Source organism: Mycolicibacter kumamotonensis (assembly GCF_002086285.1).
Lineage (GTDB): Bacteria > Actinomycetota > Actinomycetes > Mycobacteriales > Mycobacteriaceae > Mycobacterium > Mycobacterium kumamotonense.
On sequence record NZ_MVHU01000034.1, the window covers coordinates 1 to 45277 of the forward strand.

General features: G+C 66.4%; 59 protein-coding genes, 1 tRNA gene and 1 pseudogene. 52 read left to right on the plus strand and 9 right to left on the minus strand.

The features are described from left to right. The 7 genes from BST28_RS18465 to BST28_RS18495 all read left to right on the plus strand — a co-directional run. On the plus strand, positions 1-618 hold a 618-nt coding region (locus BST28_RS18465; RefSeq protein ID WP_207570137.1), incomplete at its 5' end, for a P1 family peptidase. Beyond that, on the plus strand, positions 615-1268 hold the full coding sequence (locus tag BST28_RS18470; protein ID WP_065288980.1) for a rhomboid family intramembrane serine protease: 654 nt from the start codon (positions 615-617) through the stop codon (positions 1266-1268). The genes BST28_RS18465 and BST28_RS18470, both read left to right, overlap by 4 nt. Beyond that, positions 1265-2062, plus strand: coding sequence for a glutamate racemase (gene murI, locus BST28_RS18475; protein WP_019737274.1), 798 nt, complete (start codon positions 1265-1267; stop codon positions 2060-2062). Before BST28_RS18470 ends, murI begins: the two co-directional genes overlap by 4 nt. Before the next feature lie 85 nt (positions 2063-2147). Continuing rightward, the gene (locus BST28_RS18480; RefSeq protein WP_019737273.1) at positions 2148-2924 is read left to right on the plus strand and encodes a cyclic nucleotide-degrading phosphodiesterase; all 777 of its coding nucleotides are present in this window, start codon (positions 2148-2150) and stop codon (positions 2922-2924) included. A gap of 43 nt (positions 2925-2967) precedes the next feature. Further along, positions 2968-3747, plus strand: a complete 780-nt coding sequence (gene rph / locus BST28_RS18485) for a ribonuclease PH (RefSeq protein ID WP_019737272.1) — start codon at positions 2968-2970, stop codon at positions 3745-3747. Further along, complete coding sequence (locus BST28_RS18490; protein WP_065288953.1) at positions 3744-4355, plus strand: non-canonical purine NTP pyrophosphatase; 612 nt, start codon at positions 3744-3746, stop codon at positions 4353-4355. Before rph ends, BST28_RS18490 begins: the two co-directional genes overlap by 4 nt. A 3-nt stretch (positions 4356-4358) precedes the next feature. Beyond that, the gene (locus BST28_RS18495) at positions 4359-5606 is read left to right on the plus strand and encodes a protein kinase domain-containing protein (RefSeq protein ID WP_083082222.1); all 1248 of its coding nucleotides are present in this window, start codon (positions 4359-4361) and stop codon (positions 5604-5606) included. A 9-nt stretch (positions 5607-5615) separates the two neighbouring features. Here the strand turns inward: BST28_RS18495 and BST28_RS18500 are convergent, their stop codons facing one another. Further along, a complete protein-coding gene (locus tag BST28_RS18500; RefSeq protein WP_083082223.1) occupies positions 5616-5957 on the minus strand; it encodes a DUF3817 domain-containing protein in 342 nt (113 codons plus the stop codon). Beyond that, positions 5954-6328 (minus strand): hypothetical protein, encoded by a 375-nt coding sequence (locus tag BST28_RS18505; RefSeq protein WP_109560733.1) that lies wholly within the window; start codon positions 6326-6328, stop codon positions 5954-5956. Before BST28_RS18505 ends, BST28_RS18500 begins: the two co-directional genes overlap by 4 nt. Before the next feature lie 143 nt (positions 6329-6471). On the opposite strand from BST28_RS18505, the gene BST28_RS18510 reads away from it, so the two are divergent. Both BST28_RS18510 and BST28_RS18515 read left to right on the plus strand, forming a co-directional pair. Next, positions 6472-6555 (plus strand) — tRNA-Leu (locus BST28_RS18510). A 95-nt stretch (positions 6556-6650) separates the two neighbouring features. Next, entirely contained in the window at positions 6651-7022 is a 372-nt protein-coding gene (locus BST28_RS18515; RefSeq protein ID WP_083082225.1) for a DUF732 domain-containing protein, read from the plus strand. 4 nt (positions 7023-7026) lie between these two features. Here the strand turns inward: BST28_RS18515 and BST28_RS18520 are convergent, their stop codons facing one another. Beyond that, a complete protein-coding gene (locus BST28_RS18520; protein WP_029249373.1) occupies positions 7027-8283 on the minus strand; it encodes an MFS transporter in 1257 nt (418 codons plus the stop codon). A gap of 98 nt (positions 8284-8381) precedes the next feature. Here BST28_RS18520 and BST28_RS18525 point away from each other — a divergent pair, with 98 nt between their 5' ends. The 4 genes and pseudogenes from BST28_RS18525 to BST28_RS18540 all read left to right on the plus strand — a co-directional run bounded on the left by BST28_RS18525 (position 8382) and on the right by BST28_RS18540 (position 20615). Then, positions 8382-9104 (plus strand): DUF1906 domain-containing protein, encoded by a 723-nt coding sequence (locus BST28_RS18525; protein WP_029249374.1) that lies wholly within the window; start codon positions 8382-8384, stop codon positions 9102-9104. 433 nt (positions 9105-9537) lie between these two features. After that, positions 9538-18786 carry a type I polyketide synthase gene (locus BST28_RS18530; RefSeq protein WP_083082227.1) on the plus strand — a complete coding sequence of 3083 codons (9249 nt, stop codon included), beginning with the start codon at positions 9538-9540 and terminating at the stop codon, positions 18784-18786. Positions 18787-18797: 11 nt separating this feature from the next. After that, on the plus strand, positions 18798-19190 hold the full coding sequence (gene acpS / locus BST28_RS18535) for a holo-ACP synthase AcpS (protein ID WP_019736294.1): 393 nt from the start codon (positions 18798-18800) through the stop codon (positions 19188-19190). Next, positions 19144-20615: pseudogene (locus tag BST28_RS18540) on the plus strand (dipeptidase). Before acpS ends, BST28_RS18540 begins: the two are co-directional and overlap by 47 nt. Here the strand turns inward: BST28_RS18540 and BST28_RS18545 are convergent. The 3 genes from BST28_RS18545 to bcp all read right to left on the minus strand — a co-directional run bounded on the left by BST28_RS18545 (position 20604) and on the right by bcp (position 22668). Then, positions 20604-21584: a sigma-70 family RNA polymerase sigma factor gene (locus tag BST28_RS18545; RefSeq protein ID WP_083082230.1), complete on the minus strand. Its 981-nt coding sequence runs from the start codon at positions 21582-21584 to the stop codon at positions 20604-20606. The pseudogene BST28_RS18540 and the gene BST28_RS18545 sit on opposite strands and share 12 nt — an antisense overlap. Positions 21585-21635: 51 nt before the next feature. Continuing rightward, a complete protein-coding gene (locus tag BST28_RS18550) occupies positions 21636-22109 on the minus strand; it encodes a VOC family protein (protein ID WP_083082232.1) in 474 nt (157 codons plus the stop codon). A gap of 85 nt (positions 22110-22194) precedes the next feature. Beyond that, entirely contained in the window at positions 22195-22668 is a 474-nt protein-coding gene (bcp, locus tag BST28_RS18555; protein WP_065288983.1) for a thioredoxin-dependent thiol peroxidase, read from the minus strand. A gap of 96 nt (positions 22669-22764) precedes the next feature. On the opposite strand from bcp, the gene BST28_RS18560 reads away from it, so the two are divergent. Continuing rightward, the gene (locus BST28_RS18560) at positions 22765-22992 is read left to right on the plus strand and encodes a DUF3618 domain-containing protein (protein WP_019736299.1); all 228 of its coding nucleotides are present in this window, start codon (positions 22765-22767) and stop codon (positions 22990-22992) included. 82 nt (positions 22993-23074) lie between these two features. On the opposite strand, the gene BST28_RS18565 is transcribed toward BST28_RS18560, so the two are convergent. After that, positions 23075-24010: a hypothetical protein gene (locus BST28_RS18565; protein WP_234808323.1), complete on the minus strand. Its 936-nt coding sequence runs from the start codon at positions 24008-24010 to the stop codon at positions 23075-23077. 784 nt (positions 24011-24794) lie between these two features. On the opposite strand from BST28_RS18565, the gene BST28_RS18570 reads away from it, so the two are divergent. Next, positions 24795-26147, plus strand: a complete 1353-nt coding sequence (locus BST28_RS18570; protein WP_083082234.1) for a tyrosine-type recombinase/integrase — start codon at positions 24795-24797, stop codon at positions 26145-26147. Positions 26148-26321: 174 nt separating this feature from the next. Here BST28_RS18570 and BST28_RS23750 read toward each other — a convergent pair whose 3' ends face one another. Further along, positions 26322-26729 carry a hypothetical protein gene (locus tag BST28_RS23750; protein WP_133054320.1) on the minus strand — a complete coding sequence of 136 codons (408 nt, stop codon included), beginning with the start codon at positions 26727-26729 and terminating at the stop codon, positions 26322-26324. A 127-nt stretch (positions 26730-26856) separates the two neighbouring features. On the opposite strand from BST28_RS23750, the gene BST28_RS18575 reads away from it, so the two are divergent. The 24 genes from BST28_RS18575 to BST28_RS18670 all read left to right on the plus strand — a co-directional run bounded on the left by BST28_RS18575 (position 26857) and on the right by BST28_RS18670 (position 38012). Then, positions 26857-27108 (plus strand): helix-turn-helix domain-containing protein, encoded by a 252-nt coding sequence (locus tag BST28_RS18575; protein ID WP_083082236.1) that lies wholly within the window; start codon positions 26857-26859, stop codon positions 27106-27108. Positions 27109-27199: 91 nt separating this feature from the next. Next, a complete protein-coding gene (locus BST28_RS18580) occupies positions 27200-27973 on the plus strand; it encodes a Rha family transcriptional regulator (protein ID WP_234808325.1) in 774 nt (257 codons plus the stop codon). Next, entirely contained in the window at positions 27970-28173 is a 204-nt protein-coding gene (locus BST28_RS18585; protein WP_083082239.1) for a hypothetical protein, read from the plus strand. Before BST28_RS18580 ends, BST28_RS18585 begins: the two co-directional genes overlap by 4 nt. 79 nt (positions 28174-28252) lie before the next feature. Beyond that, entirely contained in the window at positions 28253-29056 is an 804-nt protein-coding gene (locus BST28_RS18590; protein WP_165758104.1) for a PE-PPE domain-containing protein, read from the plus strand. Further along, a complete protein-coding gene (locus tag BST28_RS24170; RefSeq protein WP_165758105.1) occupies positions 29053-29193 on the plus strand; it encodes a hypothetical protein in 141 nt (46 codons plus the stop codon). Before BST28_RS18590 ends, BST28_RS24170 begins: the two co-directional genes overlap by 4 nt. Continuing rightward, positions 29190-29423: a hypothetical protein gene (locus BST28_RS18595; protein WP_083082243.1), complete on the plus strand. Its 234-nt coding sequence runs from the start codon at positions 29190-29192 to the stop codon at positions 29421-29423. Before BST28_RS24170 ends, BST28_RS18595 begins: the two co-directional genes overlap by 4 nt. A 98-nt stretch (positions 29424-29521) precedes the next feature. Further along, a complete protein-coding gene (locus tag BST28_RS24415; RefSeq protein WP_207570138.1) occupies positions 29522-30220 on the plus strand; it encodes a hypothetical protein in 699 nt (232 codons plus the stop codon). Further along, positions 30217-30636 (plus strand): hypothetical protein, encoded by a 420-nt coding sequence (locus tag BST28_RS18605; RefSeq protein WP_083082244.1) that lies wholly within the window; start codon positions 30217-30219, stop codon positions 30634-30636. Before BST28_RS24415 ends, BST28_RS18605 begins: the two co-directional genes overlap by 4 nt. 63 nt (positions 30637-30699) lie before the next feature. Then, positions 30700-30996, plus strand: a complete 297-nt coding sequence (locus BST28_RS18610; protein WP_083082246.1) for a hypothetical protein — start codon at positions 30700-30702, stop codon at positions 30994-30996. An 85-nt stretch (positions 30997-31081) separates the two neighbouring features. Further along, positions 31082-31354 (plus strand): hypothetical protein, encoded by a 273-nt coding sequence (locus BST28_RS18615; protein ID WP_083082248.1) that lies wholly within the window; start codon positions 31082-31084, stop codon positions 31352-31354. Positions 31355-31445: 91 nt separating this feature from the next. Continuing rightward, positions 31446-31853 (plus strand): DUF732 domain-containing protein, encoded by a 408-nt coding sequence (locus BST28_RS18620; RefSeq protein WP_083082250.1) that lies wholly within the window; start codon positions 31446-31448, stop codon positions 31851-31853. After that, positions 31850-32200: a hypothetical protein gene (locus BST28_RS18625; protein ID WP_083082251.1), complete on the plus strand. Its 351-nt coding sequence runs from the start codon at positions 31850-31852 to the stop codon at positions 32198-32200. Before BST28_RS18620 ends, BST28_RS18625 begins: the two co-directional genes overlap by 4 nt. Next, entirely contained in the window at positions 32197-32436 is a 240-nt protein-coding gene (locus tag BST28_RS18630; RefSeq protein WP_083082253.1) for a hypothetical protein, read from the plus strand. Before BST28_RS18625 ends, BST28_RS18630 begins: the two co-directional genes overlap by 4 nt. Next, entirely contained in the window at positions 32433-32606 is a 174-nt protein-coding gene (locus tag BST28_RS24175; protein WP_165758106.1) for a hypothetical protein, read from the plus strand. Before BST28_RS18630 ends, BST28_RS24175 begins: the two co-directional genes overlap by 4 nt. A gap of 152 nt (positions 32607-32758) precedes the next feature. Further along, the gene (locus BST28_RS23760; RefSeq protein ID WP_133054321.1) at positions 32759-33109 is read left to right on the plus strand and encodes a hypothetical protein; all 351 of its coding nucleotides are present in this window, start codon (positions 32759-32761) and stop codon (positions 33107-33109) included. Next, positions 33106-33963, plus strand: a complete 858-nt coding sequence (locus BST28_RS18635) for a PD-(D/E)XK nuclease-like domain-containing protein (RefSeq protein ID WP_165758107.1) — start codon at positions 33106-33108, stop codon at positions 33961-33963. Before BST28_RS23760 ends, BST28_RS18635 begins: the two co-directional genes overlap by 4 nt. Then, positions 33960-34643, plus strand: a complete 684-nt coding sequence (locus tag BST28_RS18640) for a hypothetical protein (protein WP_083082257.1) — start codon at positions 33960-33962, stop codon at positions 34641-34643. Before BST28_RS18635 ends, BST28_RS18640 begins: the two co-directional genes overlap by 4 nt. Then, positions 34640-34819: a DUF1508 domain-containing protein gene (locus tag BST28_RS18645; protein ID WP_083082259.1), complete on the plus strand. Its 180-nt coding sequence runs from the start codon at positions 34640-34642 to the stop codon at positions 34817-34819. The genes BST28_RS18640 and BST28_RS18645 overlap by 4 nt, the downstream gene beginning before the upstream one ends. Beyond that, entirely contained in the window at positions 34812-35099 is a 288-nt protein-coding gene (locus BST28_RS18650; protein WP_133054322.1) for a hypothetical protein, read from the plus strand. The genes BST28_RS18645 and BST28_RS18650 overlap by 8 nt, the downstream gene beginning before the upstream one ends. A gap of 142 nt (positions 35100-35241) precedes the next feature. Beyond that, positions 35242-35433: a zinc finger domain-containing protein gene (locus tag BST28_RS18655; protein WP_083082262.1), complete on the plus strand. Its 192-nt coding sequence runs from the start codon at positions 35242-35244 to the stop codon at positions 35431-35433. Next, the gene (locus tag BST28_RS25280; protein ID WP_420093446.1) at positions 35430-35585 is read left to right on the plus strand and encodes a zinc finger domain-containing protein; all 156 of its coding nucleotides are present in this window, start codon (positions 35430-35432) and stop codon (positions 35583-35585) included. Before BST28_RS18655 ends, BST28_RS25280 begins: the two co-directional genes overlap by 4 nt. Next, the gene (locus tag BST28_RS18660; protein ID WP_083082264.1) at positions 35582-35788 is read left to right on the plus strand and encodes a hypothetical protein; all 207 of its coding nucleotides are present in this window, start codon (positions 35582-35584) and stop codon (positions 35786-35788) included. The genes BST28_RS25280 and BST28_RS18660 overlap by 4 nt, the downstream gene beginning before the upstream one ends. Continuing rightward, positions 35785-37071 carry a helicase-related protein gene (locus BST28_RS18665; RefSeq protein ID WP_083082266.1) on the plus strand — a complete coding sequence of 429 codons (1287 nt, stop codon included), beginning with the start codon at positions 35785-35787 and terminating at the stop codon, positions 37069-37071. The genes BST28_RS18660 and BST28_RS18665 overlap by 4 nt, the downstream gene beginning before the upstream one ends. Next, positions 37068-38012: a DNA-methyltransferase gene (locus BST28_RS18670; protein WP_083082268.1), complete on the plus strand. Its 945-nt coding sequence runs from the start codon at positions 37068-37070 to the stop codon at positions 38010-38012. Before BST28_RS18665 ends, BST28_RS18670 begins: the two co-directional genes overlap by 4 nt. Here the strand turns inward: BST28_RS18670 and BST28_RS23765 are convergent. Beyond that, positions 37954-38511, minus strand: coding sequence for a hypothetical protein (locus BST28_RS23765; RefSeq protein WP_133054323.1), 558 nt, complete (start codon positions 38509-38511; stop codon positions 37954-37956). The genes BST28_RS18670 and BST28_RS23765 overlap by 59 nt on opposite strands. A 353-nt stretch (positions 38512-38864) precedes the next feature. On the opposite strand from BST28_RS23765, the gene BST28_RS18680 reads away from it, so the two are divergent. The 13 genes from BST28_RS18680 to BST28_RS18735 all read left to right on the plus strand — a co-directional run bounded on the left by BST28_RS18680 (position 38865) and on the right by BST28_RS18735 (position 45109). Next, complete coding sequence (locus BST28_RS18680) at positions 38865-39086, plus strand: hypothetical protein (protein WP_083082272.1); 222 nt, start codon at positions 38865-38867, stop codon at positions 39084-39086. Then, positions 39083-39442, plus strand: a complete 360-nt coding sequence (locus BST28_RS18685; protein ID WP_083082273.1) for a hypothetical protein — start codon at positions 39083-39085, stop codon at positions 39440-39442. The genes BST28_RS18680 and BST28_RS18685 overlap by 4 nt, the downstream gene beginning before the upstream one ends. A gap of 237 nt (positions 39443-39679) precedes the next feature. Next, a complete protein-coding gene (locus BST28_RS23770; protein WP_133054324.1) occupies positions 39680-39973 on the plus strand; it encodes a hypothetical protein in 294 nt (97 codons plus the stop codon). An 81-nt stretch (positions 39974-40054) separates the two neighbouring features. Beyond that, positions 40055-40252, plus strand: a complete 198-nt coding sequence (locus tag BST28_RS18695; protein ID WP_133054325.1) for a hypothetical protein — start codon at positions 40055-40057, stop codon at positions 40250-40252. Positions 40253-40448: 196 nt separating this feature from the next. Next, the gene (locus tag BST28_RS25155) at positions 40449-40583 is read left to right on the plus strand and encodes a hypothetical protein (RefSeq protein WP_272937541.1); all 135 of its coding nucleotides are present in this window, start codon (positions 40449-40451) and stop codon (positions 40581-40583) included. Further along, the gene (locus BST28_RS18700) at positions 40580-40972 is read left to right on the plus strand and encodes a hypothetical protein (protein WP_133054326.1); all 393 of its coding nucleotides are present in this window, start codon (positions 40580-40582) and stop codon (positions 40970-40972) included. Before BST28_RS25155 ends, BST28_RS18700 begins: the two co-directional genes overlap by 4 nt. A gap of 133 nt (positions 40973-41105) precedes the next feature. Next, the gene (locus BST28_RS18705) at positions 41106-41324 is read left to right on the plus strand and encodes a hypothetical protein (RefSeq protein ID WP_083082277.1); all 219 of its coding nucleotides are present in this window, start codon (positions 41106-41108) and stop codon (positions 41322-41324) included. Then, positions 41321-42079: a hypothetical protein gene (locus BST28_RS24420; RefSeq protein ID WP_207570139.1), complete on the plus strand. Its 759-nt coding sequence runs from the start codon at positions 41321-41323 to the stop codon at positions 42077-42079. Before BST28_RS18705 ends, BST28_RS24420 begins: the two co-directional genes overlap by 4 nt. Beyond that, positions 42072-42599 carry a WhiB family transcriptional regulator gene (locus BST28_RS25285; protein ID WP_083082278.1) on the plus strand — a complete coding sequence of 176 codons (528 nt, stop codon included), beginning with the start codon at positions 42072-42074 and terminating at the stop codon, positions 42597-42599. The genes BST28_RS24420 and BST28_RS25285 overlap by 8 nt, the downstream gene beginning before the upstream one ends. 139 nt (positions 42600-42738) lie before the next feature. After that, entirely contained in the window at positions 42739-42951 is a 213-nt protein-coding gene (locus BST28_RS18720) for a hypothetical protein (RefSeq protein WP_083082279.1), read from the plus strand. Between the two features lie 780 nt (positions 42952-43731). Then, positions 43732-44268, plus strand: a complete 537-nt coding sequence (locus BST28_RS18725; protein WP_083082280.1) for a hypothetical protein — start codon at positions 43732-43734, stop codon at positions 44266-44268. Positions 44269-44650: 382 nt separating this feature from the next. Next, the gene (locus tag BST28_RS24180; protein ID WP_083082281.1) at positions 44651-44872 is read left to right on the plus strand and encodes a MerR family transcriptional regulator; all 222 of its coding nucleotides are present in this window, start codon (positions 44651-44653) and stop codon (positions 44870-44872) included. A gap of 9 nt (positions 44873-44881) precedes the next feature. Then, positions 44882-45109: a hypothetical protein gene (locus tag BST28_RS18735; protein WP_083082282.1), complete on the plus strand. Its 228-nt coding sequence runs from the start codon at positions 44882-44884 to the stop codon at positions 45107-45109. Positions 45110-45277: the final 168 nt, after the last annotated feature.

The window sequence follows — 45277 nt, forward strand, 5'->3', positions numbered from 1 at the left end:
CCGATGGCAGAGATCGAACTCCTCCACATCACCAAGAGCTACCCCGAGGGCACCGTGTCGGCCACCCTGGAGCTCGGGGAACACACCGTCACGGTGGGGGCGCTGGTGGTGGTGAACCCCACCGGTGAGGTCATCGACGCCACCACGGGGCTGCCCTGGTCCGCCCAGCTCGTCGAGGAATTCGGTTTGACCTCCCCGCCGTCGGAACAATTGGCGGTGCTGGCCGGGCTGGAACCCAAATCCCTCGCGCTCAACACCACCATCGCGGTGGTGGCCACCGACGCCGCGCTCAGCCCGGCCGGCTGCCGGCGGGTGGCGATCGCCGCCCAGGACGGCCTGGCCCGCACGATCCGGCCCTCGCACACCCCGGTGGACGGCGACACGGTCTTCGCGTTGGCGACCGGGGCCGTCGAGGTTCCGGCCCTCCCGGGAACCCCGGCCGCGCTGTCGCAGGAGTCCGGGCTGATCACGGCGGTCGGCGCGGCCGCCGCGGACTGCCTGGCGCGGGCGGTGCTGGTCGGGTTGCTGGCCGCCGACCCGGTGGCCGGCATACCGACCTACCGCGGCACGTTGCCGGGGGCATTCGCCGACAAGCTCACCGGAAGATCGTGGGCATGACCTCCCGGACCGGCGCCTCGCCTGCGCCGCGACCCGACGACAAATCCGGCTGGCGCACCGGCGGGGCGACCGTCGTGGGATTCGTCGCGCTGCTCTACCTCGTCGAGGCCGTCGATCAGGTCGGCGGCCACCGGCTGGACCGCAACGGCATCCGGCCCCTGGAGTCCGACGGCCTGTGGGGGGTGCTGTACGCACCGCTGCTGCACGCCAACTGGGCGCACCTGCTGGCCAACACCGGTCCGGCGCTGGTGCTGGGCTTCCTGGTGACATTGGCCGGACAGTCCCGATTCCTCCTCGCCACCGCGATCGTGTGGCTGGTCGGTGGTCTGGGCACCTGGCTGATCGGCAATGTCGGGTCGGCGTGCGGGCCCACCGACCACATCGGCGCCTCCGGCCTGATCTTCGGCTGGCTGGCGTTTCTGGTGGTGTTCGGGTGGTTCACCCGCAGCATCTGGCAGATTCTGGTCGGGCTGGTGGTGCTGGTGCTCTACGGCGGGATTCTCTGGGGGGCGGTGCCGGTACTGAATGTCTGCGGCGGGGTGTCCTGGCAGGGCCATCTGTGCGGGGCGCTCGCCGGGGTGCTGGCCGCCTACCTGCTCTCGGGTCCCGAACGCAAAGCCCGGGCCCGGCGGCGGGCGGTTGCGGCGTGATCGGGATCTTCGACTCCGGGGTCGGCGGGCTGACCGTCGCACGCTCGATCATCGACCAGCTGCCCGACGAGGACATCCTCTACGTCGGCGACACCGGCAACGGGCCCTACGGCCCGCTGGCCATCCCGGAAGTACGCGCGCACGCGTTGGCCATCGGCGACGACCTGGTCGAGCGCGGCGTGAAGGCCTTGGTGATCGCCTGCAACACCGCGTCGGCGGCATGCCTGCGCGATGCCCGGGAACGCTACGACGTGCCGGTCGTGGAGGTGATCCTGCCGGCGGTGCGCCGGGCGGTGGCCACCACCCGCAACGGCCGCATCGGGGTGATCGGTACGACGGCGACCATCACCAGCCACGCCTACCAGGACGCGTTCGCCGCCGCCCGCGACACCGAGATCACCGCGGTGGCCTGCCCGCGCTTCGTGGACTTCGTCGAGCGCGGTATCACCAGCGGGCGGCAGGTCCTGGGGCTGGCCGAGGGATATCTGGAGCCGCTGCAACGTGCCGGGGTCGACACGCTGGTGCTGGGCTGCACCCACTATCCGCTGTTGTCGGGGTTGATCCAGCTGGCGATGGGAGAGCAGGTGACGTTGGTGTCCAGCGCCGAGGAGACCGCCAAGGAACTGTTGCGGGTGCTCACCGAGCGCGACCTGCTGCGCCCGCACGGCGCAGCCCCGGCGACCCGGGTGTTCGAGGCGACCGGCGACCCGGAGGCGTTCGCCGCATTGGCGACCCGATTTCTGGGCCCGGCGATCACCGGCGTCGGCGTCCGTCGTCACGCCCCGTCGAGTTAGCCATGACCGTGATTTCGGTGACGAATAGCGGGCAAAGCGCCCGTGTCTTGGTCATCTTTGCGGCGAACATGGCACAGTAGGGAACGTGCGACTCACCGTGCTCGGCTGCTCCGGCAGTGTGGTGGGTCCGGACTCGCCGGCATCGGGTTATCTGCTGCAGGCTCCGGACACCCCGCCGCTGGTCATCGACTTCGGGGGCGGTGTACTCGGCGCCCTGCAACGGCACGTCGATCCGGGTGCGGTGTGCGTGCTGTTGTCACACCTGCATGCCGACCACTGCCTGGACCTGCCGGGATTGTTCGTCTGGCGGCGCTACCACCCGTCGGTGGCGACCCAGCCGTTCGCCAAGGGTTTCATCTACGGACCCAGCGACACCTGGTCGCGGATGGGCGCCGCGTCCTCTCCCTACGGCGGGGAGATCGACGACATCACCGATATCTTCGATGTTCACACCTGGGTGGACGGCGAGCCGGTCGAGTTCGGGACGCTCACCGTGCAGCCCCGGCTGGTGTGTCACCCGACCGAGTCGTTCGGCATGCGGATCACCAACGCTGCGGGCGCGACCCTGGTCTACAGCGGCGACACCGGCTACTGCGACGGGGTGATCGACCTGGCCCGCGGCGCCGATGTGTTCTTGTGCGAGGCGTCCTGGACTCACGAGGCCAATCGCCCACCGAACCTGCATCTGTCCGGCACCGAGGCGGGGCGCATCGCCGCCGCCGCCGGTGTCGGCCAGCTGCTGCTCACCCACATCCCGCCCTGGACCTCGCGCGAGGACGTGATCGGCGAAGCCAAGGCCGAGTTCGACGGACCGGTGCACGCGGTGGTGTGCGACGAAAGCTTCAACATCCAGCGGTCCTGACGCACCACCGGTTCTGACACACCACTCCACTAGGGTTGACGGCGTGTCCAAACGAGAAGACGGTCGCCTCGACGACGAGCTGCGCCCGGTCGTCATCACCCGCGGGTTCACCTCGAACCCGGCCGGGTCGGTGCTGGTCGAATTCGGCAACACCCGGGTCATGTGCACGGCCAGTGTCACCGAGGGGGTGCCGCGCTGGCGGAAAGGCTCCGGGCGCGGTTGGCTGACCGCCGAGTACGCCATGCTGCCCGCCGCCACCCACACTCGCTCCGACCGCGAATCGGTCAAGGGCCGAGTCGGTGGGCGCACGCAGGAGATCAGCCGGCTGGTCGGCCGCTCGCTGCGGGCCTGCATCGACCTGGCGGCGTTGGGGGAGAACACCATCGCGATCGACTGCGACGTACTGCAGGCCGACGGCGGCACCCGCACCGCGGCGATCACCGGCGCCTATGTGGCACTGGCCGACGCGGTCACCTACCTGTCGGCCGCCGGCAAACTGTCTGACCCACGCCCGCTGTCGTGCGCCATCTCGGCTGTCAGCGTCGGGGTCGTCGACGGCCGGGTCCGCGTCGATCTGCCCTATGAGGAGGACTCCCGCGCCGAGGTCGACATGAACGTCGTCGCCACCGATACCGGAACCCTGGTGGAGGTCCAGGGCACCGGCGAGGGGGCGACGTTCCCGCGTTCGACCCTCGACAAGATGCTCGACGCGGCATTGGCCGCCTGCGAGAAGCTGTTCGTGGTGCAGCGCGAAGCCCTGGAGCTGCCCTATCCCGGGGTGCTGCCCGACGGTCCGCCACCGAAGAAGGCGTTCGGCAGCTGATCGATCTGCTGGTAGCCAGCCGCAACCGCAAGAAGCTGGCCGAACTCAGCCGGGTGCTCGAGCACGCCGGTATCTCGGGTCTGCGCCCGGTCTCACTGGATGAGGTGGCGCCGTTCCCCGAAGCGCCGGAGACCGGGGCGACCTTTGAGGACAACGCCCTAACCAAGGCGCGTGACGGTTATGTGGCGACGGGATTACCTTGTGTCGCAGATGATTCCGGGCTTACGGTTGATGCACTCAACGGTATGCCGGGGGTGTTGTCGGCGCGCTGGGCGGGTGAGCACGGCGATGACGGCGCCAATACCGCCCTGCTGCTGGCCCAGTTGCGTGACGTTCCCGACGAGCGCCGTGGCGCGGCGTTCGTGTCGGCCTGCGCGCTGGTCTGGGGTGCCGGGCCCGATCACCAGGCGGTGGTGCGCGGCGAATGGCCGGGAAGCATCGCCCGCGAACCCCGCGGCGACGGCGGCTTCGGCTACGACCCGGTGTTCGTACCGGCCGGCGCCGTGCGCACCGCGGCGCAGCTGAGCCCGGCGGAGAAAGACGCCGCATCGCACCGCGGCCGGGCTCTGGCGCTGCTGCTGCCGGCGCTGCGGCGGCTCGCGGGCTGAGCCATGCCGCTGGCGCTCGGCGCAGAGTTCGCCGGTTACCGCATCGAACGCCTGCTCGGCTCGGGCGCGATGGGCGAGGTGTACCTGGCCCGGCACCCGAGGCTGCCGCGGCGTGACGCGCTCAAAGTCCTGCCCGCCGACCTGACCACCGACAGCGAGTTCCGCCGTCGATTCCAGCTGGAGGCCGATCTGGCGGCGACGCTGTTCCACCCCAACATCGTCGGGGTCCATGACCGCGGCGAGTTCGAGGGGCAGCTCTGGATCGCGATGGACTACGTGGAGGGCACCGACGCGGCGCGTTTCGTCGCCCAGCGGCATCCGGACGGGCTGGCCGAAGGCGAGGCGCTGGCGATCGTCGCCGCGATCGCCGACGCGCTGGACCATGCGCATCAGCGGGGGCTGCTGCACCGCGACGTCAAACCGGCGAATATCCTTCTCGCCCAACCCGAAGGCGAGTCCCAGCGGATCCTGTTGGCCGACTTCGGGATCGTTCGGCCACTGGGCGCCACCAACGGACTGACCGCCACCAACTTCACCGTCGGCACCCTGGCCTACGCCGCACCCGAACAGCTCAGGGGTGACGACCTGGATAGCCGAGCCGATCAATACGCGTTGGCGGCCACCGCATTCCATCTGCTCACCGGGGCACCGCCGTTCCGCGGCGACAACCCGGTGACGGTCATCAGCCGGCAGCTGACCGCCGCACCGCCGCGGCTGAGCGAACGCCGACCGGACTTGGTCCACCTGGACACGGTGCTGGCCGCCGGCCTGGCCAAGGATCCCGCCGCACGGTTCGCTAGCTGCCGCGACCTCGCCCGGGCGCTGGCCGAGGCTGCTGCCGAGGAACCGGTGATGGCCCCGACCGCTAGCGGCCGGCGCCGCTGGCCGTGGCTGGTGGGCGGCGCCGCGGTGCTGGCAGGGGTGGCCGGCGTGCTCGGCGTGGCCGATCGCGGCGGTGAGCACAACGGCGTCGTCACACCCACACCGGCCACCACCGTGCATCCGACGCAGCGGGTGACCGTCACCGTGACGGAGTCGGCCACGTTGCCGGCGCCGCTGATGTCCCCGCCGGTGCCCGCACCGTCCCAGACGTTCGCACCGCCACCGGTGACGTCGATCGAGTCCGCCGCGCCCCCGGCCGGGGCCAGCGCAGTCTGCCGAGACGGCAGCTACTCATTCAGCAGGCACCGCAGCGGCGCCTGCTCCAACCACGGCGGCGTGCGGCGTTGGGTGAACCCGCCCGCGCAGTGAGCCCGACCGTCAGAGGTTGAACTGCGTCTTGATGTTTCGGCTCTGGAAGTGCTCCACGATGATGCCCAGCAGGGGAATGGTGCCGGCCAACAGCACCCCGATCGTCTTGCCGAGCGGCCAGCGTACCTTGACCGCCAGGTTGAAAGTGGCCAGCAGGTAGGCGAAGTACACCCAGCCGTGCACCACGCCGATCCATGTCGGCGGATTGTCCACCTGGACCACGTAGTGCAGCACCAGTTCGTAGCAGAGCGCGATCAGCCAGACACCGGTCGCCCACGCCATCACCCGATAGGGCAGGAGCGCGCTGCGAATCTTCTCGGCGGGAGCGGCCTGGGCGGGTGTCTCGGTCATGCGGTGTTCCTGTTCTTCCGGTCGTTCTCGGTGAGTTCGGCCAAGTAGGCGTTGTACTCCCGCAGGGCGGGATCGTCGGCGGGTGTGGCGGCCGGTGCGGGCCGCTCCGGCAGGAGTCCAGCCGGTATCTCGGTCACCGTATCGGGCCGGTGTGGCTCGGGCGGTGATTCTTCATAGCGGACGAATTTGCGGTAGGCGTAGACGCAGAACCAGGCGAACAAGGGCCACTGCAGGGCATAGCCGAGGTTCTGGAAGGTGCCGTTGACCTCCTGGAAACGGGTCCACTGCCACCAACCCAGAGCCAGGCACGCGCAGGCGGCGACGATCACCAGCACGATCAGTGCCGGTCTCCGACGCCGTGTAGTGGACACCCCTTGACGGTACCGCGCCGCCATCAGGGTGCCACCGGGTCTTGCAGCGATGCGGGTCGCGCAGTCGTTCGTTCCCGAAGCGACGAGGCCCTACCGGCGGGGCGCTTTCGTCGCGGTAGCGGATGGCTAGACTGAGTGGCCTTGCGGGCGTGGCGTAATCGGCAGCCGCGCGGGTTTTAGGTGCCCGTGCTCGAAAGAGCGTGAGGGTTCGAGTCCCTCCGCCCGCACATTGTGATGAGTCGGGTCATCGGTCGCACCGTGTCGCCGGGGCCCAGCGGTGCAAGAATGGATGCATTAGCCCCGTCGATTGGTGTGCGGCCTGATGCAGAAGCAACTCATCGCAACTGCGCTCGGTGTGGTGCTGGCCGGATTGGCGGCGGGGGCCGCTCCCGCGGCATTCGCCGACGACCCCAGCGGTGACGACCAGGCGTTCTTCACCGCCCTCGAGGACGAGGGCTTACACCCCGACTACGACCAGATGATCTGCGGCACCCTCAAGTGCGAACCGCTACGGGAGCTTCTGGTGCAGGAAGGTCACGCGGTCTGTTCGGCACTGAGCAAGGCCCCGCGTTTGGTGCCGATCTCGGTGGTCGCCAATCTGGAAGTGTCGCCTGAGGAGGCGCACGCCGTCATCAATGCGGCGCGGCGGGCCTATTGCCCGCAGTTGCCGGACCCGTACACATCGACCTCCTGAACCGTCAGCGCTCGGCGGCGACCACCGAGGTGGGTGCCTCGCCGAGCGCCCCGCAGCGCTGAGCCCGGCGCGCGTTGATCACCACCCCGACGGCGGCCACCGCCCAGATGACGTATTGGACGGTCCAGGCCAGCCGGAACGCCGAAAACGAATAGCCGCCGGCCAGCGCGATGACGACTCCCATCGCCTGCATGATCAGCAGGGTGGCGATGAAGCCGCCGGTGTTGACCATGCCCTGCGCGGTGCCCAGGGCCGCCGGCGGGTTGTAGGTGCGGGCGAAGTCGAAGGCCAGGATGGACACCGGTTGGCCCGCCGAGATGACCACGATCACGACCACCAGCAGCCAGTGCGGGGCGGGGGCCGGCAATGCCAGCAGCACCGCCCACACCGCGGCGGTCAGCGCGATCATCGCCAGTACCAGGCCAGCCCGGTGCTGGGGCCGGCGCGCGGAAAGTGTTCCGGTCAACAGCCCGACCACGACGAAGGTCGCCACCGATATCGTCAGCAAGGCGCCGGCCACGCCACGTGAAAAGCCCTGTGCGGTGGTCAGGTACGGCACGCCCCACATCAAAGCGAAGACGTTCGCCGAGAACGGTGTGCCCATGTGGGTGAAGAAGCCCAGTTTGGTGCCCGGCCGTGACCAGACCGTCTTGACGTCACCGAATACCGCTCGAAACGTCCGTGGCTGCACCGCAACCGGCGTCGCCGCCGGGGTATCCCGGCACAGGGCCAGCGTCAGCATCACGGCCAGCACCCCCAGGGCGGCCGCCGAAAGGTAAGCCGCCGCCCATCCGCCGTGCAGCAGGATCGCTAGAAACGGCACCGCCGAGAGCAGCTGGCCGAACTGTCCGCAGATCCCGGTCAGCTGAGTCAGTAATGGAACACGTTCTGGGGCAAACCAATTGGGCAGCAACCGGATGACCGAGATGAACACGAACGCGTCACCCAGACCGACGACGCCGTAGGCGCCGACCGCCACCGGCAGCGAATGGGTCAGCGCCAGCGTCAATTGGGCGGCCGAGAGCACCGAGACGCCGACGGCGATCATCGTCTTGGGGCCGAAGCGGTCCAGCAGCACCCCGGCCGGGATCTGCATCGACGCGTAGACGATGAGCTGCAGGATCACGAACGACGACAGCATGCTCGGGCCGGCGCTGAACCGTTCGGCGGCGTCCAGGCCCGATACCCCGAAGGTGGTGCGGTCGAGCACCGCCACCACATAGGACAGCAGCCCGGTGCCCCACACGATCCAGGGACGCAAGGATCGACCTGCTTGCCACGGCTGTGCCACCCGCTCATCCTGCCCTGCGGTGGTTGAGGCCCCGTTGGCGGCGGGGTGGTGGGCGTATGGTTTGGCGCGTGGTGCTTTCCCGACGTGACGTGCTCAAACTCGCAGCGACGGCTCCGGCGGCGGCCGGCCTGGGAGCCGCGGCGTCGGCGCTGATCACCGCAACCGCGCAGGCGGCTCCGCTGGGCATCTTGCTGGACTACGCGGCGGGGGTGCTGTCCGCCGACGAAGTCCGGTCGGCCGGAGCGCTCGGTGCCATCCGCTACGTGTCGGACCGCAGGCCCGGCGCCGATTGGATGTTGGGCAAGCCGATACAACCCGCCGAGGCGCACGATCTGCACCAGAACGGGCTCCACATCGTCTCCTGCTACCAGTACGGCAAGCAGGCGACCGCGGACTGGCTCGGCGGCCAGGACGCCGGCGTCGAGCACGCCGGACGTGGCGCACAACTGCACTCCGCGGCGGGTGGCCCGGACACCGCCCCGATCTACGCCTCGATCGACGACGACCCCTCCTACGAGCAGTACCAGGCGCAGGTGGCGCCCTACTTGCGCGGCTGGGAGTCGGTGATCGGTCATCAGCGCACGGGTGTGTACGCCAATTCCAAGACCATCGAGTGGGCCGTGCAAGACGGCCTGGGTTCCTACTTCTGGCAGCACAACTGGGGATCACCCGGTGGGGTCGCCCACCCGGCAGCCAACCTGCATCAGGTCGAGGTCGACAAACGCAAGGTCGGCGATGTCGGGGTCGATATCAACGAGATCCTCACCCCCCAGTTCGGCCAGTGGGCCTGACCCGCGCGGGCCGCGACGGCGCGGCACGCAGGGTGTGGCGGGTGGCGAGAATCACGGTGCCCGGTTGACACTGCGACTTCAGGTGTCAACAACGGCTGTGGCCGAGCGGATTCAAACATAACGATTAGATAACAATGCAGCCTTGATCAGCGCAGTTGTGGCTACTCGACCGTAACCCCGCGCACGCAGGAACTTTGATCTCCGATGATCGCGACGCCCTGGGAGCCCGTGATATCCGCAGGTGGGTTACCCGGCCGTAGAACTCATGAGTAACCAATTAGCTGCAGAAACGGCACAGGTTCTTATGACACTCTTACTGCTGTAGCGCGGCCGCGACGACGCGAGAGCCCGCTGCCCGACGAGGGGCCCAGCCGGTCATGCCGGCAGGCGACGACACAAGACGCGACGTGCCAGAGCAGGGGAGATATTTAACGTGACGATCCACGAACATGACCGGGTGTCCGCCGACGGCGCTGGCTCGGGGCCGTTCGCCAACGCCTCGTCCGCCCTGGTGGATCGTCTGACGGCCGGTGAGCCGTACGCGGTCGCCTTCGGCGGCCAGGGCAGCGCCTGGCTGGAATCGCTCGAGGAGCTGGTGTCCTCGGCCGGTATCGAGACCGAACTGGCCACGCTGGCCGGTGAGGCCGACCTGCTGCTGGAGCCGGTCGCCAAGGAACTCGTCGTGGTCCGGCCGATCGGCTTCGAGCCGCTGCAGTGGGTGCGGGCGCTGGCAGCCGAGGACCCGATCCCCTCGGCCAAGCAGCTGACCTCGGCCGCGGTGTCGGTGCCGGGGGTCCTGCTGACCCAGATCGCCGCGGTACGGGCGCTGGAACGCCAGGGTCTGGACCTGTCGGCGCACCCGCCGGTGGCCGTCGCCGGGCATTCGCAGGGCGTCCTGGCCGTGGAGTCGCTGAAGGCCGACGGCGCCACCGACGTGCAGCTGCTGGCGATCGCGCAGCTGGTGGGCGCCGCCGGGACTCTGGTCGCCCGCCGCCGCGGCATCTCGATCCTGGGCGACCGCCCGCCCATGGTCTCGGTCACCAATGCTGACCCGGAGCGCATCCACCAGCTGTTGGAGGAGTTCGCCACCGATGTGCGCACCGTGCTGCCGCCGGTGCTGTCCATCCGCAACGGTCGTCGTGCCGTCGTCATCACCGGCACCCCCGAGCAGCTGTCGCGCTTCGAGCTGTACTGCGAACAGATCGCCGACAAAGAGGCCGCCGAGCGCAAGAACAAGCTGCGCGGCGGCGCGGTCTTCGCGCCGGTCTTCGAGCCGGTGCAGGTCGAGGTCGGATTCCACTCGCCGCGGCTGTCCGACGGCATCGAGCTCGTCGGCCAATGGGCCGCGCAGGTGGGCTTCGACGCCGACGGTGTCGCCTTGGCCCGTTCGATGGCCGAGTCGATCCTGGTGGGCCAGGTCGACTGGGTGGACGAGATCACCGCTCTGCACGAAGCAGGGGCCCGCTGGATCCTGGACCTGGGCCCCGGCGACATCCTGACCCGGCTGACCGCACCGGTGATTCGCGGCCTGGGCATCGGGATCGTTCCGGTGGCCACCCGGGGCGGGCAGCGCAACCTGTTCACCATCGGGGCCGTACCGGAGGTGGCCCGGCCCTGGACGAGCTACGCCCCGTCGGTGGTGCAGCTGCCCGACGGCAGGGTCAAGCTCGACACCAAGTTCACTCGCCTGACCGGCCGGTCGCCGATCCTGCTGGCCGGCATGACGCCGACCACCGTCGACGCCAAGATCGTCGCCGCGGCCGCCAACGCCGGGCACTGGTCCGAGCTGGCCGGCGGCGGGCAGGTCACCGAGGAGATCTTCAACGACCGGGTCGCCGAGCTGACCACCCTGCTGGAACCGGGTCGCACCGTCCAGTTCAACTCGCTGTTCTTAGACCCCTACCTGTGGAAGTTGCAGGTCGGCGGAAAGCGGCTGGTGCAGAAGGCCCGTCAGTCGGGCGCCCCGTTCGACGGACTGGTGATCAGCGCCGGCATCCCGGAGCTCGAGGAAGCCGTCGAGCTGATCTCCGAGCTCCACGAGGCCGGTATCAGCCATGTGGTCTTCAAACCGGGCACCGTCGAGCAGATCCGTTCGGTGATCCGCATCGCCGCCGAGGTACCGACCACGCCGGTGATCGCGCACGTCGAAGGCGGCCGCGCCGGTGGGCACCACTCCTGGGAAGACCTTGACGACCTGCTGCTGGCGACCTACTCCGAGCTGCGTTCGCAGCCCAACATCACGCTCTGCGTCGGCGGTGGCATCGGCACCCCCGAGCGGGCCGCCGAATACCTGTCCGGGCAGTGGTCGCAGGAATACGGATTCCCGTTGATGCCCGTCGACGGCATCCTCGTCGGCACCGCGGCGATGGCCACCAAAGAGGCCACCACCTCGCCGGCGGTCAAGCAGATGCTGGTCGAGACCAAGGGCACCGACCACTGGATCGGCGCAGGAAAAGCCCAGGGCGGCATGGCCTCATCGCGCAGCCAGCTCGGTGCCGACATCCACGAGATCGACAACACCGCCTCCCGCTGCGGCCGGCTGCTCGACGAGGTCGCCGGCGACGGCGATGCGGTCGAAGCCCGCCGCGACGAGATCATCGCCGCACTGGCCGCCACCGCCAAGCCGTACTTCGGCGACGTCACTGAGATGACCTATGCGCAGTGGCTGCGCCGCTACGTGGAGCTGGCGATCGGTGACGGCGACTCGACCGCCGACACCGCCTCACCGGACAGCCCCTGGCTGGCCGACACCTGGCGGGAGCGGTTCGGCTCGATGCTGCAGCGCGCCGAAGCCCGACTCAACGAGGTCGAGTCCGGCCCGATCGAGACGCTGTTCGCCGATTCCGAAGAGGGGCAGGCGATTCTGGAGAGCCCGGCAGATGCCATCGCCGCGCTGGTGGCCCGTTACCCCGATGCCGAGACGGTCCTGCTGCACCCCGCCGACGCGCCGTTCTTCACCCAGCTGTGCAAGACCCCGGGCAAGCCGGTCAACTTCGTGCCTGTGATCGACAAGGACGTGCGGCGCTGGTGGCGCAGCGACTCGCTGTGGCAGGCGCACGATGCCCGCTACACCGCCGACCAGGTCTGCATAATTCCCGGTATCACCGCCGTCGCCGGTATCACCCGGGTCGACGAGCCGGTCGGCGAGTTGCTGGACCGCTTCGAGCAGGCGGCGATCGACCAGGTGCTGGCCTCCGGTGCACAGCCCACCCCGGTCTCGGCGCGCCGTCAGGGCCGCACCGACGTGACCGGCCCGCTGGCCGTGCTGCTCGACGCCCCCGACGTGCTGTGGGCGGGGCGTACCGCCACCAACCCGGTGCACCGGATCGGTGCCTCCACCGAGTGGCAGGTGCAGGAGAACCGCGCGGCCACTCACCCGACGACCGGGGCACGTCTCGAGGTCGTGTCGGAATCCACTGTCGTGCTGAGTGTTCCGCTGTCCGGCGTCTGGATCGACATCCGCTTCACCGTTCCGGCAGCCGCCGCCGACGGCGCTGCCCCGCTGGTCTCCACCGAGGACGCCGCCGCCGCCATGCGCGCGGTGCTGGCCATCGCCGCCGGGGTCGACGGACCCGCCGCACTGCCGCCGGTGGTCGACGGCTCGGCCACCGTGACGGTGGACTGGAACCCCGAGCAGGTCGCCGACCACACCGGGGTGACCGCCACGTTCGGCGCCCCGCTGGCGCCCGGCCTGTCCACCGTGCCAGATGCGCTGGTCGGACGGTGCTGGCCCGCGGTGTTCGCCGCGATCGGCTCGGCCACCACCGACGCCGGGTTCCCGGTCGTGGAGGGCCTGCTGTCACTGGTGCACCTGGACCACGCCGCACACCTGCTGGCAGCACTGCCGGACGTGCCCGCCGAATTGACCGTCACCGCAACGGCTTCAGCGGCCACCGACACCGAGGTCGGCCGCGTCGTCCCGGTCTCGGTCACGGTCGACGCCACCGATGGAACGGTGCTGGCCACCCTCGAGGAACGCTTCGCAATCCGTGGGCGCACCGGTGCCGCGGAACTGGCCGACCCGGTCCGGGCGGGTGGCGCGGTCTCCGACAACGCCACCGACACCCCGCGCCGCCGCCGGCGCGACGTCACCGTGACGGCGCCGGTCGACATGCGGCCGTTCGCGGTGGTGTCCGGGGACCACAACCCCATCCACACCGACCGGGCCGCCGCGCTGCTGGCCGGCTTGGAATCGCCCATCGTGCACGGCATGTGGCTGTCGGCCGCGGCCCAGCACGTGGTAACCGCTACCGACGGGCAGGCCCGCCCGCCGGCGCGGCTGGTCGGCTGGACCGCCCGCTTCCTAGGCATGGTCAAGCCCGGCGACGAGGTCGACTTCCGAGTCGACCGGGTTGGAATCGACCTCGGCGCAGAGGTTTTGGAGGTTTCGGCGCGGATCGGCTCGAACCTGGTGATGTCGGCGACCGCCCGACTGACCGCCCCCAAGACCGTCTACGCCTTCCCCGGGCAGGGTATCCAGCACAAGGGCATGGGCATGGAGGTCCGGGCCCGCTCCAAGGCCGCCCGCAAGGTCTGGGACTCCGCGGACAAGTTCACCCGCGAAACCCTGGGCTTCTCGGTGCTGCACGTGGTGCGGGACAACCCGACCAGCCTTATCGCTTCCGGCGTGCACTACCAGCACCCCGAAGGCGTGCTGTACCTGACCCAGTTCACCCAGGTGGCAATGGCCACGGTGGCGGCCGCGCAGGTCGCCGAGATGCGTGAGCAGGGCGCGTTCGTCGAAGGCGCGATCGCCTGTGGTCACTCCGTGGGCGAGTACACCGCCCTGGCGTGCGTCAGCGGTGTCTACGAACTGGAGGCGCTGCTGGAGGTGGTGTTCCACCGCGGCTCGAAGATGCACGACATCGTGCCGCGTGACGCCATGGGGCGCTCCAACTACCGGCTGGCCGCCATCCGGCCGTCGCAGATCGATCTCGACGACGCCGACGTCAAGGACTTCGTCGCCGAGATCGCCGAGCGCACCGGGGAATTCCTGCAGATCGTGAACTTCAACCTGCGTGGTTCGCAGTACGCGATCGCCGGCACGGTGGCCGGTCTGGAAGCCCTCGAGGAGGAGGTCGAGCGGCGCCGCGAGATCTCCGGCGGTAAGCGCTCGTTCATCCTGGTGCCCGGCATCGACGTGCCGTTCCACTCCGAGGTGCTGCGTATCGGTGTGGACGACTTCCGGCGCTCCCTGGAGCGGGTGATGCCGCGGGACAAGGATCCCGACCTGATCATCGGCCGCTACATCCCCAACCTGGTGCCCAAGCCGTTCTCGCTGGACCGCGAGTTCATCCAGGAGATTCGCGATCTGGTGCCGGCCGAGCCGCTCGATGAGGTCCTGGCCGACTATGACACCTGGCGTAACGAGAAGCCGCGCGAATTGTGCCGCAAGATCGTCATCGAGCTGCTGGCCTGGCAGTTCGCCAGCCCGGTGCGCTGGATCGAGACCCAGGATCTGCTGTTCATCGAACAGGCCGCCGGCGGCCTGGGCGTGGAGCGGTTCGTCGAGATCGGGGTGAAGTCCGCCCCGACCGTCGCCGGACTGGCCACCAACACGCTCAAGTTGCCCGAGTACGCCCACAGCACAGTGGAAGTGCTCAACGCCGAGCGCGACGCCGCGGTGCTGTTCGCCAGCGACACCGACCCGGAGCCGGAACCCGAAGAGGAAGCACCGGTTGAGGCTGCCGCGCCGTCGGACGGCCCGGCGGCTGAGGTCGCCGTCGCCGCCGCTCCGGCTCCCGCCGCGGCTCCGGCGGGTGCTCCGCGCCCCGACGACATCGCGTTCGACGCCGCCGACGCCACCTGCGCGCTGATCGCGTTGAGCGCCAAGATGCGCATCGACCAGATCGAGGCACTGGACTCGATCGAGTCCATCACCGACGGCGCGTCGTCGCGGCGCAACCAGTTGCTGGTGGACCTGGGTTCAGAGCTGAACCTGGGTGCCATCGACGGGGCCGCCGAGGCCGACCTGTCCGGGCTGAAGTCACAGGTGACCAAGCTGGCGCGCACCTACAAGCCGTACGGGCCGGTGTTGACCGACGCGATCAACGACCAGCTGCGCACCGTCCTCGGGCCCTCCGGTAAGAGGCCCGGTGCCATCGCCGAACGGGTCAAGAAGACCTGGGAGCTCGGCGACGGCTGGGCCAAGCACGTCACCGTGGAGGTCGCGCTGGGCACCCGCGAAGGCACCAGCGTCCGGGGCGGCGCCCTGGGCGGGCTGCACGAGGGTGCGTTGGCTGACGCCGCGGCCGTCGACAAGGTCATCGATGCGGCCGTGCAGGCCGTCGCCGCACGGCGCGGTGTCGCGGTGAGCCTGCCGTCGGCAGGCGGGGGCGGCGGTGCCACGGTGGATGCCGCCGCGCTGGGCGAATTCACCGCCCAGATCACCGGCCGCGACGGTGTGCTGGCTTCGGCGGCCCGGCTGGTGCTGGGGCAACTCGGCCTCGACGACGTGGCGAGTGCACCGGAGGCCGCCACCGACGCCGAGCTGATCGACCTGGTGACCGCCGAACTGGGGTCGGATTGGCCCCGCCTGGTTGCGCCCGCGTTCGACGCGCGCAAGGCGGTGCTGTTCGATGACCGCTGGGCCAGCGCCCGCGAAGATCTGGTGAAGCTGTGGCTGACCGATGAGGGCGACATCGACGCCGACTGGCTGCAGCTCTCCGAACGATTCGAGGGCGCCGGGCACGTCGTGGCCACCCAGGCCACCTGGTGGCAGGGCCGGGCCCTGGCGGAGGGACGCCAGATTCATGCGTCGCTGTTCGCCCGGATCGCCGCCGGCGCGGAGAACCCGGGCCGGGGCCGCTACTGCGACGAGGTCGCGGTGGTGACCGGTGCGTCGAAGGGCTCGATCGCCGCGTCGGTGGTCGGCCAGTTGCTCGACGGTGGGGCGACCGTCATCGCGACCACGTCCCGGCTCGACGACGAGCGCCTGGGCTTCTACCGCACCCTCTACCGCGACCACGCCCGCTTCGGCGCGGCGCTGTGGGTGGTTCCGGCCAACATGGCCTCCTACTCCGACATCGATGCGCTCGTCGAATGGGTGGGCAGCGAGCAGTCCGAAAACCTTGGGCCGCAGTCGATTCACCTCAAGGACGCGCAGACCCCGACGTTGCTGTTCCCGTTCGCGGCACCGCGGGTGATCGGCGACCTGTCGGAGGCCGGCTCGCGTGCCGAGATGGAGATGAAGGTGCTGCTGTGGGCGGTGCAGCGCCTCATCGGCGGCCTGTCGAAGATCGGCGCCGAACGCGACATCGCCTCCCGGCTGCACGTGGTGCTGCCCGGCTCGCCCAACCGCGGCATGTTCGGCGGTGACGGCGCCTACGGCGAGGCCAAGGCGTCGCTGGACGCGGTGGTGGCGCGCTGGAAGGCCGAGTCGTCCTGGGCGTCTCGGGTCAGCCTCGCGCACGCCCTGATCGGCTGGACGCGCGGCACCGGCCTGATGGGCCACAACGACGTCATCGTCGACGCCGTCGAGGAGGCCGGAGTCACCACCTACTCCACGGAGCAGATGGCGGCCATGCTGCTGGGCTTGTGCGACGTCGAGTCCAAGGTGGCAGCGGCCAACGCGCCCATCGAGGCCGACCTGACCGGTGGTCTGGCCGAGGCGGACCTGGACATGGCCGAGCTGGCCGCCAAGGCCCGCGAGGAGATGACCGCCGACGCGGCAGCCGACGACGACGCCGCAGAATCCGCCAACACCATTGCGGCACTGCCCAGCCCGCCGCGCGGCTACACCCCGGCGCCCCCGCCGGCCTGGGCCGACCTCGACGTCGACCCGGCCGACCTGGTGGTCATCGTCGGCGGTGCGGAGCTCGGCCCGCTGGGCTCGTCGCGCACCCGGTTCGAGATGGAGGTCTCCGGCGAGCTGTCGGCCGCCGGGGTGCTGGAGCTGGCCTGGACCACCGGACTGATCAAGTGGGAAGACGACCCGACCCCGGGCTGGTACGACACCGAATCCGGTGAACTCGTCGACGAGTCCGAACTGGTCGAGCGCTACCACGACACCGTTGTGGAGCGGGTCGGGATCCGCGAATTCGTCGACGACGGCGCGATCGACCCCGACCACGCCTCGCCGCTGCTGGTCAGTGTGTTCTTGGACAAGGACTTCTCGTTCGTGGTCTCCAGCGAGGCCGACGCGCGGGCGTTCGTCGAGTTCGACCCCGAGCACACCGTGGTGCGGCCGGTGCCGGACTCGTCGGACTGGCAGGTGATCCGCAAGGCGGGCACCGAGATCCGAGTGCCGCGCAAGAGCAAGCTGTCGCGCACCGTGGGCGCCCAGATCCCGACCGGGTTCGACCCGACGGTGTGGGGGATCAGCCAGGACATGGCCACCTCCATCGACCGGGTGGCGCTGTGGAACATCGTCGCGACCGTGGACGCGTTCCTGTCGGCCGGCTTCACCCCGACTGAGCTGATGCGCTGGGTGCACCCGTCACTGGTGGCCAGCACCCAGGGCACCGGTATGGGCGGCATGACCTCGATGCAGACCATGTACCACGGCAACCTGCTGGGCCGGGCCAAGCCGAACGACATCCTGCAGGAGGTCCTGCCCAACGTCGTTGCCGCGCACGTGGTTCAGAGCTACGTCGGGTCCTACGGCGCGATGATCCACCCGGTGGCCGCCTGTGCCACGGCGGCGGTATCGGTCGAGGAGGGTGTCGACAAGATCCGGCTGGGCAAGGCCGAGCTGGTGGTCACCGGCGGCTACGACGACCTGACCCTGGAGGCCATCATCGGCTTCGGTGACATGGCGGCCACTGCCGACACCGAGATGATGCGCGCCAAGGGAATCAGCGACTCGAAGTTCTCCCGCGCCAACGACCGGCGCCGGCTGGGTTTCGTCGAGGCTCAGGGTGGTGGCACCATCCTGCTGGCTCGCGGCGACCTGGCGGCCAAGATGGGTCTGCCGGTGCTGGCGGTGGTGGCCTACGCGCAGAGCTTCGCCGACGGTGTGCACACCTCCATCCCGGCCCCGGGCCTGGGTGCATTGGGTGCCGGCCGGGGCGGCAAGGACTCGATGCTGGCCCGCTCGCTGGCGAAGCTGGGTGTCGGCGCCGACGACATCGCGGTGATCTCCAAGCACGACACCTCGACGCTGGCCAACGACCCCAACGAGACCGAGCTGCACGAGCGGCTGGCCGACTCGCTGGGCCGCTCCGATGGCGCTCCGCTGTTCGTGGTCAGCCAGAAGAGCCTGACCGGCCATGCCAAGGGCGGTGCGGCGGTCTTCCAGCTGATGGGGCTGTGCCAGGTGCTGCGCGACGGGGTCATCCCGCCCAACCGCAGCCTGGACTGCGTCGACGACGAGCTGGCCACCGCCGGGCACTTCGTGTGGGTGCGAGAGCCCCTGCATCTCGGGGACAAGTTCCCGCTCAAGGCCGGGCTGGTCACCAGCCTCGGGTTCGGCCACGTCTCCGGTCTGGTGGCGTTGGTACACCCGCAGGCGTTCCTGGCCGCACTGAACCCGGGTCAGCGCGAGGCCTACCTGGAGCAGGCATCCAGCCGGGTGCTCGCCGGGCAGCGCCGGCTGGCCTCGGCGATCGCCGGTGGTAAGCCGATGTATGAGCGGCCCGCCGACCGGCGGTTCGACCACGACACATCGGAGAAGCGGCAGGAGTCGGCGATGCTGCTCAACCCCGCGGCCCGGCTCGGCGACGGCGACGTCTACATCGGTTAGCGTTAACTCCCGTGGCAATCGTTGGTGTCGGGATCGACCTTGTCTCGATTCCCGACTTCGCTGAGCAGGTCGACCAGCCCGGAACGGTTTTCGCCGAGACGTTCACCCCCGGTGAGCGCCGGGATGCCTCCGACAAGAGTTCGTCGGCGGCACGGCACCTGGCGGCCCGGTGGGCGGCCAAGGAAGCGGTGATCAAGGCGTGGTCGGGGTCGCGGTTCGCCCAGAAACCGGTGCTGCCGGAGGCGATTCACCGCGACATCGAGGTGGTCACCGATATGTGGGGCCGCCCGAAGGTGCGGCTCTCCGGTGAGATCGCCCGGCACCTGGCCGACGTGACGATCCATGTGTCGCTCACCCATGAGGCCGACACCGCCGCCGCCGTCGCCATCCTGGAGGTCGGTTAACTTCCCGAGCAGACACAGAATCGCACTCCGGACGCCTCAGGCATGCGATTCTGCGTCTGCTCGCGGGGGAGGGATACTGGCGCGGTGAGTGATCTGATCCAGCGGGTGCGTGACGTGCTGCCGTCGGTGCGGGCCGACCTGGAGGAGCTGGTGCGCATCGAGTCGGTGTGGGCCGACCCGGCACGGCGCACCGAGGTGCAGCACAGCGCGGAACTGAGCGCAAGCCTGCTGGGCCAGGCGGGATTTCCCGACGTGCAGATCGTTGCGGAGGGCGGGGCGCCCGCGGTCATCGCCCGCTACCCGGCACCCGAAGGCGCGCCGACCGTGCTGCTCTACGCCCACCACGACGTGCAGCCCGAAGGCGACGCCGGCCAGTGGGCGTCGCCGCCGTTCGAGGCCACCGAACGCGACGGGCGGCTCTACGGCCGCGGCACCGCCGACGACAAGGCCGGTATCGCAACGCATCTGGCGGCGTTCCGCGCACACGGCGGCCGTCCTCCGGTGGGGGTGACGGTCTTCGTCGAAGGCGAGGAGGAGTCCGGCTCGCCGTCGCTGAGCGCGCTGCTGTCCGCGCACCGCGAGGCGCTGAGAGCCGACGTGATCGTCATCGCCGACTCCGACAACTGGAGCACCGAGATTCCCTCGCTTACGGTGTCGCTGCGCGGGCTGGTCGACTGTGTCGTCGAAGTCGCCACCCTCGACCACGGGCTGCACTCCGGGTTGTGGGGCGGGGTGGTGCCCGACGCGCTGAGCGTGCTGGTGCGGTTGTTGGCCAGCCTGCACGACGACGACGGCAACGTCGCCGTTGCCGGCCTGCACGAAAGCGTCGCTGCGCCAGTCGATTACCCGCCCGATCGGGTACGCGCCGACGCCGGCCTGCTGGATGGGGTCACCGAGATCGGTTCCGGTTCGGTGCCGCAGCGGTTGTGGGCCAAACCCGCGATCACCGTCATCGGTATCGACACCACCAGCGTGGCGGCGTCCTCGAACACGCTGATCCCGCGGGCGCGGGCCAAGGTCAGCCTGCGGGTGGCTCCCGGCGGCGACGCTGCCGTCCATCTGGAGGCCCTGAAAACCCATCTGGAACAGCATGTTTCGTGGGGAGCGCAGGTGACGGTCACCCCCGGGGACGTCGGCGAGCCCTACGCTATCGACGCCACCGGTCCGGTCTACGATGCGGCCAGGGACGCTTTCCGCCAGGCGTGGGGCGCCGACCCGGTGGACATGGGCATGGGCGGTTCGATCCCGTTCATCGCGGAATTCGCCGCTGCCTACCCGCAGGCCACCATCCTGGTCACCGGCGTCGAAGACCCGGGCACCCAAGCACACAGCATCAACGAGAGCCTGCACCTGGGAGTGCTGGAGCGCGCCGCTACGGCCGAGGCGCTGCTGCTGGAAAAGCTGGGCGCCGCATCACATCGTTGACGGTAAGCCGAACGCTGCGAACAACTCGGGGGTAAACCAGGCGGTGACCCGTTCGATTCCATTCGGCCCGATGTGCAGCTGCTGTAGCTGGAAGGCCTGGTGCACACCCTCTTCTTCGCGCAGGTAGACCGCAAAGGCGGGCAGCCCGTTCGCCGCTGTCGGCACCATTCGCATGTCACCGATTCCCTGGGCCGGACACCATGTGCCGATCAAGGTGCCCACCTGTACGGCGCCCTGATACCAGCCGGGGAACGGGGGCATCTCCCAGACCACGTCGGCTGCCAGTAGTTCGACGATGGCCGGCACGTCGTAGTTCTCGAAAGCGCGCAGATATGCCGCGAGCAGCCGACGGTGCTGGTGCGTGTCTGGTTCGGTGGGAGTGGCGAGATCGGCGACCTCGCCCATGCGCGCGTGGGCCCGTTGCAATGTCGAGTTCACCGCGGCGACCGACAGTCCCAGCGCCTCGGCCACCTCCCCGGCGCGGAGGGCAAGCACATCGCGCATGAGCAGCACGGCGCGTTGCTGTGCGGTCAGGTGCTGCAGCGCGGCGATGAACGCGATCCGCACCGACTCTCGGCTGATGGCACGCTCTTCGGGGTGGGGCGGTTCGCTTGTCCACAACCACGTGTCGGGGACGGGTTCCAACCACAGTGTCGACGCGTCCTTTTCGGGCCGGTGAGCAGCGTCGGCGGCCGGAGCGCCCAGGCCGGTCGGTAGCGGACGGCGTCGCCGTTGGTCCAGATAGCTCAGGCACACGTTGGTGGCGATGCGGTACAGCCAGGTGCGCACCGAAGATCGATGTTCGAAATCCTGGAACGAGCGCCACGCCCGCAGATAGGTCTCCTGCACCAAGTCCTCGGCTTCGTGCAGACAGCCGGTCATCCGATAGCAATGGGCACGGACCTCACGGCGAAACGGATCCAGAAGGGAGACAACGTCGAAATCTGCGGCCGTCTGCGACCCCGGCATACGCCCACGCTACCGGCCGGCACGCCGTGCGGCCAGCACCGAGCGGCCGGTTCACCCTGCCTCGGCTGCTGCCTCCAAGGCGGCGACATCGAGTTTGACCATCGCGAACATGGCTTCCTTGACGCGTTGCACCCGCGCCGGGTCTGGATCGGTCATCAGTTCACCCAGCCGCCGCGGTGTGACCTGCCACGACAATCCGTAGCGGTCTTTGAGCCACCCGCACTGCACCTCACTGCCACCGCGTGACAGGGCGTCCCAGTAGTAGTCGAGCTCGGCCTGATCAGCGCACTCGATCTCGATCGAGATCGCCTCGGTGAACGGGAAGTCCGGGCCGCCGTTGACGGCCGAGAACTCACTGCCGTCGAGAGTGAACAACACCACCAGGGGGGTGCCTTGGCGGTCGGGGTTCTCCGGACCCCAATAGGAGACATGGCTGATCTCGGAGTTGGGGAAGATCGCCACGTAGTATTCGGCGGCTTCCAGTGCTTGGGTGTCAAACCACAAGCCGATACGGGTCGTGGGCATCGTCTGCTCCTCTCGGGGCCATCGGTGAGCCGGTTGGCTCTCGGATATATCGACCGGTCCCGAGACGAAAACTCATCGCGAAGCGCTAAATCGACAAATCCCGCCGCAGTTTGGCCACGTGCCCGGTGGCCCGCACGTTGTACTGGGCCTCGGCGATCTTGCCCTTCTCGTCGACGACGAACGTCGAGCGGATGACGCCCTGCACGGCCTTGCCGTACATCTTCTTTTCGCCGTAGGCACCCCAGGCCGTCAACACGCTGCGGTCGGGGTCGGACAGCAGCGGGAACGTCAGTGCCTCGGCGTCGCGGAACTTGGCCAGCTTGGCCGGCTTGTCGGGGGAGATGCCGATGACGTCGAGCCCGGCGTCGTTGAAGTCACGCAGGTTGTCCCGGAAGTCGCAGGCCTGCTTGGTGCAGCCGGGGGTCGAGGCCGCCGGGTAGAAGTAGACGACGACGCGTCGGCCCCGGTAGTCGGCCAATGACACGGTGTTGCCATCGGCGTCGGGAAGGCTGAACGCGGGCGCTTCATCGCCGGGCGCCAGGCGTGCGGTGTCGGTCAACAACTACCCCTTTCTGCTCGCCGGAGCGTGAGACCAAGCCCGGCTGCTCTAGGGTAGTTCGGCAGGGGCAGCATCGGGTGGACAGGGAGGACGACAGTGGCGGAACGCGATCCCGAGCGGATCAAGAAGGACATCGACCAGGCGCGTGAGCAGTTGGCGTCGACGGTGGACATTCTCGCGGACCGGGCCAACCCCCGTCACCTGGCTGAGCGGGCCAAGACCCGGATTGTCGGCTTCGTCACCCAGCCGGTGGTGATGGTCTCCCTGGCCGGGGCCGGCGGCCTGCTTGTGGTGTTGGCGATCCGGCGAATCCGCAACCGCTGAAGCCATAGCCCGCGCGATATCACGCTCAACGCAACGGCCGGGAAGGACAAAGGTTCCTTCCCGGCCGTTGTGCACCCGTTGCTCAGATGCCCCAGAAGCTGCCGTCGAACAGGCCCGACAGGAAGTCGGCGTCGAACAGGTCAGGTCCAGCCACCCCGGGGTCAGGGAGGTCTACGGCGTTGACCGGCAGATGCGCGGTGCCCACCGTGATCGCCTCGGCCGCCCTTGCCGCCCACTCGTTCGTCATCAGGTCGAAGATGCCACCTTCGGTGAGCAAACCTGTGAAGACCTCGCCGGTCTCGGGCACGACATACCCGTTGAGGTAGCTGTTCAGCACGTCAGCGGGCAGGTTGAACAGCGCCCCCAGGTCGCCGCCGGATGCAGCGCCGATGTTCTCGGCCAGCTGGTACACGGCACCGATTGTCGGCGCCATCAGCGCATCGCTGGTGTGCTTGATAAATGCCCAACCGTCGAGAGGGCCGATGAACTCGTTCAGCAGGCTCGACTGGTTCATCGCCTCCAGGGCGGGGATGGACAGCACCGGGCCCAGGGCTTTGCCGAGGTCCTCGAGGCCGTACAGCAGCCAGATGTTCACGTGGTTGAAGGCTCCGAAGATGTCCCCGTTCTGGAGTGACTCGGATACCTGATTCGACAGCTCCTCCAGCCCCGGGTACCGGAGGTGTTCTCCATCGACGATCGCCTGGCCGCCATCCCCGTTGACCATGAGGTCGATCGCCTTGTTGACGCCGGCGAGGCCCGAGGTGACGAACCGCGGCTCCATACCCTCCCGGTGGTCCAGCGGGACGTTCTCCATGCCGATGATCAGCTGGCTGTAGTCGCTCTGGTTGCTGGCGTACTGTTCCAGCAGCGCGTTGACGTTGGAGTTCGCCATCAGCGCGGCAATGCTCTCGTTGGTCTTTTCGAACAGCGATTCCCAGCTCGTCAACTGCACAGCCTGGTGCCGGAAGTCCTGCAGGACCGGCGCAACCGGATGGACGGCGATCAGGCCCGCTCCCACCAAAGCGATCCCGGCGGCCGCGATCCGGGGCGCCCGGTCGGTACCGCGACTGGTCGTATCGGGATGTAAGACGAAGTCCACAGCTAGCTCCTTGTCAATTTGCTGTACTGCACCCGAGAGTTAGGATGCAGAATCCTGCGAGGATGAGAATAACCGCCGTTCATAGGGAAACCTAACCTAACTAGAGCAATGCTAGGTGAACATTAGGAATGTGTGAGGTTTTGCCTCAGCGCCCGCTCGTGCTTTCGACCCACTCAGTCGGGTTCGGCAAACCTCGTTGCGACGTCGCAATGCGCCTACCGAAGCCACGTTGCAGCCCCGATGACCCAGTTGCGTACGCCCTCAACGTGGCCAAACCAGCGAACACACCCACTGTTCAGGTTGTGGCGCCACGCCTGAGGCGGGTGTGAGGCCGCCCCGTTGTGCGAAGGACTTCCGGGCCAAGGCCACGAGAGGGCGACCTGATCGGTCATCCACGGCGGCATATGAGTCGAGACGTCGGCCAATGGCCCGCCCGGGGTGCCATGTGGATAACGCGGCCCGTCTTGCGCTTGAATGTGCACACCTGGGGGTACCGCAGAACGGTGAAATGCCTCTGAACTGTGCGCCGTCAGGGTTTCGAACCCCGGACCCGCTGATTAAGAGTCAGTCGGTGTTAGGCTGCATACCAGCAGTGCCCCTGTCAAACATGCTGGTCAGGCGCAGTCGAGTGCAGTAAGGCGCACTTTCACTGAAGCCCCATAGGGTGCCCTGTAGAGTACCCGCAAGGAGGTGCAGCGCACTGATGCCGAAACCCATCGCCGACGACAAAACCAAGAAGCGCCCCACATGCGCCTGTGGACACGTCCACGCATCCCACCCCAACGAAGGCGCGTGCGAACGCTGCAAGTGCCAGCAGTACCGCGAGCGGCCCCGCCGCACACGCGGCGAAGGCTCGTTCTTCCAACGCGCCGACGGCACCTGGATCGGCCGCGTCGAACTCGCATCCGCCGACGGCGAACGCCGCACCCGTACCGTCAAATCCAAAGACCGCAACGTCGCCATCGCCAAACTGAAACAGTTACGCGCCGATGTCGACGCCGGCCGCATCGCCGTCACCACATCGACCACCGTCGAAAAGTGGATGCTGCACTGGATCGACAACATCCACGCCAAGCGCAAGGTGCGCCCCGGCGTCATCAAGGACTACCGGGCCTGCATCGTCAACCACATCATTCCCGCGCTCGGACGCAAGCGCATCGACAAGCTGACACCCCAGCATGTTCGTGACATGCACACCGCCATCGGGCCGCGCCGCACCGCCGAGCTGGCCCACGTGATCTTGCAGAAGGCGCTCAAGGACGCGGTGCGTGAGGGGGTGGTGGTCCGCAACGTCGCCGAGCTGGTCGACAAGCCGCAATACGCCAAGACTAAACGGGATGGGCTGCCGGTGGAGTCGGTCAAGAAGCTACTCAGCACCGCCTTCGCGTCACGTGACGAATCCGAAGCCACCCTACGAGCCGCAGCATTCTTGACCGGTGCACGGCCCGCTGAACTGCTGGGCCTGGAGTGGGATCGTGTGCACCTTGACGAGGGATATTTGGACCTGTCGTGGCAGTTGCAGGAGCTGTCCCAGGTGCACGGTTGCGGTGAGCAGGGCGACGACGGCTATCCGTGTGGCCGCAAGCGCCCCGGTTGGTGTCCGCAGCGCCGCTGGGACTTGCCGCCGTCCTTTGAGACGCGAGAGTGTCACCGGTCGCTCATCTGGACGCGCCCCAAGACTGCGGCAGGCGAGCGCGACGTGCCGATCATCGCTCCCCTGCTGACCGCGCTGCGCGTCCTGCGCGACAACAACACCGGCCCCAACCCTCACAATCTTGTCTGGCATCGCGGTGGCGTGCCTATCGGGCCGCGCGCCGACCATCGGGCTTGGCAGTCACTCGCCCAGGACGCGGGCCTGATCGGTGAGGGGGAGACGTTGCCGCGATACGTCACGCGGCACACCACCGCCACGCTTCTGCGTGCCGCCGGGGTGGATGAGCAGACCCGCATGGAAATCCTCGGCCATGCGACCGTCGACTCCCAACGTATCTATGCTCACGCCGACCGGACGCGGCACTTGGAGGCGATGGGGAACCTTGCGGAGCTGCTGGGCTAGGGGCGTGGATGAGTTGCATCCCTGTAATTCACAAAGAACTATAGAAAAAAACCGTGCATTAACTTATGGTTTGCTTGCATGGACGACGGTGTACCTACAGTTTTCGATGCAATCCACGACGAGTTGGACGCCATCCCGTCCGAGACCTGGAGTGACACCGAAGCACACCTGGTCCTATCGGCGCTTACGCGTATCCGCCGCGCGCGCAATGCGCTTCCCGACATCTGCTTTACTGCGCCGAGCCTTCGCCGCCGCCGCTTCGGTGTCGCGGGCTGATGCGGCCCGCTCAGCTTTTGGGTCAGAGGTCTCGCTGACATGATCTGCGAGCAGCTTCACGAGTGATTCGACCGGGATACTGGCCTCCCCGCGATTGCCGCAGATGACGTAGTCCAGCGAGAGGTCGAGTTCTCCGCAGACATGCTGTAGGTCGATCAGGGTCCACGGTGTTTGGCCGGTCAATCGGCGCGACAGCCACTGTTGTTTCACGCCGGCTTGGCGCGCCGCTTCCGTGTCCGACGGAATATCTCGACGGAGAAGTTCCTGACGCAGCCGCTTTGCGACCGACTCCGGCGTTACGTCCATGACGTGCACATTACCCGTTCAGCGTGTGAGCGCAAACGTTGCTGCCTGAATTTCACGTGACCAGCGGGTCAATTACCTCGGCGTGTTGGGGTTGACCATCTACCTTCTGACAAGGTAGACAACATGCATGCCGCTTGAGTCAACGTCCCAAAGGGTCGGTGGAAACGTCCGAGCAGAGATGGCGCGCCGACGCTTCAGTCAAGACCAAATCGCAAAGCAGCTCAACATATCTCAACAAGCATTGTCGCGCCGTCTGATCGGGCGAGTGCCCTTCACGGTCGATGAGCTCGACGCCCTAGCCGACATTCTCAGCGTGTCGATTGCTGACCTAATGCGCCGTCATCGTGCGGACAACGAGCCCGGTGTCAAGACCGCGTAAGAAAGCCCCCGCCGTGCTGGGCGGGGGCGACCCGACAAGCGATCGAGAAAGGATCGATATGTCAGAGCTTGAGTGTAGCAACGACGGACTGGTGTTCGTCGCCGCTGACGGTGAGCCGTTCACCACGTCACTGGTGATCGCCGCCGAGACCGGCAACGAGCACCGCGCCGTCTTGCAGCTCATCCGCAACTACCTGACCGATCTGAACGAGGTCGGAAGGGTCGCATTTGAAATGCAACCCTTTGAGACCGCGGGCGGAACCCAGCGCCGCGAGGTCGCCCAGCTCGACGAGCCCGCCGCCGCGCTGCTGATGACCTACCTGAAGAACACCGCGGTGGTGCGGGACTTCAAGAAGCGGCTCGTCGCCGGGTTCTACGCCATGCGAAAAGCCTTAGCTGAGAAGTCGGCGCCAGCGTTGACTGGCCCCGAACTGATCGCCGCCGCGCTCATCGAATCACAGAAGGTCATCGAGGCCCGCGAGTCACGCATCCACCAACTCGAAACCCGCGCCGCCGAAGACGCGCCCAAGGTTACCTACGTCGACACCTACGTCACCGACGCCGACCTCCTCAGCTTCTCCACCGTCGCATCCACCAACAACATCAAAGAGTCGTGGCTGCGCGACCTCCTGATTGCCCGCGACTGGATCTACTGCCAATCGGATTCTCGGTGGTCAGAGAAGCAGGGCAAGAAGGTCATCCGCAATCGGTACAGCGAGAAGGCCGACAAGAAACGGTACTTCCGCCGCGTCGAAGTGCATGAGGCCCCTCGGTTCCGCGGCTCGGAGGTCATGCACACGCTCAAGATCACGCCCGCTGGCGCCGAGGCTATCGCCAGGTTGATCGCGCGGGAGGTCGCAGCGTGACGACTTGGCTCACCCTCTCGGAGGCTGCTGCGCGGATCGGGGCGAAGAACACTCGCCGCATCGCCCAAGCTATCAAGGATGGTGAGCTTCCGGCAGTGAATCCGTTCAAGGGCAACATTATTCAGAACGCGCGCATCGCCAGCGACAAGTTGGATGCGTGGATGGAGTCGCAGCCCTACGAGCCGGGGGCAGCCTCATGATCGCCGACTCCACTGCTGTGGCTTGGCTGGTCATCACCTACCTGATTGCCCTGACCTGGCTAGTGAGCGGGTGGATGTGATGACCGTCCTCCGCGCGACCCTCGCCCTCGCCCTCACCCTTCCCCTGGCCGTATCACCGGCCACCGAGCACCACGAGATCAGCCTGGCTGACCACGCGCTCATCCTCGGGCCCACCGGCTACCCCGTGCCTAGCGACGGCATGATGAACGCGTTCGTCGAGGGCTACCTCAACCCGCTCGGCTTCGATGGTCCCTACAGCGCGTTCTGGACGCCCGAGACCGGGCAGGCCGACTCCATCGACATCGGCCGTGGACTGCTCACCACCGAGATCATCAACCAGTTCCAGGCCGGCGAGCTCGACGACAATCCACTGTGGGTGGTCGGCTACTCGCAGTCCGCCTCGATCATTTCGGCGATCATGCCCGAGCTGGCCGCCGCGGGAATCCCCGCCGACGCCCTGCATTTCGTCCTGTTCGGCAATCCGGCGTCACCCGGCGGCATGTTCCCCGAGCTGTTGGGGTGGCTGTATTCGATCCTTCCGACGTGGTTGCGGGAGTTCGTCGATGACATCGTGCGGGCAACCGGATTCGGGGAATGGCTAGGACTCGATGACGGTGTTCCGCTGGAGACTCCGACTGACCTGTATCCGGTGGACAACTTCGTCGTGGACGGCGACGGCTACGCGCAATGGGACAACGGCGCCAACATCGGCGGCCTGTTCTGGCAGCACTTGTTTTACCCCGGCCTGGACATCAGTGACTTCCATGTGGATTCGACCGTGGACATGACGACGTTCTGGGAGTCGGGGCAAGTCGGTGACGCGCTCGCGGTGTTGTGGGACTCATTGGTGGCGGTGTCATGACCGCCCTGCTCCGCCTTCCGTTCGATCTGCTCCGTCTGCCGTTCGAGATCGCATCGGGCGTGCGTCTCGGCTGGAGCTACACCAGGCCCGTTGATCGTCACGTGACGGTTGAAGGCGCATCGGAGGTGTCGGCATGACCACCATCGTCACCGCCTGCCGCGAAATCGACCGCCTAACCCGCGCAGCCGAACTCAACGACAGCGACTACGCCGACATGCGCGCTGACTTCCTAGCCCTGAGCGCCAAGGCCGCCCAGTCTGCCGACCGCGTCTTTGAGCTGGCCGTGGAGAACGGCGAGCTTGCCCGCGAAAACGACGACCTGCGCGACCAGCTCGGCCGCAGCGAAGACCGGAGGTACGAACCGTGAACCCCCAACCGCCGAATGGAGTTGCCATGACCGAATTTCCCCACCCTATGCGTCTCGCCGCAGGTTCGCATGAGCCCGGCAGCGGCAAAGGCTGTGCGATGAACGTGATCAGCTACGTCAACGGTGACACCAAGATCACTGACTTTCCGGCGTGTTCGGCTCGTCCGTTGGCGCGCATGGTGCAGATTGCCAATGACCGACTGGCGGGTGCGGATGGTTTTCTGTCGCCGGAGGATTCGGTGCGGGTGCTCGACTTGGGTTGGCGAACGGTGGGCACTGCTGGCGCTGACGATTCGGTGTTGTGGCGCTGGTTGCACGACCTGCTGGTGGACCCTGGTCATGGCGTGATTCGGCATGCCGACAAGCGGGGACGGGAAGCGATCGGCCGGGTTGCGGCGCTTCTGGCGCGCAAGGCCAACGGCGAGGATGTTGACTTTACCGTCGCCAACGCCGCCGCCTACGCCGCCTACGCCGCCGTCGACGCCGCCAACGCCGCCGCCTACGCCGCCTACGCCGCCGCCGCCAACACCAACGCCGCCTACGCCGCCGTCGACGCCGCCAACGCCGCCGCCTACGCCGCCAACGCCGCCGCCGCCAACACCAACGCCGCCTACGCCGCCTACGCCGCCAACGCCGCCGCCGTCGCCAACGCCGCAGTTGTCGACGCCGCAGTTGTCGACCTGGCAGATTGGGCCGTCACTCGCTGGCGTGAACTCCAGGGGCTCGACGCGAAACCGGTGGACATCGAAGCTGCCGCGCTCAACGACGCTTTCAGCCGGATCGGCGCGACGGCATGAACGTCATCACCGAAGCCCTGCGCAACTTCCGCCGCGCGCCCCTGGTTGACCTCGACACACCACATGAGCCGTCCGCCGCCCCTGTGCTCTTCCCCTGTGCAGGGTCGTCCGCGGACCAGTCCCCCCGGTCGGGCAGGCCGGGCGTGGACGGGCCGGCCGCGCCCACCTCCCCGGGCGCGGCCGGTATCCACCCCTCGCAGTGGCCGACCGATTGGGACAACATCCGCCGCGACCTCGCGCACCTGCGATCCGTGCTGACCGAGGCGCTGGAGTGGATCGACGAGATTGACCAGACAGCAAAAGGACTCGCACGGACGACCGCGGTCCACAGCTCGGTCACGGTCCACAACTCCCACCTCTGCGCGATCACCGACATCACGCGGCAGCGCGAGCAGCAGGCCGTACCACGCAGATAGAGAAGTGCCCCGCCACGGTGTGCGCCGTGCGGGGCGTGGGCACCTGATCGAAAGGACAACGAAGTGCCGACTACTGATAGTACCGCCCAAGCCCGCCACGACCGGAAATGGTCTGGCCTTCCCCTGGTCGCGCTGCCGCAACAGCTCCCCGAGCACGACGGCGACCTCGCCTACCTGGCCGACCTCATGGAGACCGTCCTGGGTAGTCGTGGCCCGCTCGCATCCATCCCGCCGTGGTTCCTGTACGCAGCGGCGATGAGCGCCAAGGGGATTGACGCGCTACATGTTCTGGCTGATTGGCCCGAGGATGTGGCGGCGGGGTTGCTGGCGGGGTGGAACGTGCAGGGGGTGCCGGCATGACCCCCGACGCCCGCGACCGGCTCGCCCTGCTGTGGCTCATACCCGTCATCGTCATCCTCGGCGCGGCACTTGCGGGGCTGATCGCATGAGCGTCCACCTGCAAGCCTGCCACGGAATCGTCGGCGGCGGAACGGCATCGCTGAACCTGGACCTGGGCAAGCTGGACCACATCAGCGCACACAGCTACTTCCGGGACGACCGCATGGTGGAAGTCGCATTCACCCACGGACGCCTGCGGATGCACCGTGACGAGTTCGCCCACCTGCTGCGGCGCGGACCCGAGGCATTGATTCAAGACCAGGACTACTACGCCCAGTGCTCGGGTGCGGTGGCGGATTTGGAAGGGGAGAGCGCGTGAGCAAGCCCCGAGGTGGCGCCACCCTTGAAACCTCGCGACGTATCCTATTCCGTCAGCTCATCGACGCCGGCTGGACGAAGGCGGACCCGAAATGACCCCCCGCAACCCCTGGAACCGCCGCCGCGAGCACTGCACGCTCCTGTGGCTGACCATCTCCATCCTGGCCACGTTCTCCCTGCTATGCCTCGGAATCGCCCACGCCGCACCGGAAACCCCGCAGCAAGACGGGCGGTTCCTGTTCAGCCTCGGCGAGCACGGAATCGGCTACGGGGATGCCACACAGGTCATCGTCGCCGGCCATGAAGTCTGCAACCTGCTCGACGCGGGCGCAGGCATTGAACTGGTCGTGTCCACCCTCGACCGGACCACGCAGCTCGGACGGCGCGGGGCAATGGTGTTCGCCGCCATCTCCATTGCCAACTTCTGCGGCTGGCAAGGAGACGCGCTCAGGCCACACAAGGGCGGGCCGGGGCAAAGGAATGTGGGGGCGATCCTGTGAGGCGCGGCACTCGGGAGGAAACCGCCGCCCGCCACCAAGAGGTGCTGGCGATGTTCCGCGACGGACACTCTACCGCCGAGGTCGCCTCCGCCACTGGCTACACCGAATGCGGCATCCGCCGGATCAGGCTGCGCCACAACCTCGGGCCACTAACAGTCCCGATGGGCGACCGGCTCGACCTGCTTGAGGATGCGCTTGCCGCTGGGCTGTCAATCCATCAATCCCTTGACGATGCCGGCTGGACGAACCCCGCCGCCGCGATGCGCGCCTACCACCGAGCCGGCCGCAAGCCGCCCAAGGCGCTGAGGACGGCCGCCCGTAAGAATTACCAGGAGGCACGCGCATGATCGACATGACTCCCGAAACCGACATGGACAAGCTCGCCGAAATCGCTGCGGGACTGCATGAGCGGATGGTGGACAGCCCCGAGCGTTTGCGCGCCGAGCTGGTCGGCCTGTGGTCGAAGCACCCCGTCAGAGCCGCGCAACTGACTATGTGCCTGGTCGCCTGGTTCGACCCGGATACGCCCTGCTCGGAGCTGTGGCGGCGCGTCGAGCTGACCGTGAAGCAGTGTGCCTCGTGAAGGATAGTCGCCTGTGGCAGATCCGCAGCCTGACAAGCGAAGCCGCCCAGATCGCGGCCGAACTGCGCAACGAGATCAACCCCGGAACCGCCGAGGGCCGCAGCCTAGAAACGCTCGCCACCTGCCTGTCGTGGGCGATCGACCGGACCAAAGTATTGGAGGAAATGTGAGCGTCTTTTGGGAGCGTGACGAGGCGAATTGGGCGCGGCGCACGGCAACTGAAGCTGAGCGGGGGTCGTGCTACCAGCACCGCTGGCAGCGGACGCGGTGGGGCGGGGTTTGTGTGCAGTGCGGGGAAACGGTCAACGGAGGAGAACTGTAAATGGACACGTTAAGCGCATTTGCCCGAGCGGTGGCATCCGAGGGCAATCGGATGAAGGTGTTCGACTGGCGTAAGGCTGCTGAGCTAATCGCCGAACGTCCCAACTGTGAAGCCGAGGCTGGACTCGGCATGGACTGGGAGAACACTGGCGGGTGCATCTGGCATAACGGCAAGCCAATGCCGAGGGATGACACCTACACCTATCTCGCAAGTAGCTGGGCAACACCAGAACTCGACATCGACGGGTGGGTTTCCGCCTGCTGGATCTACGAGGATGAATCGCCGGGATGGAATGCGAGCACGTACTGGCCCCAGGAAGCGCTGGACATCATCGCGGCGGCGAAACTGTGATCCCGACCGAGGACGGCCACTACGCCGATGTAGACGAGGCCGAGTACCACCGAGACAGAGGCTCGCTCAGCGTCTCCGGAGCGAAACTCCTACTCCCGCCGTCCTGTCCCGCCAAGTTCCGTGAGGCGATGGACAACCCGCCACCACCCAAGCCGCACTTTGACTTCGGCACGCTGGCTCACGCGCTCATCCTCGGCAAAGGGCCGGAGATCGAGATCCTCTACCCCGAGGTGCATGGACTCAAGGAAGACGGGACTGTGGCTGATGTGCCGTCCATGACGGGCATGTGGAAGAAGGCGGCTGCGGCGGCACGCGAGAAGGGCCGGCTCCCCGTGTCGTCGGAGGATTACATGGCGGCTCAGGCGATGCGGGATGCGGTGATGGCACATCCGGTCGCGGGGCCACTGTTCGCCGACGGTGATGCCGAGGTCAGTCTCTATGCGACCGACGACGAAACGGGCGTGCGGCTGCGTGGACGCGTCGATTGGGTTCGCCCCGGCCAGTTGGTCGACCTCAAGACATCACGCACGGCGAACCCTGACGAGCTGGCGGGGCTGTTCTTCAAGTACCGCTACATGATGCAAGCGGCTTGGTATCAGGATCTGTCTGTCACGTCCGGGCTGACGACCGAGAAGCCCGAATTCATCTTCGTCTGCGTCGAGAAGGTGGCGCCCTATGTCGTCACGGTCGTGCGCTACGACGACGAGGCGTTGGCCGAGGGCGAGTTCATGAACCGCGAGGCAATTCAGTTGTACGCCAAGTGTAAAGCCAATAACGAGTGGCCCGCGTACAGCGACGAAACCGTGACCATCGGCCTGCCGGGGTGGGCTGTTGACGAGGAGATTGAGATATGACGATGGACATCAGCCAAGCCGCCGCGCCGAAGTCTGATCAGCTCAACGCAGATGATTTGATCGGCGGCCCTCAACTCGTCACTATTGCCGAGGTTCGACGCGGCAATAGTGAGCAGCCTGTCGAAATCGTCACGAACGAGTTCGGTGCGGATAGGCCCTATCGACCGGGAAAGTCAATGATCCGCGTGTTGATTGCGGCCTGGGGCAAAGACGCCTCGACGTACACGGGCCGCCGGCTGATGCTCTACCGCGACCCTGAGATCACGTTCGGACGCGACAAGGTGGGTGGCATCAGAATCTCGGCCATGAGCCACATTGACAGTCGGCTCACGTTGGCCCTGACCGTGACTCGCGGCAAGCGTGCGCCGTTCGTAGTCGAACCACTGCCCGATGGTCCGCCCGCCGTGACGCCCGAAGTTGTCGCCGAGTTCGAGCAGCGAATCGCCGGCGCCGAAACCGTCGAGGAACTGACCGCGATTGCCGCTGACCTCAAAGCCTGGAATCTGGGCGAGCATCGCAAGCAACTCCAGGACGCGTGGAAGTCCCGGCGCGCGGAAGTTGACAAACCTGGTCGTGGCGACGGTAACGACCTGGGGGAGGGCGCTGAGTCGTCGTCGGGCGCTGACCGTCCAAATCCCCCAGGTGACCAGGAATTACCCATGGAAGGAGTCAAATCATGAGCTACCCCAACATCATCAAGGTCTACAAAGCCTCCGACGGCTGGCGCTGGCGTCTCGTCGCACGCAACGGCTACATCGTCGCGGACTCGGGGCAGAAGTACTCGGCGCGGTGGCGGGCTGTGCGTGCGGCGAAGGCTGTTGCTGCGGCGGGGATTGAGGTGGCGAACGATGCCTAAACAACTTATGAAAGTCCAGGAGTTCGACCGCAGCTCCATTCTCGATGTTTGGCTGGATGGCTTTGTGTCGGGGCTCTCGACCGCAGCAAAGAACTTTACGGAGTGCAGCGCCGAGCAAGCGGACGAGTTTGCCCACATGGTTGCTCTTTCGATCACCAACGATCCGGCAGTGATGGAGACCGTTCGCCGCGAAGTGTTCGAACGGTTGACGGGGATGATCGACGCCAACCCGGCAACGAAAGAGATGAAGCTGAACATCTCGAAAGGGTCGGGCGCATGACTGGGCACGACGTCGAATTGTGCTCGTCGTTCCTGGCGGGCGGATGGTGGTGCGAATGCCAGTGCGGCTGGAAGTCTCCGACGTGGACAGACCGCCAAGACGCAATCGAGTCCGGGACCGCGCACACTCGGGTGGTGTCCGCATGAGCACCGATTTCTGGACCACCCGCCGCGACAGCCCCAAGGTCCAGGCGGCGCTGAAAGTGGCGTGCAAGCTCTGCGGGGCGAAGGCGGGTGATGACTGCCGGAGCGTGGGGGATGCGCGGATGGCGTTGAAGGCGGGCGTGATTCATATGGTTCGTGTCCCGGATCGCGTGATGGGAGTGAAGAAGTGAGCTACTGGTCGTGGGAGCGGGTCGCCTGCCCGGTCTGTAAGCAGCCGGTCGGTGAGAAGTGCCGCACGCTCAAGACGGGGCGGCTCACCGACACGCATATTCCGCGCTTGGAGCTGGGTGGCTGGCACTTCCGTGAGGGGAGGGTTCAATGACCGACAGCGTGAGCCACGTGTACGCGAACCTCCAAGACACTATCGCGCGGATGGCGTTGAAGCTGGACGAGATTCGACGGCTACATCGAAGGTTTGAGATCGATGGCGAGGCGTACTGCGCGCACTGCCCTGATTATCGGAACGAGGATAGTGCGCCCTGGCCGTGCGAGACGATGCGGATCATTGAGCGGGTGGCGCTGTGACGACATACACGGCGTTCCTGGCACGAAAGCACGCTCGCGTCGAAACGCCGGGCCGCGAAATCGCATCCACCGACATCCACCCCCTACTGCACCCATGGCAGAACGATCTCGTGCGCTGGGCGGTCCGCACATCACGAGCCGCGATCTGGGCCGACACCGGGCTCGGGAAAACCCTGATGCAGCTGGAATGGGCACGCCACTCCGGTCTGCGCCCACTGGTGATCGCACCGCTCGCTGTCTGCCACCAAACCGTCCGCGAAGCCGGCCGAATCAGTCTGCCCGCCAGCTACGCCCGATCTGGTGAAGAACCGGTAGACGGGGTGACTGTCACCAACTACGAGCGCCTGCCCCAATTCTCGCCGACCGATTACGACGCTGTGGTGCTTGATGAGTCCAGCATCCTGAAGCAGTCTGACGGCGCGACCCGAACCATGCTCATTGACTGGTGCCGAAACATCCCGCACCGACTCGCCTGCTCAGCAACCCCGGCACCAAACGATCCGGAGGAACTGACCAACCAGGCCGAATGGCTGGGTCGCATGTCGCGAACGAACATGCTCGCCGCCTACTTCATCCACGACCAGGATGGCTGGCGACTCAAAGGGCATGCGCGGCAGCCGATGATGCAGTGGATGGCGCAATGGGCCGTGGCGCTCACCAAACCTTCCGACGTCGGCGGTGACGATGCTGGCTACGACCTTCCTGGACTGGAGGTGGTGCCCGAGATTGTGGCCGCTGAGATCGAAGCCGAAGGTCAACTGTTCGCGACGGATATCGGTGGCGTGACCGGCCGATCCGCACTGCGCAAGCAGACGCTAGGGGCGCGTGTTGAGCGGGCCGCGAAGCTGGCCGCCGATGAGCCGGGCCCGTGGATCATGTGGTGCGGATTGAACTCGGAGGCTGACGCGCTCACTGCCTCGATACCCGGCGCCGTCAATGTTCACGGGTCACTGGACGCCGACGACAAGGCTCGACTGCTGCTTGATTTCGCTGACGGCAAATACGACGTCCTGGTCACCAAGCCGTCAATAGCATCCCAGGGCCTCAATTACCAGCATTGCGCTCGCATGGCGTTCGTTGGCCTCGGTGACAGTTACGAGCAGTACTACCAGGCGATTCGCCGCTGCTACCGCTACGGCCAGACCCGTGTCGTTCGGGCGCACGTCATCGTGTCCGACCTCGAATCACAGATCGCCGCGAACGTCGCCCGCAAAGAGCGCCAAGCCAACCAGATCACCACCGAGCTAGTCGCGGAGATGCGACGGAATTGGAGCGCAGCATGACCGACTACATCACCGACGAAGCCCACGGAAAGAACTGGGCACTACTACTAGGCGACTCGTGCGAACGCCTGGCCGAACTCGACGCCGAATCGGTTGACCTGTCGATCTGTTCACCGCCGTTCGCCAGCTTGTTCACCTACAGCCCGTCACCGCGCGACCTTGGCAATAGTGCCAGCCGCGGCGAATTCCTGGACCACTATGGATTCATAATCCGCGAGCAGTTGCGCGTCACCAAGCCGGGGCGACTCGCCTGTATCCATGTCCAGCAGTTGACCACCACTAAGGCGACCGACGGATACATGGGGATGACCGATTTTCGCGGTCAAGTCATCCGAGCATTCCAGGATAACGGCTGGCACTTCAATGGAGAGGTCACCGTATGGAAAGACCCGCAGGCCCAATCAATCCGCACCCGCTCACATGCACTGGCATTCGCCACGAAGAACCGTGATAGTGCCGGAACGCGCCCCGCCCTGGCTGACTACCTGCTGCTGTTTCGAAAGCCTGGCGACAACCAGGTGCCGATCAAGAATGACGTCACCAACGACGAGTGGATCGAGTGGGCAGCGCCGATCTGGACCGACCATCACGACGGCGGGTGGCTCACTGATGACGGCAATATCTGCCCGGTCTGGTACGGCATCCGTGAAACCGACACCCTCAACGTTCGGGTGGCCCGCGACAATGACGACGAGCGCCACATCTGCCCACTGCAGCTCGGGTTCATCGACCGTTGTATCCGCCTGTGGTCCAACCCGGGCGAGCTAGTTCTGACGCCGTTCGCCGGGATCGGCTCTGAGCTGTACCAGTCGCTGAAGCGCGGTCGCCGCGCAGTCGGCATCGAGTTGAAAAGGAGCTACTGGGAAACGGCCGTTACGAACCTCACGGAACTGGAACGAGAGCTTTCTGTGCCAACTCTATTTGACGAGACACAGGCATGAGTAGGTCCATCAGTTTCACCGATTCGTACGCGATGAACTCCGCTTCTGTGATCCCGTCCGTGCCGCGCCTGTTCAGCGCCTTGCATGCAAGCCTCATTGATTCACGTTCGTGGATCTGGCTTTCAGTAAGCGCCCGCCGCCCCTTCTGTCCAGGCCTTGCCCCCGGTTCAATCTTCGATCTGAGCATGTACAGCAGTGCTGCCTGCCGTTGCTTGAGCACGATGTACGGCCACAGTTCTTCGATCACCGGACCGATTGCTCGACCCTTCAATGCCCAGATCCACGAGGGTCGCGCATTCTGCGCCTTCGGGATCACAGGGCCGGTGATTGACCCCCCGACGAGGCTCTTGCACTTCTGTACAAGCACCTCGTCTGTGCTGGCCATGGAAATCGTCGCAGACCACGACGTAGTGCCCCGGCTGGTCGTGTACTTCGTGATCATGTACGTGCCTTCGCCGTCGAGTAGACCGGCGAGGTATGCGGCTTCGGTTGGCTCCATGCTCCGATTGTACATCGTATTCACGTTGAAGCCGTCATATTGGCGCACAGCGGTGGACAACCTGACGCAGCTGGAATCAGAGATGGAGTTGCCGTCCCTGTTCGACCTGGAGGCGGCACTGTGATGGACCTGTCATCAATAGCCCGCACCATCCGCTTCCAACAGCATCCAACCCTCACTGCCTGCTGGGTCTGGACCGGCGGCACCTACCCAGATGGCAGGCCACGCGCAACCCATGAGGGTGTGCAGACGACCGGGCGGGTAGCTGTCTACCGCACCCTGCGCGGCGAACCACCCGGCCTCCTGAAGCTGGCATGCCGGGAATCCCTTTGTATCAACCCGGAGGTCACGGCATGACCTTCACCACCGACACCATCGCCCTCGCGATCGAACTGCCCGGTGTCTACGACGGCACGTCCGTCTACCTGCTGAAGGATGGCACGTTTGTGAATCGGTGGACCAACTCGACTATCACGCACCGACGTTGGGCGGCTGATGAGTGGATCGCCGCGCATGGGGACAAGTTTCGGGCCGCGAACGCGGACCTGTTGGACAAGGAGGAGGAGGCACGGTGAGCGACAAGGCGATAGAGGTCATCCACCGGCGGGTGCTCAAGGCTGAATGCGACCCCGGTGACGCGCCATGGACGATCGCGGTCGACATCCTGTCCGCGCTAAAGGCCGCCGGGTTCGCCGTGGTGGAGCTGCCGAAGCCGACCGCTACCTACGACCATATGGCAGAAGAACCCATGATGGGCTGGGAAGTTGAGGCAGGTCCGTATTTCGTTCGGACGCTGCGGCATGAAGTGCAGGTCAGCTACGACGGGGAGCCTGACGAACCATTCGACCCGACGGGCGCCCGCGTTTTTGCCGCTGCTCTCCTGGCTGCTGCGAACGCAGCGGAGGCAGCACGAGAAGTGGGTGCCGAATGAGTGAGCGCCCGCCGCTTCGAGTCACCCTGCCTGACGAATCGTCTTGGCCGCGACCAGCCATGGAGTCGGATGAGTGGAGCGGGATCGGATGGAAGTGCCGTTACGCCCCCGACACTGTCACTCGTGAGGATCTGTTGATCCTAGCGTCCATCGCTGATTCCTACGGATACCTGATCTGCGAGACCACCCGTGAGCGCCGCGAGTACGTGGTGCGCGAGATGCGGAAGGCCCTAACCAATGCCTGATTTCACTGCCCGCATCACCGAAATCCTGCGGGACAACATCCACCAGACCGACCTGGACGAGTTTCACCCCGCGATGTTGCCGCACCTTGCCACCCTGATCTCCGCTGCCGCCAAGGAGCACTACCGGCCACAGCTAGACGTTGCTCTTATCGAGCGCATGGCACAGGCCATCTGGGATGAGATGCGTCCATATAAAGACTGGTCAAAGTGCCCTGATAAACATGTTTATCGTCATGCAGCGCGTGGGGTGTTTCGCGTGCTGTGGTCACCAGGAGCGGGCGAATGAATGCCGTGGTTTACGCCTTAGCGATCTGGGTGTCAGCTGCGGTCGTTGTCGGATTAAGCGTGATGGCGAATGGAGCTGGCGATGACTGACCCCGCTAGTCGGCCAGAGACCGACGACGCTCGACACGCGCAGAACGAGCTGGCCGAGTCGCGCACCGAGGTCGAGCGGTTGAGGGGTGCGCTCGACGGGCTGATGGAGGACTGTGATGCGGAAATCCTCTACGACCGCGCCCCACAGGTCGCACAGGCTATCCGAAACATCCTGCGGGAACACGCATGACCGCCAACGCCTACCGCTGCGACCACTGCGGTCACCACGAAAACCTCCACCGACACAACGGTAACTGCCTCGTGCTCATCAACGGCAAAACCGAGCGCTGGGAGTGCGAGTGCGCGGAGTTCGTGCCAGGGGATTGCGACCGGTGCCGTGGGTTCGGGTGTGAGGACTGTGATTCGAGCGCGAAGGGTGGCAAGTGGTGAACGAACCCGCCGATGAGACACCCGACGACGTGGCCGAACTCGTCGACTGGCAGTTACGCGAATCACCGGCAGCACAACGGGAGCAGCGGCGGCAGATGAACGCGGCGGCTTGGAATTGGAGGGAAGCGTGAGTGTCGAGATCCGTTGGCCCGTCGGTGCGCGCGGCGAGGCTGTCACTCAGTGGGGGGTGATCGAATATCCAGACCCGCGGCCCGATCGCGGCGAGGTTGGTCATCTCATCCTCGCCACGACCGCCTCATTACGTGGAGATGCCTACTACGCCAGGGATTGCACCGATGAGGGACGCACACGCTGGCAGTACTACAGCGGACCCAAGCAACAAGACGGACGTTTATTCCTGAGCACCGCCTACCCCGTCTATTCGAGTAACAACATCTACGACGACAACGGATGGATTTTCACCGACGAAACCCAGAGTTGGACCTGGGAACTGTTTCCGGCGCACTTCGCGGACGGTGGAGGTCCGCATGACGTCTACGTGGGGCGGTGGCCGGATTGACCACCCCCGACCGCCACGCCCGCTACCGCGCCGGCCAGTGCGTCGACTGCGGGGGAAAACCATCGGCAGGGCGCCCGAGGTGCACACCATGCCACGAGGCGCTGATTCGGGACAGGAATGAAGGGAGGGCGGTGTGAGTATGGACAGTGGAATCGTCTGGGTTTCATTCGGCAGCGACCGCAAATCGGTCGACGGCCGATGGCACATTAGGCACCCCGAGAACTCGCCGAGCGGGCGCTGGGAGCTGTACGACATGAAGGCCGGCACCTGGCATGGCGACTGGCGCACATGCACCCAGGCGAAGAAGCAGGCCGCCATAGTTGTGGCCCGGACTGGCGACGGTGCCCTATGAGGATCCGTTCAACGAAACCGGAGTTCTGGCGATCTGGGCGCGTCGCGTCGGTCAGCTGGGACGCGCGGCTCGTCCTCAAGGGCCTCGAATCCTACGTCGATGACAACGGCGTGGGGAAGTATGAGATGGCCCTGATTGTCGGTGATCTGTTCTCTCGCGACCTCGTTCGCGAACCTTCGCGAACCCTCGCGAGGGTGTCCGAAGCGATTTCCGAGCTCAATCAGGCCGGTTTGTTGTGGCTCTACGACGCCGACGGCACCGATTTGATGTTCGTAGCGTTCTGGGACTCGATCCAGCGCGTCGACAAACCGCAGCCGGGACGTTTTCCCAGGCCAGACGGCACGATGAACTACCGCGACTCGGTCATTCGTGAGTCCCTCGCGAACCTTCGCGAACCTTCGCGAGCCCTCCTGCCCGGAACAGGGGAACAGGGGAACAGGGGAACAGGGGAACAGATCAGTGGTAGCGGAAGTCTGGTAAGTCGCCAGGGCGGCGACGACGTTCCGCCCCCCGAAAAATGCCTGCGGCACATCAATAACCCAAACCCGCCGTCGTGCGGAGGATGCGCAGACGCGCGCCGTGCGCGCGATGCCTGGAAGGACGAGCGGGACCGACTCCGCATCGAGGCCGAGAAGTCTGCCGAGGCCGAACGCCTTCGGCGTCGAGCGCAAATCGACAACTGTCCCCACTGCGACGACTTCGGTCGCCTTGATGATCTGACCGATTGCACCCACACGGAGGAGCGCCATGCCTGACAACGAGTCACAAGACGAACCGACCTACGACCTCGTGGTGCCGTTCGAAAACCACCGCTCCGCACCAACCACGCCAGCCGACCCGGTTTCACCCCCCTCCGTGCCCCTCACCGCCCAGCACCGCGCCCTCCAGCGCTGGTTCGCTGACCGGATCACCGACACGGGCGGCGACTGGCGCGAGCGAGCACTGTGCGCCCAGGTCGACCCGGAGATATTTCATCCCGAGAAGGGCGGATCACCCCGGCCGGCCAAGCTCATCTGCCGCATGTGCCCCGTCCAGGTCGAATGCCTGGAGACGGCGCTGGCCAACAACGAGATGTTCGGCATCTGGGGCGGGCTGACGGCACACGAGCGCACGGCGTTCCGTCGAGGCACCGCGCGTGAACGGACCCACTGCAAGAACGGGCACGAATACACCCCGGAGAACACGCGCATCAGCACCTCGGGGGCCAGGCGGTGCAGGACGTGCGACAACGCCTACCAGCGAGATGCGGTGCGGCGGAGAAGGGCGGGGCTGTGAGCGGGCCTGTAACGCGTCGGAGCGTCGGGGGGTCAATGAGGTACCTGAGCGCGCCGTTCGTCGCTCAGCGTGGCACACAGGGCGCCTGGCGGGCATCTGAGACCAACACCGACCCCACCGAAACCGAAAGGACTCATCCATGGCACTGACCCTCGGCGCCAAAGTCCGCATCGAACGCGACGAAACCAAGCACCCATCGCGCGGCACATGGCCCTGGTATCGCGGCAAGACCGGAACCGTCGTCGGAATCAACCGGGCGGGCATGGGCGCGACCGAATACGGCGTCGGGTTCGGCAAGGCGAAGTGGGCTGATGCGTGGTTCAAGGGCTACGAACTAGCGGTGATGAGATGACCGACTGCACCCGCTGCAAAGCCCCAAGCGACAACTTTGGATGTTCACGATGCGTCTCCGAACTCCGTGACCTCCTCGCCGACCTGCCCTGGTGGCTGGACGAGCTGGAAGTCACCGCGACGGGCCAGGGCAAGACGTCCGCGCCCGTGCGTCGAACGCCCCGGTATCGAAAGCCGCTAGACGGCGACGCACACCCGATATCCGCCTTCCCGGCCGACGAGTACCCCAGCGCCGCACACGCCTGTCATGATCGCGAGCAGGCGGTGCTACGGGACGCCCTGGCGCGAGGTCGGGTCAACGCACGGGCATCAGAGCTTGCCGAGAGGGTTCAGGCGTGCCTGACCGAGTGGGTGCGCGACCTGTGCGAGACGCGCGGGCTGCCACTGCCGAACTTCGACAAGCCACACACGGACGCGGGGCCGAACGCCGGTCAAGCGCCGTGGGTGGATGCGAGCACGGTGCATGTGGCGGCGGGGAATCCGGGGGAGTTGTGCGGGGAATGTTGGACATGGCATCGAGGAGGGTGTTTGTGATGGAGATGTGCGAAAACATACTCGATCTACATGGGGGCCTAACCGTCAATGAGGTTCAGGTGGTGTCAATATCGGCAGGTCCGAGACGCATTCGATGCCGGTTGCCGCGCGGACACTCGGGGAGTCACATCGGGGGCGGCGTTCCTGAAGGTAGTTGCCACTTGAATGTGTGGGACGACGGTACTGTCTACCACTTTGACGCTCCCGAGGGATTCGGATTCGCGAGCGTATCGCCGAGGGGGCGCTCATGACCACCATGTCCGACCTCGCCCGCTGGCTTCACCGCAACGTCACCGCCATCGCCGCTGATGAGGGCTTCGATGTGTGCTTCAGCGAGATCGCGGAGATTCGCCGGGACATCGAGAGGGTGATTGACACCCCCAGGCCGCCGCATAGGTTCGGGCCGTGCCCCGAGATGGTCGACGAGGGCCACGACGAGGGCTGCAAGGAGCCGAAGCACCCGCATCAGTGCGGCACGACGTTGCGGGGGCATGAGCGGGCGACGGAGGTCAAGTGCGAGGAGTGTGGGGTGACACAGCAAGTCGAAGGCCTGTTTGAGCGGCAGGCTGAGTTTGCGGGCGGGTACAGCTACACAATCACCGACCTGTCAGGCACGGTTCTGCCGGCGTTGCGTGAGTACGTTCCCAAGCGGACCATGCAGCACTGGGCGGCGCGTGGCTGGCTCAACCCGACGGGGCATGACAACGAGGGCGAGCCGAAGTACCTGCTCAATGACGTGCGGGAGTTGTGGGCACAGGCGATGGATGGGACCAAGAAGGCATGAACGTCCGTGAGCTAATTTCCGCCCTGTCCCGCCTGGACCCTGACATGCCGGTGATTATTGAAAATGACTCCGAATACTACCCTGACAATGTGGAAATTACGCACGTCCGGGTTGTGGGCAGACTTAGTCGCGATCCAGTCATGTCGGCAAGATACGGGGCCAACATCTACGACTACGTAGGCAACCTGGCCCCTAGTGACCCTCGTGTGAATCTACCAACACCGCCGGTGGTGATTCTGGGATGGGAGCAACACTTAGCGCCCGAGTGACGGCATGTGGGCGTGCGTTGTCGACTAAACGTGTTAACCTGTTGCCAGCAGCACACCTGTGTCAAAACCCGGACCGCTTAGGCGTCCGGGTTTTCTGCGTTCAGGAGGTCACCTTGCTCGCACTGACCGACGACATCGACATCCACGAGCAGGTCACCGCAAGCGAGGCCGCCAAGCACTTCGGCATCACGACCGCCGCCATCTGTAATTGGGTGCGACGAGGACATCTCGCGGTCACAGGCATTGACGCACAGGGGCGCAGGACATACCGCAAGTTGGACCTGGAGAAGGTCAACAACGCGACCATGCAGCGGATGCGCAAGCGGACGCGCTAGGAGACGGACATGGCAGACGAAGCCAAGCAGGACGACGCGCACGTGTTTACCGACAACGGCGACGGCGTGGTCCGCGAATGGGACGCCAACCTCAACCACATTACGACTCATCGGGCCGGCGGCAAGAGTCCCGGTAGCGTCGGGGAGATACAAAAAGACGCTTACGAGACCGCGCTGCGGAACATCAACAAGGCCACCAAGCCCGCCAAGACCAAGTACGAGCCGTTCCGCTGGTGATCAGCGTCGATGGCATCAAGACCTACAGCAACGCCCAGGCCTTAGTCGCGCTCGAAACCTGCGCAGCATCAGTCGACCCCAACCACGCCATTGAATCGCCCTGGGTTTGATGGAGGCTCGGGCTATTGGATTTCGACCAGGGGTTGGCCGGTCCGCTGCCCAGCGTAG

Bases quoted from the DNA above. Each gene is read 5' to 3' on its own strand.
- BST28_RS18645 (WP_083082259.1), top strand. From the start codon at position 34,640: ATGAGCTACCCCAACATCATCAAGGTCTACAAAGCCTCCGACGGCTGG.
- BST28_RS23770 (WP_133054324.1), top strand. From the start codon at position 39,680: ATGCCTGATTTCACTGCCCGCATCACCGAAATCCTGCGGGACAACATC.
- BST28_RS24420 (WP_207570139.1), top strand. From the start codon at position 41,321: ATGAGGATCCGTTCAACGAAACCGGAGTTCTGGCGATCTGGGCGCGTC.
- BST28_RS23750 (WP_133054320.1), bottom strand. From the start codon at position 26,729: ATGGACGTAACGCCGGAGTCGGTCGCAAAGCGGCTGCGTCAGGAACTT.
- BST28_RS18500 (WP_083082223.1), bottom strand. From the start codon at position 5,957: ATGACCGAGACACCCGCCCAGGCCGCTCCCGCCGAGAAGATTCGCAGC.
- BST28_RS18725 (WP_083082280.1), top strand. From the start codon at position 43,732: ATGACCACCATGTCCGACCTCGCCCGCTGGCTTCACCGCAACGTCACC.
- BST28_RS18595 (WP_083082243.1), top strand. From the start codon at position 29,190: ATGACCACCATCGTCACCGCCTGCCGCGAAATCGACCGCCTAACCCGC.
- BST28_RS18615 (WP_083082248.1), top strand. From the start codon at position 31,082: ATGAGCGTCCACCTGCAAGCCTGCCACGGAATCGTCGGCGGCGGAACG.
- BST28_RS23765 (WP_133054323.1), bottom strand. From the start codon at position 38,511: ATGGAGCCAACCGAAGCCGCATACCTCGCCGGTCTACTCGACGGCGAA.
- BST28_RS18720 (WP_083082279.1), top strand. From the start codon at position 42,739: ATGGCACTGACCCTCGGCGCCAAAGTCCGCATCGAACGCGACGAAACC.
- BST28_RS24170 (WP_165758105.1), top strand. From the start codon at position 29,053: ATGACCGCCCTGCTCCGCCTTCCGTTCGATCTGCTCCGTCTGCCGTTC.
- BST28_RS18655 (WP_083082262.1), top strand. From the start codon at position 35,242: ATGAGCACCGATTTCTGGACCACCCGCCGCGACAGCCCCAAGGTCCAG.
- BST28_RS18515 (WP_083082225.1), top strand. From the start codon at position 6,651: ATGCAGAAGCAACTCATCGCAACTGCGCTCGGTGTGGTGCTGGCCGGA.
- BST28_RS18660 (WP_083082264.1), top strand. From the start codon at position 35,582: ATGACCGACAGCGTGAGCCACGTGTACGCGAACCTCCAAGACACTATC.
- BST28_RS25285 (WP_083082278.1), top strand. From the start codon at position 42,072: ATGCCTGACAACGAGTCACAAGACGAACCGACCTACGACCTCGTGGTG.
- BST28_RS18650 (WP_133054322.1), top strand. From the start codon at position 34,812: ATGCCTAAACAACTTATGAAAGTCCAGGAGTTCGACCGCAGCTCCATT.
- BST28_RS18470 (WP_065288980.1), top strand. From the start codon at position 615: ATGACCTCCCGGACCGGCGCCTCGCCTGCGCCGCGACCCGACGACAAA.
- BST28_RS18550 (WP_083082232.1), bottom strand. From the start codon at position 22,109: ATGCCCACGACCCGTATCGGCTTGTGGTTTGACACCCAAGCACTGGAA.
- BST28_RS18630 (WP_083082253.1), top strand. From the start codon at position 32,197: ATGATCGACATGACTCCCGAAACCGACATGGACAAGCTCGCCGAAATC.
- BST28_RS18680 (WP_083082272.1), top strand. From the start codon at position 38,865: ATGACCTTCACCACCGACACCATCGCCCTCGCGATCGAACTGCCCGGT.
- BST28_RS23760 (WP_133054321.1), top strand. From the start codon at position 32,759: ATGGACACGTTAAGCGCATTTGCCCGAGCGGTGGCATCCGAGGGCAAT.
- BST28_RS18670 (WP_083082268.1), top strand. From the start codon at position 37,068: ATGACCGACTACATCACCGACGAAGCCCACGGAAAGAACTGGGCACTA.
- BST28_RS18735 (WP_083082282.1), top strand. From the start codon at position 44,882: ATGGCAGACGAAGCCAAGCAGGACGACGCGCACGTGTTTACCGACAAC.
- BST28_RS24415 (WP_207570138.1), top strand. From the start codon at position 29,522: ATGAACGTGATCAGCTACGTCAACGGTGACACCAAGATCACTGACTTT.
- BST28_RS18545 (WP_083082230.1), bottom strand. From the start codon at position 21,584: ATGCCGGGGTCGCAGACGGCCGCAGATTTCGACGTTGTCTCCCTTCTG.
- BST28_RS18695 (WP_133054325.1), top strand. From the start codon at position 40,055: ATGACTGACCCCGCTAGTCGGCCAGAGACCGACGACGCTCGACACGCG.
- BST28_RS18640 (WP_083082257.1), top strand. From the start codon at position 33,960: ATGACGATGGACATCAGCCAAGCCGCCGCGCCGAAGTCTGATCAGCTC.
- BST28_RS18605 (WP_083082244.1), top strand. From the start codon at position 30,217: ATGAACGTCATCACCGAAGCCCTGCGCAACTTCCGCCGCGCGCCCCTG.
- BST28_RS18575 (WP_083082236.1), top strand. From the start codon at position 26,857: ATGCCGCTTGAGTCAACGTCCCAAAGGGTCGGTGGAAACGTCCGAGCA.
- BST28_RS18590 (WP_165758104.1), top strand. From the start codon at position 28,253: ATGACCGTCCTCCGCGCGACCCTCGCCCTCGCCCTCACCCTTCCCCTG.
- BST28_RS18620 (WP_083082250.1), top strand. From the start codon at position 31,446: ATGACCCCCCGCAACCCCTGGAACCGCCGCCGCGAGCACTGCACGCTC.
- BST28_RS18495 (WP_083082222.1), top strand. From the start codon at position 4,359: ATGCCGCTGGCGCTCGGCGCAGAGTTCGCCGGTTACCGCATCGAACGC.
- BST28_RS18570 (WP_083082234.1), top strand. From the start codon at position 24,795: ATGCCGAAACCCATCGCCGACGACAAAACCAAGAAGCGCCCCACATGC.